Origin of the sequence: Flavobacterium ponti (assembly GCF_042652765.1) — a bacterium.
GTDB classification, from domain to species: Bacteria; Bacteroidota; Bacteroidia; order Flavobacteriales; family Flavobacteriaceae; genus Flavobacterium; species Flavobacterium ponti.
Genome location: NZ_JBHSGW010000002.1, coordinates 57,672 through 115,342, shown reverse-complemented (window position 1 = coordinate 115,342; position 57,671 = coordinate 57,672). Strand labels below are relative to the sequence as shown.

Sequence of the window (57,671 nt, the reverse complement as noted above, 5' to 3'; positions counted from 1 at the left end):
CCCTAATAGTATGCCTTGTGATATTAAAATTTGAAATGTAGTTGATGCACAAATTTTAAAAGAAGTGTTGATTTTACTGAAAAGTTTAAAACAAAAAAAAACTCCAATTTTCAATTGGAGTTTCTTAGTAGCGGGAACAGGACTCGAACCTGTGACCTTCGGGTTATGAGCCCGACGAGCTGCCTACTGCTCTATCCCGCGATGTACGGTTTGTAATTTCAATATTTACTTAGTAGCGGGAACAGGACTCGAACCTGTGACCTTCGGGTTATGAGCCCGACGAGCTGCCTACTGCTCTATCCCGCGATTTGTGAGTGCAAAAGTACAATGATTATTTGAATAAACAAACCTTTTTTAAAATAATGTTTTATTTCTTCTATTCGAACGATATGATTACCTTTGCCGAAAGAAATTGATTAAGATGGAACACAAAGCTGGTTTTGTAAATATTATTGGGAATCCAAATGTTGGTAAGTCAACGCTAATGAATGCATTGGTGGGAGAACGTTTGTCTATTATAACTAGTAAAGCGCAAACAACTCGTCACCGTATTCTAGGAATTGTTAATGGAGATGATTTTCAAATTATTTTTTCAGATACTCCTGGAATTATCAAACCTGCTTATGAATTACAAAGTTCAATGATGAATTTTGTAAAAAGTGCTTTTGAAGATGCTGATGTTTTAATCTATATGGTTGAAATAGGAGAGAAGGACTTAAAAGATGAAGCTTTTTTCAATAAAATTATTCATTCAAAAATTCCTGTTTTATTGTTGTTGAACAAAATTGATAAATCCAATCAAGAACAATTAGAAGAGCAAGTTGATTTTTGGAAAGAGAAAGTGCCAAATGCAACTGTAATTCCAATTTCAGCTTTAGAAAATTTTAACGTAGAGACTGTTTTTAATACGATAAAAGAATTATTACCAGTTTCTCCAGCTTATTATCCAAAAGATGCTTTAACAGACAAGCCGGAACGTTTCTTTGTAAATGAAACTATCCGTGAAAAAATTCTATTAAATTACGATAAAGAAATTCCTTATGCAGTGGAAATTGAAACAGAAGAATTTATTGAAGATGAAAAAATTATAAGAATTCGATCTGTAATTATGGTAGAAAGAGATACTCAAAAAGGAATTATAATCGGACACAAAGGTGGAGCTTTGAAAAAAGTTGGAGTGCAGTCTCGTGCTGATTTAGAGAAATTCTTTGGAAAACAAATTCATATCGAATTGTATGTGAAAGTTAATAAAGATTGGAGAAGTAGTGAATACCAACTGAGACGTTTTGGATATAATCAAAAATAAAATTATAAATAAATTAAAAATTAACAACTCTTTGCATCAATGCTTCTAAATTATGCATTTGAGGTTGGCATTTTTTTCGATTTATTCTAGCTTGAAAATACAAAGCAAACCAAAAAATAACCATCAATCCCATTATAACAAAACCTAAAGTTGTGGATTGTTTTAATCTCCAATGAGAATAGGCTATCATGGCAAAGATTAAAAAGATTCCTGCAATGATAAAGTGAAGAAACATAAAAAATGTCCAAACGGTTTGATCTGGCCCATATAACCCTTTTACATTAGTAGTTTTATCATCGTTCTCTGTTAATTCTATATGTAGATGAGGAGAATAGTATTTTCGTTTAGTCAATGTGATGAAGAAAAAAATATGATGATCTGAAATTTTTATGCGATAATCTTCTTTCACTTCCTCTTTTATTTGAGTTGCGTTTTCAATTATCTCCTGAATAGATTTAGTTACATCTAAACTAAATCTAGGTCTTAAAGCAATAGAATTATCCAGTTCCATATAATTTTGATTTCATAATTGTTTGAACCAAATTACATAAAAAAAATAAATTACAACCTCTTTAAAAGATTTTCTTTAACGCCATTTAACCATTCATTTTTGAGAATACTTAGAACTATGCTGTCACGTCTTTCTCCATTAGGTTTGATGAAATTTTTTCTTAAAACACCTTCTTCTATACAACCAATACTTTTCATAGCAGCAATACTTTTTTTATTTGCATAATCAGCTCTAAACTCAACACGTTCCATATTCATTTTTTCAAAAGCAAATTCTAGTAACAGGTATTTACAATTTTTATTTAAACCTGTGCCTTGGTAATCTTTACCATACCAAGTAAAACCCAGCTGTAGTGATTTATTGGTAAGTTGAATATCATAAAAACGAGTACTTCCTGCGTATGAATTTGTTTTTTTGTCAAAAACAATAAAAGGATATGAATTTTCTTTTTCCCTATTAGTAATGGCTGTATCAATATAGGTTTTCAGACCTTCAACACCAGAGCCTTTTTGCAAGGAATATTCCCATAATTCAGGTTCGTTTAGAGCAAAATCAAGAAGGTTTTCAAAATCTGAGTATTTTAATGGTCTTATTGATACTCTTTCGTTTTCGAGCAGCTTTTTTTCTTTAAAATTAAAATCCATTTCTAGCTTATGACTTTATTGTATAATTTTTCCAATTCTCTCATTTGAGAAATTCCCTTGCTTCTGTTTAAACGGGCAATAAAATAAAGTAAAAACCAAATAATGGTCATAGAAAACATAATCATCAAATCAAACTTGAAAGATTGATTTAGTATCCATTTAGAATAAACAATTACCATAAAAATTAAGAAAACTGAAGCAACAACAAAGTGTAAAAACATAAATATGGCCCATAAGACAGGGTCAGGTCCATAAGTTCCTTTGATAAAAGTATTACCGTCTTCCATTTTTTCTAAGGTAATTTTTAAATTAGGAGAATGTTTTTCTCTTTTAAGCATTCCAATAGAAAATCGAATATAATGTTCAGATATTTTTATTTTATAGTCAGGCTCTACTTTGTTTTTGAGCTCTTCGCAACTTTCCAAAATAGCTTCAACAGGTTTTGAAACTACTTTATCAAATCTAAATCTTAATTTTAACTCTTTATGGTGTTCCATAAAACGAATTTGTTTTGGTAATACTAAATTACAACTTATTTTATTAACGCAAAAGTATTATTTTATAGTATAAGTAAAGGTTAGTTAAAAAAACGTACTTTTGCACTTTCAAATATAAGTTATGAGATCTTCACTACTAGTAGTTTGTGACACAAACCCAAATAAGTAAAAAGAAGATACCATTTATTACTTATAAAATAAATTTTACATAAATGAATAATATTGTTGCCATTGTTGGAAGACCAAATGTAGGTAAATCAACTTTTTTTAACCGATTGATACAGCGTAGAGAAGCGATTGTAGATTCTGTTAGTGGTGTTACACGTGATAGAAATTACGGAAAAAGTGAATGGAATGGAAAAGAATTTTCTGTAATAGATACTGGTGGATACATTAAAGGTTCTGATGATATTTTTGAAGCTGAAATTAGAAAGCAAGTAGAATTAGCCATTGATGAGGCTGATGCTATTATCTTTGTGGTTGATGTGGAAGAAGGAATTACTCCAATGGATGATGAAGTGGCTAAATTGCTAAGAAAAGTAACAAAACCAGTATTGTTAGTTGTTAATAAAGTAGACAATGCAATGCGAACTAATGATGCTTTAGAATTTTATAATTTAGGATTAGGAGAATATTTTGCTATTTCTGGAATGACAGGAAGTGGAACAGGTGAGTTGTTAGACGAATTAGTTAACGTTTTACCTGAAATGCCAGAAGTTACTGAAGAAGTAGATCCATTACCACGTTTTTGTGTGGTTGGAAGACCTAATGCTGGAAAATCATCTTTTATCAATGCATTAATTGGTGAAGATAGGTTTGTGGTAACTGATATTGCTGGAACAACTCGTGATGCAATTGATACTAAATACAATCGTTTTGGATTTGAATTTAATTTAGTAGATACAGCAGGAATCAGACGTAAAGCTAAAGTCAAAGAAGATTTGGAGTTTTATTCAGTTATGCGTTCAGTGAGAGCTATTGAAAATAGTGATGTTTGTATCTTAATGATTGATGCAACTCGTGGATTTGAAGGTCAAGATCAAAGTATTTTTTGGTTAGCAGAAAAAAATAGAAAAGGAATTGTAATTCTTGTAAATAAATGGGATTTAGTTGAAAAAGATACCATGTCAACTAGAGATTATGAAAGAAAAATTAGAGAAGAATTACAACCTTTTACAGATGTGCCAATTCTTTTCGTTTCAGCTTTAAACAAGCAACGTTTAATTAAAGCATTAGAGGTAGCTGTTAATGTTTTTGAAAATAGAAAACATAGAATTCCAACCTCTAAATTTAATGATACAATGTTGCCGATTATTGAACATAATCCACCACCAGCATTAAAAGGGAAATATGTTAAAATTAAGTATTGTATGCAATTACCAACACCAACACCACAGTTTGTGTTTTTCTGTAATTTGCCTCAATACGTAAAAGATCCTTACAAGCGTTTTATTGAAAATAAATTAAGGGAAGAGTTTAATTTTGAAGGAGTTCCAATCGAAATTTACTTCAGACAAAAATAAAATATAAGCATCCAATCGGGTGCTTTTTTTATAAAGTCTTGTTAAAATTTCCGTAAGAATTTTTCTATTTACACAATAAATTTTTTCTTTGCCAGTTAATACAAAAAACAATCATCAATCAAATTTTTATGTTTAAAAAAATTACGTTTCTTGCTACTTTGTTGTTAGCTAGTATCAGTTTTGGTCAAAACACCTTTCAACTTTCAGGAAAAATCATTGACAACACTTCAAAAGCTCCTTTAGAATCTGCTACGATTTATTTAACAAGTGTAAAAGATTCAACAATTATTGATTATACAATTTCTGATAAAAGCGGAAATTTTTCTTTAAAATCAAGAAAAACAGAATCCCCAGTTAATTTTAAAATTTCTTATAATAGTTTTAAAAATTATAACAAAAAGTTAGATAATATCTTAGCTGATAAAAATTTTGGAGTAATCGAGTTATTTGAACAAACGGCACAATTAGATGCTGTCATAGTAAAAGGGGAAATTCCACCCATTAAAATTAAAACAGATACTTTAGAGTTTAATGCAGGTTCGTTTAAAGTAACACCTGATGCAAATGTTGAAGCTTTGTTAAAACAATTACCTGGAGTAGAAATTGATGATGAAGGAAAAATAACAGTAAATGGAAAAGAAGTAAATAATATTTTAGTTAACGGAAAGCCTTTCTTTGGTAAAGATGGAAAAATAGCGACTCAAAACTTACCAGCAGAAATGATTGATAAAGTTCAAGTTACTGATACAAAAACAAAATCCGAAGAAATATCAGGTAGAGCAGCGAGTTCTAATGAAAGTACTATTAACTTAACCATTCAAGAAGATAAAAACAAAGGATTGTTTGGTAAAGCTACTCTTGGTTATGGCTCAGATAAACGATATGAATCTAGTTTGTTGTTTAATTATTTTAAAGATACTCAAAAAATTAGTGTTTTAGGATCTTCTAATAATATAAACTCAGTTGGATTTTCAATGAATGAAATTTTTGATAATATGGGTGGTGGTCGAAACACTTCTGTTTGGTCAAATGGAGATGGTGCTTTTAATATCAATGGAATGCAGTTTGGTGGTGGAAATGGAATTACTCGTTCAAATTTAGTTGGAATTAATTATGCAGATGAATGGTTAAATAAAAAAATAGATCCAAACTTTAGTTATTATTTAAATACAGCTATTACAGAAAATAAAAATAGAACCAAAAGAACTAACCTTTTACCAACAGGAACAACAAAAACAGATGCAGAGTCTTCTTTCAAAAATGATGTAGTAGGTCATAATTTTTCTTCTGAATTTGAAATTAAAATAGACAGCACTTCAACTTTGTATTTAAGTCCTTCTTTTGCTAAAAGTGATGCAAAAAATAGAAGTACAAGTTTTTCAAAATCTTTTGATGAAAGTGATGAGTTGTTAAATGAAACAAACGGTTCTAACTTTAGTCAGACTGATAATAATAAATTTAGCAACAATTTATACTTCAACAAAAGTTTTAAGAAAAAGGGTAGATCTATAAGTCTTGATATTGACAATGAACATGTAAATAATGAAAACACTTTAAACACAATAACCAATACTATTTTTTACCAATCAGGAAATGCCAACGATAGTCGAAATCAAAACATTTTTAACAAAGAAATAAATAATAATGTTCGAGTTGAATTAGGGTATAGTGAACCTATTAATGATTCGTTGACTTTTAATTTTCAAAATTATTATGATTTCAAAAAAGGTACAGATTCTCGAAACACTTTTAATTTTAATGAATCTACTAATCAATATGATACTTTCAATGGATTATTGTCCAATACTATTGATTCAAAAAACAACACTTTTGGAAGTTCAGTTGGATTACAATTGAGTAAAAAGAAGATTAGAGGAAGTTTAGCTGTAGGAGCAGATTTTTTAAATTATGACAATCAATCTGATTATTTAGGAACTATCACAAAACTAAAAGACAACTACGTTTATCCAAAAGTAAATGGTTATGTGAGTTATACATTGGCTAAGTCAAAGTCTATTTATGCTAATTTTAATTATGAAGCTTCTTTGCCTTCTGCAAATCAATTGTTGCCTTTTGAAAACTTAGCAAATCCATTAAATACAATAATTGGTAATGCTAATTTAAAGCCAACAGAACGTTATAGAGTCTATACCAATTTCAATAATTATGATTATGCTACACGTTCAGGTTTTTATGCTTATTTAGGTGGAAATGTAAATGCTAATGAAGTAGTGAGTTCTACGGTTTATGACAACGATTTTAAAGCCATAACTACTTACGAAAACGTAGATAGATCGTATAGTGCTTTCACTGGTTTTAGTGTGAATAAATCGTATAAAAAAGAGAAAAGAACTATTAAGTACGGTTATGGAATTTGGGTAAATTATAACTTCAGTCAAGGGTTAACAAATGCTGCTTTATACGAATCAAAAGCATTGCAATTAAATCCTAGAGTCAACTTTTCATATATAATTCAAGATAAAATAACGATTTCACCATCTTATCGTTATTCTTATAATATTTCTCGTTTTGATAATTATATTATTGATAAAACAGATAATTTCAGACACAGTTTCAAATTAGAAACGACAAGTTATTGGCCTAAGAATTTTGTTTTAGGAAATGATTTTGGATACAATTACAATTCAAATATTACAGGTGGATTTCAAAAAGATTTTTATTTATGGAATGTTAGTTTAGGCTATAATTTCTTTAAAGATCAACTGTTAGCCAAAGTAAAAGTGTATGATTTATTAAATCAAAATGTTAATGCAACTAGAACAATTACACCAACAGCAATTACGGATGCTGAGAATACAGTTTTACAGCAATATGTGATGTTTTCTTTAACATACAAATTAGAGAAGTTTGGAGGAAAGAAAAAGGATTCAAGAGCAATGTTTTGGGATTAAATTTGAATTAATAGAAGATAAAAAACTCGTTTCATGTTATTGAAACGAGTTTTTTATTTATTCTAATTTTATTTTTAATTATAAACGAATAAGAATTCCTTTTTCATTAGAATTTTCTAAATCATTTGTGTTAGTTTTTCTAAAAGTAATTTTTTCTTTATTACAAATGTTGATTTCAAATATTGTTGCTCCTAAATTTTTAATAGCTGAATAACTTCCTATATATAATGAATCACCTTGTTGATTAAGTTCTTTTATTGGATAGCGATTTTTCTTAAATACTAAATCATTACAAATTAGTAATACTTTTTCTTTATTTAAATGAACAATTTTAAATTTCCCTTCTCTTTTTGTTCCATTTAAATTTTTATAAGTGTAACTGTTATTATCAGTGTCAAATTCATATATAGAACCGTTTGCTGAATTAATTTTGTATTTCCCTTTCTCAATAAAAGAAGATTTGCAGCTTATTACAATAGTACAAATTAGAAGTAGGAATATTTTTCGCATAATTTTTAATTTACCAACTTCCACTAGCTCCACCACCAGAGAAACCTCCACCTCCAAATCCACCACCGAATCCTCCACTTCCAAAACCTCCTCCAGAAGAGCCACCAAATCCACCACCAAAACTTCCTCCACCTCTTCCCATTCGGCTAAGGATAATCATGTCTAGTAAATCAGGACCACCAAATTTTCCGGTTCCGTTATTTCCACCACCATTATTTCTGTTTTTTGCAATTAAAATAAAGATGATAATCAAAATAATAAAAAACATTACAAAAGGAAATGGATTGTCTTTTTTGTTTTGAATTCGCGAACCTTTATAAGTTCCTTTAATGACCTCAAAAATAGCTGTTGTTCCAGCATCTAAACCTTTGTAGTAACTTCCGGCTTTAAATTCAGGTGTAATCACATTTCTAATAATTTCACCAGTTGTGCCAGCAGTAAAATACTGCTCTAAACCATATCCATTTCTAATGCTTATTTTTCTATCATTTTTGGCAACTAATATTATTATTCCATTGTCTTCTTTTTTTTGTCCAATTCCCCATTTTTGACCCCAATTAGTTGCAAGAACACCTACATCTTCACCTTTTAAATCATCAATAGTTATAATCACAATTTGTGTAGTTGTTGAATCGGAAAAATGAACTAATTTATCTTCTAAAGCTTTTTCTTCACCGGCATTTAAAACATCTGCATAATCATAAACTGAAGTTTGGAATTTAGGTACTTCTGGAATTTTAAATTGCGAAAATCCCAAAAATGACATCAACATCAAAGTAGCGAAGATTACAAATTGAATAATTTTATATAGTGTATGTATCATTATTCTCTTGAAATTTCGTTGGGTAACTCATTAATATCATCTGATTGGTATGGAAAATAATGTTTCAATTGTTCACCTGCTTTTAGGATGCCTTTTACCAAACCTTTTTTGAATTTTTTTTCTGAAAAGTTTTTTAAAACAATGTCTTTAGTACTTTCCCAAAAACCAGTAGGAACAACTTTATCAATTCCTTTATCTCCTAAAATAGCAAATTGGTGATCAGAAACATTAATATAAAACAGAACACCATTTCTGGCTTCTGTTTTATACATTTCTAAAACGTTGAAAACTTCTTTAGCTCTTTCCAAAGAAGGCTTATCTGATTTTTCTTCAATATGCACACGAATCTCTCCTGAAGTATTTTCTTCAGCAATTCGAATAGCTTCAACTATTTCTTCTTCTTCTTTAGAAGTTAAAAAGTCTTCAGTTTTTGACATGTCTATTGAGGTTTATTGTCGAAATCAAATTCAACTTCAACAGGTTTTTCAGCACCTTCAACTGCTTTGAATGCTTCTTTTTCTTTGTATTCTGATAAAACAAATTTTCTTGGAACTCTTAAAACATAATTATTATATTTTTCAATTGATTCATTGAACCTTGTTCTAGCCGTTAAAATTTGATTTTCTGTACTAGCTAATTCATCTTGAAGTTTTAAAAAATTTTGGTTCACTTTTAAGTCAGGATATTTTTCAACAGTAACTAATAAACGAGATAAAGCAGAACTTAATCCTGATTGAGCTTGATTAAATTGAGCTAATTGTTCAGGTGTAATATTAGTAGGGTCAACAGTTATTGATGTAGCTTTTGCACGTGCATTTATAACAGCTTCTAAAGTAGATTTTTCAAAATCAGCAGCACCTTTAACAGTTTTTACTAAATTTCCAATTAAATCATTTCTTCTTTGGTAAGATGTTTCAACATTTCCCCATTCTTTTTTTACAGCTTGATCAACTTCAATAGCTCCGTTCTTAACTCCAAAATACCAAGACACAAGACCAAATCCGACTACAGCTATAATAATTACAGGAATTAACCATTTTTTCATAATTTCTAGTTTTAAGTTTATTGTTTTTGTTATTAGTCTATTTTTGTTTTAAAATGTTTCAGTTCTGAAAGTCTAGAATCTATAATTCTCCTTTGAATTTTATCAACTCATTTTTGATGGATTCTAATTTTGAAATGATTTCAAATTTGTCAAGAGTCTTCTTTTGGTTTTCTTTTAAATGCGTTTTGGCACCATCTAAAGTAAAACCTCTTTCTTTTACCAAATGATAAATCAATTTTAAATTTTTAATATCTTCTGGACTGAATTTGCGATTGCCTTTTGCGTTTTTTTTAGGTTTTAAAATATCAAACTCTTTATCCCAAAAGCGAATCAATGATGCATTAACATCAAAAGCTTTAGCCACTTCACCAATGCTGTAATATAATTTTCCTTCTGGTAAATCTATGTGCATAATTTTATAAATTCCAAATTAATAAATTCCAAATTCCAATTTCAAGCAATCAAAAACGTCGTTCTCTGTCAAACTGAGCTTGATTTAGCTTCTAAATTCAAAAACTATTAATCAAGTGATTGGTTCTCTTGATTAGCAATTTTTGAAATGTTGATGTATTCTTCAGCAGAAATACTGCCATAATAGAAATTAAGTGGATTGACTTTTTCTCCATCTTTTATTACTTCATAATGTAAATGAGGAGCCTCACTTCGTCCTGTACTTCCAACATAACCAATAACATCTCCACGTTTCACTTTTTGACCACGTTTAACATTGTATTTACTTAAATGTGCATAAAGTGTAACGTATCCAAAACCATGATTTATCTCAATATGATTTCCATAACCTGATAGAGAATTGTCGGCTTTTAAAACGGTTCCGTCACCTGTTGCATAAATTGGCGTTCCTTGTGGTGAAGTAAAATCCATTCCATAATGAAATTTTCGAGCTTTGGTAAAAGGGTCACTTCGATAACCAAAACCAGAAGCCATTCTTTTTAATTGTTCATTTTTAACAGGTTGAATTGCTGGAATAGAAGCTAATAATTTTTCTTTTCCTTTAGCTAAACCAATAATTTCATCCAATGATTTAGATTGAATTACCAATTCTTTTGTCAAAACATCAACTCGTTTGGTAGTGTTTATTACCAAATCAGAATTATTGTAACCTTGTAGTTCTTTGTATCGATTTACACCTCCAAAACCTTCTTTTCGTTGTTCCATTGGAATAGGTTCACTGTTAAAATAAACACGATAAATATTATTATCTCTGTCTTCAATAGCTCCTAAAACTTCTTCTATTTGGTCTATTTTTTTGTTTAATAGCTTGTAATTAATGCTTAAATTTTGAATTTCACGTGCTTGAAATCGGTCTTTCGGAGTTTCTAAATAGCTTGTATTTAAAAGAATGATAAAACCTAAAAAGCCAAATAAAGCAGCTGATAAAAGAAACAATAAGGCAAATCCAATTTTTCGTCCTCTTTTTGGACTTATTTTTTTATATGATAAATTTTCTGGGTCGTAATAATATTTTACCTTCGACATTGTATAAAATATAGTATTTTTGTGCCTAATTAAAATGTTAGACAGTAGTTATACGAACAAATTTAAGAAATGTTTCATTCTAATCTATTTTTTAAAGTAAAACTTTTCTCAAATTTGCAAATGAATTCAATATCTGACAACAGAAAGAGATAAAAATCCAATTACCAAAAATGAAATCACAAGACATTAGAAAGCAATTTTTACAATTTTTTGAATCAAAAGGACATTTAATAGTTCCATCTGCACCAATTGTACTTAAAGATGATCCAACTTTAATGTTCAATAATTCTGGAATGGCTCAGTTCAAAGAGTACTTTTTAGGAAATGCCAAACCAAAAAGTAACAGAATTGCCGATACACAAAAATGCCTTCGTGTTTCAGGGAAGCATAATGATTTAGAAGATGTAGGTTTTGATACTTATCATCACACAATGTTCGAAATGTTAGGGAATTGGTCTTTTGGAGATTACTTCAAAAAAGAAGCAATTTCATGGTCTTGGGAATTTTTAACAGAGGTTTTAAAATTAGATAAAGACCGAATTTATGTTTCTGTTTTTGAAGGTAATCCTGCAGAAAATGTGCCTTTTGATCAAGAAGCATTTGACTTGTGGAAACAATTTGTCAACGAAGACCGAATCATCAAAGGAAATAAGAAAGATAATTTCTGGGAAATGGGTGATCAAGGACCTTGTGGACCATGTTCGGAAATTCATATCGATTTGCGTTCAGATGAAGAAAGAGGAAAAATTTCTGGATTTAGTTTAGTCAACGCAGATCATCCTCAAGTGGTTGAAATTTGGAACAACGTATTCATGGAATTCAACCGAAAAGCAGATGGTTCTCTTGAAAAATTACCAGCTCAACATGTTGATACAGGAATGGGATTTGAAAGACTTTGTATGGCAATGCAAAACGTGACTTCAAATTACGACACAGATGTTTTTACACCATTAATTGAAAAAGTAGAACAAATTACTGGATTAAAATATACTTCAAACGAAGTTAAGAATATTTCAGAAGAACAAAATAAAACAAACATTGCTATTCGTGTAATTGTGGATCACGTTCGTGCTGTGGCTTTTGCTATTGCAGATGGACAATTGCCTTCAAACACTGGTGCTGGTTATGTAATTCGTAGAATTTTGCGTCGTGCAATTCGTTACGGATTTACGTTTTTAAATACAAAAGAACCTTTTATTTATCAATTAGTTGAGGTTTTAGCCAATCAAATGGGTGAATTTTTTCCTGAAATTAAAACCCAACAGCAATTAGTTACTAATGTAATTCGTGAAGAAGAAGCTTCATTTTTAAGAACTTTAGATCAAGGTTTACAATTATTAGATAATGTAATAGCTAATACAAAAGGGAAACAAGTTGATGGTGCAAAAGCATTTGAATTATACGATACTTTCGGATTTCCAATTGATTTAACGGCTTTAATTTTAAGAGAAAGAGGTTTTGAATTAGACGAAGCTGGTTTTGAAAAAGCAATGCAAGAACAAAAAAATCGTTCGCGTGCAGCTTCAGAAGTTTCTACAGATGATTGGAAAATTTTGGTTGAAGGAAATACAGAATCTTTCGTAGGCTATGACCAAACTGAAAATGAAGTTAAAATAACACGAATCAGAAAGATTGATTCTAAAAAAGATGGTGTTTTATATCAAATCGTTTTAGATGCAACTCCTTTTTATCCAGAAGGTGGAGGACAAGTGGGTGATAAAGGAACTTTGGTTTCAGCAAATGAAACTATTGAAATTATTGACACTAAGAAAGAGAATAATTTAATATTACATATCACAAAAAGATTACCTGAAAATATTGAAGCTAATTTTATAGCAAAAGTAAATACAGATTTAAGAACAGCCTCTTCTAAAAATCACTCAGCTACACATTTAATGCATTTGGCTTTGAGAACAATTTTAGGAACTCATGTGGAGCAAAAAGGTTCATTGGTTAACCCCAATTATTTGCGTTTTGACTTTTCTCATTTTTCAAAAGTAACTGATGAAGAAATTAAGCAAGTGGAAGATTTTGTAAACCAAAGAATTCAAGAACAATTGCCATTAATCGAAAGAAGAAGTATTCCAATCCAGCAAGCTTTGGAGGAAGGAGCAATGGCTTTATTTGGAGAAAAATATGGAGATACTGTTCGTGCGATAAAATTTGGAGATTCCATGGAGCTTTGTGGAGGAATTCATGTTTCTAACACTGCAAACATTTGGTCTTTCAAAATTATTTCTGAAGGTGCTGTTGCTGCTGGAATTAGAAGAATTGAAGCGATAACAGGTGATGCTGTGAAAGATTATTTTGCAAATCAAGAAAATACGTTGGCTGAAATAAAAGAAACGTTGAAAAATCCTCAGGATACAATCAAAGCAGTAGTTTCGTTACAAGATGAAAATGCTAAATTGAAGAAACAAGTGGAGCTATTACTAAAAGAAAAAGCAAAAGGTTTAAAAGGAGATTTAGCAGCTCAAATTAAAGAAGTAAATGGAGTTAAATTCTTAGCAACTCAAGTGGATTTAGATGCTAATGGAGCAAAAGATTTGGCTTACGAACTTGGGAATAATGAAACCAATTTATTCTTAGTTTTAGCAACTGTAACGGATGATAAACCAATGTTAACTTGTTACATTTCTAAAGAATTAGTAGAAGCAAAAGGATTAAATGCAGGACAAGTGGTTCGTGAATTAGGAAAATATATCCAAGGTGGTGGTGGTGGACAACCATTCTTTGCAACTGCTGGTGGAAAAAATGTTACTGGAATTAAAGAAGCTTTGGAGAAGGCAAAACAATTTATTTAATCACTAAATGATTTTTACAGTTAAAAACTTTCACATTGTAAAAAAATATTTACATTTGAAAAAATTATAAAAAAACGAAACTTAAAATGAAAAAAATTATTTTTTTTGTAAGTGCTTTTGCATTATTACTTACAGCATGTTCTTCTGACGATTCTGATCCAGCACAAGCTACTCCAACTGGACCTTTGTTAAAAAAGATGATATTGACTTCCTCGGATGAAGATTCAGATTCTTATTGGAATAGTACTATTAATTTTACTTACAATGGAAATAAATTAGTTCAATATATTGATGAAGATAATTATAAAGCAGTATTCACTTACAATGGTGATTTAATTACTAAAATTGAATATTTTGATGATACAATTTTAGATGCTCAAGATTTATTTACTTATAATTCTAATGGTAAGTTAATTGAATATCGTGATATAAACTTTTTTGATGATTATGAAATTAGATTTACATATTCATATAATACAAATGGGACAGTATCAGCTCAACAATATCAAGGAACAATTGGAAATACTTCACCTGTTTTTTCTCCAGATATTTATACTTTTACAAATGGTGAATTAACTAGTACAAATAGTGGTTCAATAACCTATGATTCAAAAAATAATCCATTTAAAAATGTTACAGGTTATCAAGAAATTATGACTTTTGAATTTACTGATGATTACGCTATTGCTTTTGGTCGAAATCAAAATATAGTTTCTGCTCCAGCTGGGACATCTACAACAGATGGAACATTTTCAACATATACATATAATTCAGAAAATTATCCTATTACTTCAAATACAACGGCTATTTATTCAACTGGATTTAATGGAACTGTTAACGTCCAATATTTCTATTAATATTTCATAACCATAAATTAAAACCTTTCAGTTTTTGAATTGAAAGGTTTTTTTATTTTCGTATTTTTGAATCTTATATTATATGTTTTCATGCAATTCACCACAAAAATACCAATCCAAAAACACAAAAAACCAATAACTTATGAAAGTAAGATAATGGCTTTAGGTTCGTGCTTTGCAGAAAATATGAGTGAAAAGTTTGACTATTTTAAATTCCAAAATACTGTAAATCCTTTTGGAATTATTTTCAATCCAGTTTCCATTGAAAAGTTAGTAAACCGAATTGCAAATAAAATAGAATTCACAGAGAAAGATATTTTCTTCCACAACGATTTATGGCATTGCTATGAAGTGCATTCCGAATTATCAAACCCAAATAAAGAACAGTTTTTAGCAACTTTAAACGATTTAATTCATACAACTTATAACCAATTAAACAGTTCAACTCACATAATAATTACTTATGGAACTTCATGGGTTTATAGAAATATCGAATCAAATGAAATTGTAGCTAATTGTCATAAAGTTCCACAAAAACAATTCACAAAAGAAATTCTTTCCATTGAGACTATTGAAAAATCAATTCAAAATACAATTCAATTAATTCAAAAAATTAATCCTAATTGTAATTTCATTTTCACCGTTTCACCAGTTCGACACATAAAAGACGGTTTTATTGAAAATCAAAGAAGTAAAGCGCATTTAATCACTTCATTGCATAAAGTTGTCACAATGAGCTTGTCGAAGTGCAACTATTTTCCTAGCTACGAAATCATGATGGACGAACTTCGTGATTATCGTTTTTATGGAGAAGATATGTTGCATCCTAATCAAACAGCCATAGACTACATTTGGATAAAATTCTTTGAAAATTATATTGATGAAAAAGAATTTAAAACAATGAATCAAGTTTGTGAAATTCAAAAAGCATTGAAGCATAAACCTTTTAATCCCAATTCTGAAAGTCATAAAAAGTTTTTGGATAACCTTAATAAAAAAATACAATTGCTTCAAAATCAGTTTCCTTTTATGCAGTTTTAACAAAATAGGGCAATTGACGTATTTTCTTTAGTCTTAATTTATTGGACTTTTGATTTCTATTAATCTTTAATTTTATCTTATGAAATCAGGAGCCCATTATTTTCTAATTTGGTTTTTAGTTATCGGATTGTTTTCTTCTAATGCTCAAACGGTTGGTGAAGTGAAAATCAAAACTTTTGGTGGTACAAAACAGCTGAAAAACAAGCCCAAAAAAGTTTTTGTAAATGATTTTGTTATTCATTTTCAATTTTATAACCAAAAAGAAAAATCTTCTAAAGGTGGTTTTATTGGAAATACTTTAAAAGGAGATGCAAAATCTAAACTTTTCTTAGGATTAGATAACTTAACAGAACAGAATTTTAAAGAAATTACAGATTCCATTTTTTCGCAGTTTAAATCAGAATTTATTGCCGATGGTTATGAATTTATTGATGGAAAACAATATGAAAATACAGATGCGTTTAAAGGTAGAGAACGTCAAGAAAATGTAGCGGTTGAGTATGATATTTTTCCAGGTGTTGCTTCGGTTCGCCCATCTAATTATCCTTTTTATTCTTCTAACGAAAATTTTATAAAGATGAATTATGGTTCTAAATTATCAAAAGATTTAGATGATGCTGTGGTGGCTAATGTAGAGTTATTTGTTTTCTTTATTGAGGATAAAAATTCATGGGCACAACGAAATAAAAGTGCAAATATTAAGGTAGAAACCCAATTGAGAATTGTTGCTTATGATCATATAAAAGCAATTAATGAAAAAAAAGTAAGCAAATTACAAGCACTAACGATTGGCAAGAAGAAGCAAGTAGATATTTTTGCGCAAAGTCAAATTGACATTACTTGTGGTAGAAATCCTATTGGTGGTTCTCCAGATGTGAGTTACATTGGAAACATCAAAAATGATATTGTTATTGAAGGTGCATTGGAAACACAAACCATTAAAAGTGAAGCTAAAAATGACGAAGATTACATTGGTACAGAAACAGCTTTTGGAAAAGTGTATAGAGCTCAAAATATTACAGTTGAAAACAGTTATATTCTTCCAGTAGATGTTGAAAAATACACAGATGGTGTCATTAAAGGAGGTAATGCATTCTTAAAAGCTCACATCAATGAAATTTTAAATAAATAACACTATTATTTAGTTTTGAATACAACTAATGTCATGAAAAAATACATTTGTTTAATAATTTACTTTTTTTCTCTTGTTTCTTTTGCTCAAAAACCTGAAGTCAATTACAAAGATTTAGTATTTACCCAAAAAATCAAAAAGGTAGAATCGTATACTTATTCGTTGGAAGATAAATTTGTAACAGACAAGTCAAGTGATGTTTACGAATTTGATGAAAAGGGGAATATCATTAATCACGCTTATTTTGTTTATGGAAAATATGCAAGCGAAACTTTTGAAAATTCAACGTATGAAAATGAATTGTTGGTAAAAAGAGAAATTTTAGTAAAAAACCGACCTAATTTCAATGCCATTATCACTTATAAATACGATAAAAACAAAAATTTAATTCAAAAAAAATACAAGTCTTCCCAATACGAAAATGATTTTATTTTTAGCTATGATTCCAATAATAAGTTAGCTGAAATTAAAGGAATTTATGCTAAAAATCATTCAGTAGAAAAATTTTATTATAAAGATGGCAAATTGTTTAAATCCATTAATCAATATTTTGATAAAGATGCTGTTTTGTCCGAAACCATCTCACTTTACATTGATGAAAAAAAAGTAATGGAATGCAATTCAAAAAATGAATATCTTATAGCATATTTGAATGAAGAAACTGAAAATTGGGTACTTAAAATGAATTATCCTAACCCAATTGAAAATATCAACGGAATAGAATCGGAAATAAAATATGATGGGTTGACAATAAAACAATTAAAAGAAAATCTTCTAAACGAAAGAAACCAATCTTTTCGATTAGTAGAAGCTAAAGAAATGTTGCAACTCAATGATAAAAACGATTGGATTATAAAAGCAGGAACCTATTACCGTTATAAACAGCAGGAAAACTATTATACTTTTAGAAAAATTACGTATGCTGATGGAACAACTAGTGGCTCTGTAGATTTTGATATTTTTAAAGTAAACGAATTGAAAGCTAAATTAAATGAATAAACTTTTTTACCTAAGTCTTTTTCTATCTCATTTTATTTTTGCTCAAAACGATTGTCTTCAAGGCAATTGCGAAGATGGTTATGGAACTAAAATGTATACCAACGGACAATATGAGGGCTTTTTTAAAGATGGAAAACGCACGAATTCAGGTTCTTTTCAGTTTAATGATTATTCCATGTATATAGGAACTTGGTCTAATGATAAAATGGAAGGTTTTGGTTTTATAAAAATAAATGATTCAATATCCACTATAATCGGAATTTTTAAAGATGGAAAACTCAACGGAAAAGGAGTGAAGTTCTTTAAAGATAATACTATTGAAGCCGCTTGGTTTGAAAATGACTCTGTCAAATCCTATTATGATTTCCAAAAAAATCCTGTAGAAAGAGGTTGTGTAAATGGAAATTGCCAAAACTCCTATGGTCGATATAAATTTGAAAACGGAGACGAATTCAATGGTTTTTTTAAGGAAAATTTCATGCAATTTGGTTCCTATGTTTTTGCCAATAAAATTACTTATATAGGAGAATTTGATTCGGAAGGAAAAATGAACGGTGTTGGTATTTATGTCTATTCAAATGGGAATTATTATTTTGGAAATTGGAAAAACTCAACCTACGAAGGTTACGGAATGTTTCACAATATTGTTGAAGACAAAAAATTAGTTGGCTATTGGAAAAATGGAGAATTACAAATGGAAAACAATGATTAAAAAGATAAATTATTTTTTCATACTAGCTTTACTGATACTTTTTTCATCCAATGTATCGCAACCCGGAATTTATAATGCTGGTGGAACATCATTCAGCATGCTTTTTTCTGAAGATTCTTTGTCTTATAAAAAAGTGCAAATGCAAAACGAAGCTATTTCTATACAGCTTTACAAAGGTTTTGCAGTGGTGAAAGGTACTTATGAAATGGTAAATACTTCAGTTGATTCACTGAAGTTTATAATGGGTTATCCTGTAAACGGAATTTATCAAGGTGGTGAGGTAAATTTGAATCAAGTACAATTAGATTCGTTGTACAAATTTAAAATTAAAACAAACGGAAAAGAACAAAGCATAAACCAACAAAAAATAGGTGATTCTAATCAAACGCAGACGTTTCAAAATGAGAATTGGCTTACTTGGGAAATAACCTTTCACCCAAAAGAAAATAAACAAGTGGAAGTTTATTTTTTAGTCAATACCAATGAAGCTGGTATAACCAAAGGTTACACAAACGAACGCAAAAATGCTTTTATATATTTGTTAGAATCAGGAAGTGTTTGGAAACAACCTATTGAACAAGGAAATTTCATTGTCGAATTAAAAGACAACTTAAAACTTGAAGATATATCAGGAATTTCCTCTCATTTCAATTTTCAAACAACTACTTCTGAAACTTTTTTAGTAGGAACAAAATCTAATTTTTCTCCAACACCAAAAGACAATTTAATCATCACTTATTTCAAACACCAACCAGATTTTCAATGGGAATCAAAACTCCTTCAATCCGAAAAACTTTTTGATGAAATAGATGCTTTTTCAAAAGAAAATGTTTCTCAAAAATTGAAACCGTATGAAGCTAAAAATCCTTATGAAGTGCAACCTGATTTTTGGTCTTTTTTGCCAGGATTACTCGTTTTTGCAGCTATAGCTAGTCCTTTTGTTTTAGGAATTGCACTAGTGGTTTTCCTTTATAAAATCATCAAAAAGAGAAACACAGCTAAATAATAATGAAAGTATTTAACGCTAAAAATAGCAACAATATAGATACACTAGCGATTACTTTTTTTACGTTGTTAGCTATCTATAATAATCAGGTTACTGTATTCTATATTTTGTATCTTTTTTGGTGGAATGAAGTAGTGTATTCCGCTGTTGTACTTTATTTTAAAAAGAAAAAAGGATTCACCATAAACTTGGGGCCAAAACTTTTTTTAATGGGAATTTATTTCGTTTTTCTTGTAGTGTTTTTTGGTTTTATTGCCCATTACAAGAATTACGATTTGGTAGCTGTAAATTTTGAAATTTTATTTTTTCAGAACTTATTTTTCAATTTAAATGTGTTGTTTTTTTTAGTAGAAATGGTTTGGTTTTTCAAACAAAATCCCAACGAAATAGAACAAGCTACTATTCATCCTTTTAGTGCAAGAGCCATTATTCTTCACATTTCAATTATTTTAGGAGCTTTTATGATGTTATTAGTAGTACCCAATTTCTCCAATTTTTTCACGTCCGAAAACAACTGGAGTGCTTTAGTAATTATTATGCCTTTTATGCTACTTCGCTATTTTTTTCAGAGAAGCGGTTTGTTATAAAATACGACAATTGCCTTATTTCATAGCTTTATCATGAATTATTACTTTGTAACAAAATAATAATCATGAAAATAATCCGAATTTTAATTTTACTTATTGGTTTTGGTTCTATTGCACAAAACGGCTTTTTTACAAACATTAGCGGTGCAAGAAATTTAAAAATTCATCTGAGTAAATCGCAAACCCATGCTCTGGTTTGGCATGCAGATGGTGGAGGTTATGGATTAGTATATGATTTACAAACAGGTGAACAAGTAAAAGAATTGATTCTTAAAGGCTTTACTTCTGATAGTAGATTTAAACCACACATTTTTGATTATAGAAATGATAATGTGATTTTAGCAGGTTGGGATGAAAATTATCTTAAGCCGGAACATTATTTTATTTGGGATGAAGCATCAAATACATTTTATACTGGAAAAGATTTACCATCACAACATGGAATTATTCATGATATCATTGGCGATGAAATCGTTTTTGCTTTTACTATTTATAAAAAAGATAGTAAAGGTAGATTGAATCTTAAAAAACCATTACACAGTTTTGTGCAATTTTATAATTGGAAAACCAAAAAATGGAGAGAGTTTAAACAGACTTTAGAATTCAAAGAAAATCTATCTTCTAAAAATTTATTATTGTTTGAAGATGGTAATAAAATGAAATATTTCGATTTAAAAACTACTACATTTTTAGCACAAACCACCCCAGTTTTTGATAATATAGTTACAAATTATCAAGATGGAAATGTGTATGCTTCTAAATACAAACCCAATTACGGAATAGATAAAGTTGCTCTTTTTGATTTAAATGCTTTAACAATAGGCTCGTTTAACAAAGCACCAACGAATAACAATATGGAATATTATTGGGGTGAAATGACTAATTATCAGGTGAAGCTTGAGCAAAATAATAAAGAAATCAATTTAGTAATTACTAACAAGCAAAGTAAAGATACCAAAAAAGTACAAATTACTACTTCATACAAAGCAGAAATTGAAAGAATAAATGAAAAAATTAATGCTTTAAAAGAAATGCGATTAAACAAAACCAAAGACGATTTAAACAAAAAATATGCAAAGCAAATCGAAGAAATGAAAGATTTTGAAATTAATTTTTCAAGATTACCAAATACTTTCACCTTTGATTACAGCAAAGCACAAGGTAGAGATATTACCAATTTAAAAATGTCAAAACGATTGTTTTTATCTCCAAATACTACTGTTTATGCTTTAGGTAAACTTTTTGAATGTGATGAATCTATTGTTTTTTTAGTCATGTTGCGTGGACCGCAAGCTGAAGGAACAGAATCGGTTTATGCGGTATTGAAAACCGATCATTATGGAAATCGTTTGCAATATCAAATTATTGCTAGAACTATAAAAAATCAAATGGGTTATATACAAATGGATCAATTTTCAATTGCTACCTATTTAAATAGTAATACTACCGTTTCTGTAACAGAAAATTATATGGGAGAAGAAAAGAAAAGAGAGTTTAAATTTTATTGTTTAAACTAATTTTTTAAAAATATAACACTTCAAATGAAAACTACTTTACAATTTTTTTTAGGAATAACTTTATTAGTCTTTGTTGCGTCATGTTCAAAAGATGATGATTCAAACAAAACTTCAAACGGAAGCAACACAACAAGCAGTAAAAGAATTTTGTTTGACGGAAATGTTGAAACTTCTTTAGGAATTAGTTCAAAAAATATAGAAACAAACAACGGAATTTATTGTGTTAAAAATGATTTAAATACAAAAAATATTGAAGTTTCATTAATTGATTTAGAGGGTAAAAAACTAAAACAGATCACTCTTTTAGGTCAAACAGATTTACACGACATTAACAAAGATGAGCAAGGTAATTTAGTAATTTGTGGAACAATATACAGTTCTTCAAATGTAGTTACAGGTAGAGTTTTTTCAGTCAAAATGAACCATAATTTAGAAATTTTATGGCAAAAAAAATATGACAATTATTCGTTACCTTATTATGATAACTACTATTATAATGCAATTAGTAATATCTCAAATTCTAGATTAGTAATTTGTAATTTAGGAAATCTCTTAATTATTGATGCTACCAATGGTAATTTGATAAAAACACTGCAATTCAATAGTTTACATTGGTTAAGAACATTGGCTTTGACTGATGGTTTTATGTCTTTTGGTAGAGTTGGAGTAGATTTTTATATTTCAAAATTCGACTGGAATGGAAATCTTATTTTCATGAAATATGCTCAAGATACCAGGCCAGATGCCTTATTAACTTGTTCAAATCCTATAAAAACAATATCTGACAAAATAATAATTCCATATAACACTTACCAATACAATACAGAAGGAAGAGGTGGGAATTTAGTATTAGATATGCAAGGTAATCTACTTAATCATTGGAATAACCAATTTACAATTGATACACCTAGCCAAATATGGACTAATAGAGGAGGTTTACCTATTGAACAAATTGCTCAAAATGTTTTTTTAGTTAGAACAGGAACCATGTCTTATTATGTAAAAGAAAATGGAGATGTATTAGGAAATCATTTTTATCAAGGTTATGTTTTTAAAATATCAGAGGAAAACTACATAATTTTTAATGGCTCTCAGTCTGCTTATTATAATTCTTATGAAGGACCAATGGTTTTTAATAAAAATAAAGATTGTTTTAGTTTAAATGTTTCAAGAATGCGAAATGTAAGTAAAAATGTAAATCTATTGCCTTACAATTTTGTTTCAGTTTCCAATACAACTCCAAATGCTACCAATGTAAATTATGAATCTATAAATATTTCATCAAATTCAGTTTCTATTAAAAACATTTCATTTGAAGATTCTGATTTTTGTAATAGAAGAACCATCGAATAATTGAAAGAATACGGCAACTGTCGTATTTTTTTTATGGTTAAGTAGTTGCAAATTTGAATAATAAATACAATGTCTCATGAAATCAAAAATTTATTTATTGCTGTTAATTTGTTTTCAAATTTCTTCTGCACAATTTGGAACCAATCTTACACTTAAAGATCATGAAGTAAATTCAAAAAATGTTATTTCTGTTGAACAAACTTATGTGTATTACAATAAAGATTTTGGAAAACCAGTAACCACAAATTACACCTTTAATAAAGACGGTTATCAGCTTTCAAATTCATATTTGAAAAATGCAATTTATAGTAAATCGAATCAAAATGTAAAAATGATTTATGAAAAAAATCAAAACGATTATCATATCATTAAAACTCCTTTTAAATCTTATTTGGCTTTAACCAATGAAGTTGTGAAAAATTCTAATGGAACTATCAAATCAATCTATTTTAAGGCTGAAAAAGAAGAATATAATACTTTATTAAATTTTAATTATTTGTCTGGTAAAACCATCATCACACCAGATAAAAGTTATTTAAAAACGGAAGTTTATAACGAAGATAACTTGTTGATTCAAGATTATAACGACACTTTCGGAATCTACTATTACGCTTATGATCCAAAAACAAAGTTAGTTTCTCTTCGCATTTATGACATGAGAAAAGGCAAACCCAACGACAATACTCTAGACATGTATACTTTGTATTTGTATGAGTTTGACGAAAATCAAAACTGGATTGTAAAATATGAATACCAATATTTTCCCAATTATAATAATCAACTCAATCAGTTAAAAAGAATAGACGTAAGATATTTAACATTTGAAAACGGTAAAACTTCAGGATATAAAACGGTTACAGAAGCTATGCAACAAAAAGCATTAGAAAACTTAAAAACCCTCAACACTGTAGCTTTTAACAAAGAAAACGTACCTGTTTATTATGAATATGTTCCTAAGTCTGCTAGTCAAGTTGCAATGATCAATTCAAATTGCACAGGTGATTGTCAAAATGGTTGGGGAAAATATAAATACTCTCAAGGAAGCTATGAAGGTTACTGGGAAAATGGTAAAAAAAGTGGCTTCGGAATGTATTTATGGAATATAGGAGATGCTTATATGGGTGAATGGAAAAATGATAAAATGCACGGTTTTGGTTCTTACACTTATGCTAATGATAACGGTTATGATGGAAGTTTTGTAAACGGTTTCATTCACGGAAAAGGAAGATTTTACGTTAAATCTACTAATGTTACAAAAGCAAATGAATATGAAAATGGAAAATTTGTAAAGGAACTTGATTATAAAAATAATAATCTCACAAGAGGATGCGTGAATGGAGATTGTGATAACGGATATGGAGCTTATGTTTATGCAAATGGCGATAAATTTATCGGTGAGTTTTCCAACTTAAAAATGATAAAAGGCACTTACTATTACAATAATGGTGATATTTATTTAGGAAATATTCATCCAGAAACGCAAAGAAATGACGGCTATGGGTATATGTACTACAAAGAATCTGGTGATAACTATTATGGCTTTTGGAAAGATGGAAAATTTCATGGTAAAGCTTATGCTATTGTAAAAAGTATTCCGTTTGCAGCAGAATTTTCTAATGGGGAAGTCACTAAAATTCACAAAAAAGGAGCAACAAATTAATATTAAATACTTAAAATATAGAAACATGAAAAAAATAACGCAAATACTATTGTTAGTAATATGCTCAACAGGATTTTCTCAGGAAAATTTTAAAAATCAAATAACCAAAAAGGATTTAAAAAAGAGCACTGTAACATTTGAAAGTTTTACCAATGAAAATGGTGATGTCTCTTTTGGATTTAGATTGGATAGTTTAATCGTTGGACCTAATCTTGTAATCAGTTCAAATGGTACAAAAACTTATCAGAATTACAATAAAGACCATGAAATTGATGGAACAGTCATCAACATGTATAAAGAAAAGGATGAAATAGAATTGTTTACTTATAGAAAAGGTTTAAAAAACGGTCCTGCTTTTACGATGACAGGTGGTAAACCAACTAAAAAGGAACAATACAAAAATGATAAAATTGATTTAGGTGGCTTTAAAGTAGATCCACCTGGAAAATACCAATTAATAAAAGGTGATGGATTTAGTGGTTTTACTATGGAAAAATATGAAAATAATAGTTACGCTATTGGTTATTTTAAACATGGATATAAATGGATGCCTATCATACATGTTTGGGAAAGTGGTGAGTCTTATTATGGTCAATGCATGAGTGTTAGACAAGGTTTCGGAATTTACGCTTACAAAAATGGAGATATATATGTAGGCATGTGGGATGATAATTATAGAGAAGGACTTGGATTTGTAATCGATAAAAACGGAAACATTACTGAGAAAGGATTCTACGAAGGTGGTGTTTTAAAAACTGCAATGTAAACTGTTACCAATGAAAAATTTTTTAGTGCTTTTTCTGATATTTTTAGGAGGAACAATGGTTTCGCAACCTCTAAGTTTTAATGCTTATTATGATGTTTATATTCAGGGATATACATCTAATGATCTATCAAAAATGAAAGAAGGAAGTGAAAACTTAATGATCAATTATTCGGATGAATTTGCAGGGTATTATCTTCATTCGTATTATCAAATTCTGAAAGGTGATTTAAATGCTGCCCAATTAGCTTCTACACAAGCTTTAAATATTCAGCCTTTAATGCCATTTCCTTATTTAACACAATCCTACATTCAGTTCTTGAATGGAAATTCAGAAGAGGCACTTCAAAATTTAGAATGGGCTTTGCAACTATCAACGTCTCAAAATGCTCAAGAAACCATCGATGATATGGTTAAGATTGAATCTTTTACAAAAAAAGATTTGTCTCCATTAAAAAATAAATGGCTAGCTTTTTATCAAAACAATACTGTAAACATCAGCAAAGCCATCGAACTAGACAATTGTGTAAATGGAATTCTTACGCAAGGGAAAAAATGTGCCAATTTAGATGCTCTATTTGCGTATTATTCCAGTCAAAGAAATGCTAATCCTTTGTTCCAAAAGATGTTGCCTTTACTCAAAGCAGTAACGTTTTATTATGGTGGCAATACAACCGAAAGCATCAATCAATTTGAATATTTTTTAGAAATTAGTAAAAATAATTCGTCATTGGTTAGCCAAAGTGGTTATGCTTTGTATTTTTTATCAGTTATCAAAAATAATTCCTTCAATAAGCCAGGAGCATTAGTTACGATTAATGATGGATTAAGTGAAAAACTCAAGTTACCTTATCCGACATTAGCTCTAGCGAATATGCAATTGCACAAAATTCAAGTGTTGGCTAAAATGGAAAACAAGCAACAGGAAAAATTACAAACTGCTTACCAATTAGAACAAACTGCAGCCAAAATAAACAATGATTATTTTAAGGCAAAAGCTTATAATTCTATTGGAGCATATCATATTTTTGAGGGTCCACAAGCTGAAAGAGCAAAAGCTGGAACCTATTTAACCAAAGCTTATAATTTGGCTAAAGCAATCAATGATAAAAGTTTAATCAATGAGGTTAGCGGAAATTTAGTAATTATCAAAGCAAAACAAGGCTTACATGATGAAGCTAAAAAATTAACTGAAGAAGCAGTTGCCTACAGTTTGAAAGAAAACGATTTTGCAGGAGCACAAAACTTATACAATAATTTAGGATTTCTCTATTACAACCAAAAAGACTATAAAAATGCCATTTCACAATTTGAAAAAAGTATTGCTTTAGCGGATAAGGTAAAAGAAAATCTAACAGCCAAACAAAAATTAGAATATACCAATACTATTGAAGGTGTGTATGCAGGTATGATCATGAGTTGTCAATACACCAAAGATGTTGCAAAATTATTTGCGACTCAAGAACAAAGTAGAAGCGCTTATTTAAAAGAACAATTGAATAAAAATATACCTTTAGCTTCTATAAGCGATGCACAACAATTGTTGCAAAATGATGAGGTTTTGATCAATTATTCTATTGGTCAACCAGGAGAAATTATCATGAGTGTGATTACAAAAGATAAAGCCGAAATCAGATACAATTATCCTATTGATGAATTGCTTCGTTTGAAAAAAGCATATACTAATAAAGCTAAAAAAATTCCATCCAACATCAATCCGTATTTGAGTGATTTACAAGTTGATTACAAAGATGGCGAACTAGTGCGATATGCTACCAAACAAGCCGCTTATAAAAAAGAAGATTTTGTAATGCTAATTGAATGGACCAGACAACTATTAAAAGAAGCTAATCCGCAACTTCAAAATGTGCAAAATGATTTTCTGCATTTTTGGTATAATTTAACCTTACAACCCATCCAAGATGTTTTAGTTAACCATCCAAAAGTGATTATTAGTGCGGCTGATGAACTTCATTATTTACCTTTCGAAGCTTTTTTATCACCTAAAAATCAATATTTTGTAAGCACACATGATGTAAAATACATTCCAAATACAACCATTTGGAAAATCATTGCCAATAGAAAATATGCTGAAAATAGAAAATCAGTTATTGCTTTTGGTGGAGCATTATACCAACCTTCAGGAAATGTAAAACCAACGGCTCGTGGTATGGAAGACTTTTATAAAATTTCGGATGCAGTAAGCCAAAAAATAAATAAAGGCATTTATAATTTCAAACCTGAACTAGAAGCCATAGGTTTTGGAGGGGCTAATTATTTAGAAGGAACATTAAAAGAAGTACAGTTTGTAGGCAAGCTTTCAAACGATATAAAAGTTTTTACAGGATTGAACATGAGCGAAAGTAATTTCAAAAAACTCAATGCGACAGGTGAACTTAAACAATACAAAAACCTATTAATTTCTACTCATGGTTTCACGGGAACCATCATTCCAGAATTCAGTGGTGTTATGTTTTCGCAGCCTAATGGTGGTGATGGTAAAGAGGATACTTTTTTACTAGCTCCAGAAATTGCAAAATTAAATTTAAATGCAGATTTGGTAGTACTTAGTGCTTGTGATACAGGTGTTGGAAAATTGTATGGTGGTGAAGGAATTAACGGATTAAATTTTTCTTTTTTGGTAGCAGGCTCTAATGCAACCTTACTTTCTCTTTGGCCGGTAAATGATGCTGGAACAGCCTTAACCATGCAAAATTTATTCAAAAAAGTAGTTCAAGAAAACGCAAAAGCTTCTACAACTTTAAACCAAATTAAAAGAGCATTTATTAATGGCGATTTTGGGGAAAGATATATGCATCCACAATTTTGGGCACCATTTCTTTATAATGGTATGTAAAGAATTGTATTTAGAAGTTTAATTGTATGAAATTTTCAAAGTTTCAATCTTTCAAAAAAATACTTATTTTAGATAAAAAATTATAATGAAAAAAAGCTACTTTTTATTCGTACTCCTTTTTAATGTGATTTTTTCACAAAACCATAAAATTGATAGCTTAAATCAGGTCATCAAAACCACTAAAAATGATTCTATAAAAGTAGATACTTACAATAAACTCTCATGGAAATACATTTTTAGCGATAAAGAAAAAGCTCTTGAAATTCTAAATGTAACTGAAAAATACGCACTAGAAACTAACCAAAAATACGGATACAATTCTTTTTTAAACAATAAAGGAATTTACTTTGATGTCAACGGATTTTCAGATTCTGCTAAAATTTATTTTGAAAAAGCAGTAGCATATAGTGTAAAAAACAAGTTTCCAATTCAAGAACAATATTCTTATAATAATTTAGGAATGTATGCTTGGAACAAAGGAAAATATCAAGATGCCTTAAACTATTTTTTTAAAGCATTAAAATTAGCTGAAGTTAATGTAAAAATCAATAAATCAATCTTTATTGATGCTACTTTAAACAATATTGGATTAATTTATCAAGAAATGGAATTGTTTGAAAAAGCTATTCTGTATCATGAAAAAGCATTAAAAATTCGTTCCAAAAGAGAATATAGTCAAGGAGAAGCTTCATCTTATAATAATTTAGGGATTTGTTATAAAGAATTAAACAAAATAAAAGAAGCAAAAAATGCTTTTGAAAATGGTATTAAAAAAGCTAATGAATCAAAGGATAAAACACAATATTATAATAATCTACAAGGATTAGCCCAAATTTATGCGATAGAAAATAACCCTCAAAAAGCTTTAGAACTTTTTTTAGAATCATATAATCGTCCTAGTGAAATTCCAATTAATGCAGCAACAAAAGTTAAAATAACAAGCGAAATTGCCGAATTATATCTGAAATTAAACCAAACGGATAAAGCGATAGCGTATGGAGAAATTTGCGTTTCTGAAATTGAGAAAGATAAGAATAGTGATGTTTATGAAGTAAATGTTTATAAAACCTTAGCAACAGCTTATTATAAAAAAGGTAATACTGAAAAAGGATCTTTTTACAATGAGCTATTTTATGAAAAAACAACTCTAAAATTTAAAGAATCTTCAGCAAAAGCCTTACAGGAATTAGAAACTAAATACGAATCGGAAAAAAAAGAATTAGAATTAGTACAAGCTAAAAATGAAAATTTAGTAAAAGAAAATAAAATAAAACGTAAAAATTATCTCATTTATGGAGCATTTGGATTGGCTTTTTTACTCGGATTAATTGGTTTTTTGGTTTACAAACAACAAAAATTAAAGAACAAACAATTAATAAAAGAAAATGAATTGCGACAAGCTTTGTCCAAAATTGAAACTCAAAATAAATTGCAAGTACAAAGATTGGAAATTTCAAGAGAATTGCATGATAACATTGGTTCCCAATTAACATTTATAATTTCGTCTATTGATAATTTAAAGTTTTTTGATTTGTCTAAAGAAGATTTCAATAAAAAATACGATACAATAAGTAATTTTACCAGAAAAACCATTACTGAACTTCGTGATTCCATTTGGGCTATGAATAAGGAAGAAATCACTTTTGAAGACTTAAAAGGAAGAACTGCTAATTTCATCGAAAATGCAAAAATATCGCTTCAAGGCATTCAGTTTGAATTTGTATATCCAAAAGAATATGAAAAAATAAAGTTAGACTCAAAAACTGGTATTACTCTTTATAGAATAATTCAAGAAGGTGTAAACAATGCCATAAAGCACGCAAAAGCAAACAAAATTGTTGTTACAATCGATGTAAATTCTGAACGTACAATTCTTAAAATTTATGACAATGGAAATGGATTTGACTATAAAACAACTGAAAAAGGAAATGGCATAAATTCTCTAGAAAAAAGAGCAAAAGAAATTAATGGAACTATTGAATTTGTCAATCAAAACGGAATGCAAGTGATTGTAAAAGTGCCAAAAACATAAGGCAATTGCCTTATTTAATAACTAGAAATTAAATTATATTTTTGCGAGTAATCAATAAATTTTGAATAATGATTAGTTTGCTATTTTTTTTCATATTGTCCATAAGTGTAGTGTTTTTGCATACAATAAAGCAAAAGAAAAGTATTGCTGTATTTAATAAAGCAGTTAGTTCATTGCATAATCAGTTAGATTTGGAGAAACAAAAGAGTCAACTTTTAAAAAAAAATCTTAATTTAAATTGCAATACAGAATTTAAATTAGATATACTCAAAAAACAAGTTCAACTTCTTGAAATAATTTCAAACCAAATGAACCAAATATGAAAATAGCCATCATAGACGATAATAGTTTTTTAATTGCTTCCATCAAGGAAAAACTATCTTTTTTTGAAGAAATTCAAATCAAGTTTACAGCTACTGATGGTCAAGATTTGTTGAATAAATTAGAAAACAATCATAACATTGATGTGCTTTTAATGGATATTGAAATGCCAATTTTAAATGGAATTGAAGCCACTCTATTGGTAAAGAAAAAATATCCTCATATTAAAATCATCATCTTAACCGTTTTTGATAATGACGAAAATATTTTCAATGCCATAAAAGCAGGTGCAGATGGATATTTGTTGAAAGATGTAAATCCTCACACACTTTTCAACGGAATTGTAGAAACCATGAATGGTGGTGCAGCGATGAATCCTTCAATTGCATTAAAAACTTTGAAATTGCTTCGAAATCCAGTTGATTTTACTTCTGAAATAGAAAAAGAGAAAATCGAACTTACACCAAGAGAAATAGATGTTTTAGAACAATTGGCACAAGGTTTAAGTTATACCATTATCGCAGAAAATCTTTTCTTATCACCTTCTACTGTTCGAAAACACATTGAAAATATTTATACTAAACTACAAGTGCATTCCAAATTAGAAGCCGTTCAAAAAGCAAAAAGAAATAATTTGATATAACGAGTTTTTCCTATCTTCGTATCAAATTAGAACAGATGGATTATAAAAACTCAAACAATCTTGGTTTTTTTGGAAAATTAACCGAAATCAGAAAATGGATTTTGGTATTGATTGTTGCCTTTCTTCTTTTTTCGATATTCAACTATTTTACAAAAAGTAAAGAATCTTCAACTATAGAATATGATACAAATCTTATCCAACAGCAAATCAAGAATGTTGGGAAATTAGTAGTGACTGAAGGTCATTTTGCTGAAGTTTTAACCTATAAAGACAAAAAGAAAACTTACATTCCTGGTTTAACATTCGATAAAAAAGCATTAGTGGTCATAAATGCTGATGTTACAGTTAGTTTTGATTTGAGTCAAGTTAAATATGATATTGATGCAGAAAATAAAATTTTAACGATTACAAATATCCCTAAAGAAGAAATCAAAATTAGTCCAGATATAAAGTATTACGATACAGAATCTTCTACTTTTAATGAATTTACTGGTGATGATTATAACAAAATTAATAAATCAGTTAAAGCAAACTTAGCCAAGAAAATAGATAAATCAACGCTAAAGTCAAATGCTAAAAACAGATTGCTTTCTGAATTATCCAAGATGTTAGTCTTAACCAATTCAATGGGTTGGACATTAAAATACCAAGGAAATGTAATTGAAAAAGAGAAAGACTTTGAATTAAAACTGTAAAATTAAAACTTTGTCATACTGAATTTATTTCAGCATCTAAATTCATAATCAGATTCTATAATTTACTTTGTAAACTTGACCAACCACCACCGTTGATACAGTCAATCCCGTTTTGTTTTAAAATTGAAGTTGCTTGACCACTTCGCATTCCAGAACGACAACAAGCAATTATAGGTTTGTTCCATTTTTTTATTTCAGCAATTTTGCCATTCAACACTTGTAAAGCTATATTTTTTGAACCTTCAATGTGACCTTCATTAAACTCTTCAATTGTTCTAACATCTAAAATTATTGCATCTTTAGCAACATATTCTTGAATTTCATTTGTTTTGTTTCCAAAACCTAATACATCTAAAAAACCCATACCTATTATTTTAATTAAAATTTATCTTATCTCTACCAATAATTCAGTTAATGAAAAAATATTTTGAATTCAAAATTACAATTTGCAGAATATACTTTTGTAACAAATGTTACTTCAATCAATTCATTTTACTATTTTTGAAAAGATGAAACCAATGGATAGAAAAACCGAAATAATAAATTGTGCTGCTAAACTTTTTAAAGAAAAAGGTTATAGTGCTGTGACGATGAGAGATATTGCTCAATCTTTGGATATAAAAGCTGCAAGTTTGTACAATCACATTAAATCAAAACAAGAAATTTTAGTACTAATTGTTTTAGAAATTGCCGAAGAATTTACCAATAGAATTAATGATATAGCTTTTTCAGATTTAAAAATAATCCAAAAAATTGAAAAAGTAATCGAACTTCACATTGATATTACTATCAGAAATCCTGATGCTTTAGCTTGTTTGAATAACGATTGGATGCACTTAACAAATGAAGAATTGACTTATTTCATCAAAATGAGAGAAGATTATGAAGAAACTTTTAGGCATTTAATTAATTCAGGAATTCAATCCAATGAAATAAAAGACTTAAATCCTGAAGTTATTATTTTTTCAATACTTTCCACTTTAAGAACACTCTATATTTGGTATGGAAAGAAAAACCGTTTAACCGAATCTTCTCTAAAAACGGATATGGCAGCAGTACTTTTAACTGGAATTGTAAACTAAATTTTTTGTTATTTTTTTATTATCTCGTACAACAAAAGTTAAAAAAATAAAACGTTTTCGTAACATTAAAAAAAATTCAGTAAATTTGCATAGTAAACTAACAACTGTTAGTTTTAATAATTACACTATTAAATGGCTAAATTTCATAACATACAAGTCCAAGATATTTACAAAGCAACAAGAGATTGTTCGGTTATTACTTTTCAAATTCCTGAAGAATTGGTTGCTGAATTTCAATACAAACAAGGACAACACTTAACAATAAAAGCTATGATTGACGGAGAAGATGTTCGTCGTTCGTATTCTTTATGCTCAAGTCCTGTTGAAAATAAATGGCAAGTTGCTGTAAAAAAAATAAATGGAGGATTATTTTCTTCATTTGTAAATGATACTTTAAAAAAAGGAGATTCTCTAGAGATAATGGCTCCAAGCGGAAAGTTTAATGTTGAAGTTGATTCAGGAAAAGCTAAAAATTATATAGCTTTTGCTGCTGGAAGTGGAATTACACCTATACTTTCTATCATAAAAACACATCTAGCAAAAGAGCCAAATAGCACTTTTAAACTGTTTTATTTGAATAGAAGTGTAAAATCAATTATCTTTAAAGAAGAAATAGAACAACTGAAAAACAGATACTTCGGTCGTTTTGAAATCTTTCATTTTCTTACGAAAGAACATCGTTTTTCAGAATTGTTTAACGGAAGATTTACTAAAGAAAAAATGCAAATTCTAACTGATAAAATAATTGATGTTAAAAATATAGATGATTGTTTTATTTGTGGACCAGAAGATATGATATTCCTTTTACGTGATGAATTAAATGCAGCAGGATTAGATAAAGAAAAAATTCATTACGAATTATTTACATCAGGAATTTCTGAAGAAGATAAGAAAAGAATACAAAAAATAGTAGAACACAAAGTCAACGGAACCGATGTAACCATTATCGATGGTGGAAAAGAATTTCATTTCATCATGGAAGATTCTTACGACAATATTTTAGATGGAGCATTAGCAGCTGGAGCCGATTTACCTTTTGCATGTAAAGGTGGAGTTTGCAGTACATGCAAATGCATGGTTGTAGAAGGTGAAGTTGAAATGAAAATTAATTACGCATTAGATGCTCACGAAGTAGCCAAAGGATTGGTATTGAGCTGTCAAGCTGTTCCAACAACCGATAAAGTTGTTGTTGATTTCGGAGTTTAAAAAAATATGAAAGTGAAAGTTTTAAAGCTAATCACTAATTACTAACGGCTAATCACTAAGAATTATGTCAGAAAAAGAAGTAAAAAACCTAGAAGAAATTTTCGATGCAAAAATTGCACGCGACGAAAAAATCGAACCAAAAGATTGGATGCCGGAAAAATACCGTCAAACTCATATTCGTCAAATTTCCCAACACGCACATTCTGAAATCGTAGGAATGCTGCCCGAAGGAAATTGGATTACTCGTGCTCCATCTTTAAAACGAAAAGTAGCTTTATTAGCTAAAATTCAAGACGAAGCAGGTCATGGTTTATACTTGTATTCTGCTTGCGAAACTTTAGGTGTTTCTAGAGAAGAATTATATGAGCAATTACACTCAGGAAAAGCTAAATATTCCAGTATTTTCAATTATCCAACCTTAACTTGGGCTGATATGGGAGCAATTGGTTGGTTGGTTGATGGTGCAGCTATTATCAATCAAGTACCTTTATGTTCTACTTCATATGGACCTTACGCTAGAGCAATGGTTCGTGTATGTAAAGAAGAAAGTTTCCACCAAAGACAAGGTTTCCAAATTATGATGACTTTAGCTGAAGGAACTCCAGAACAAAAAGAAATGGCACAAGACGCTTTAAACCGTTGGTGGTGGCCAGCTCTTATGATGCTTGGACCTTTAGATGCTGAATCGGTTCACACAGAACAATCGATGAAATGGAAATTAAAAAGAAAAAGTAATGACGAACTTCGTCAACAATTCATAGACCAAACCGTTCCACAAGCACACATGATTGGTTTAACAATTCCAGATCCAGATTTAAAATGGAACGAAGAAAAACAATCCTACGATTTCGGAGAAATGAACTGGGATGAATTTTGGCAAGTAGTAAAAGGTCACGGTCCATGTAACAAAGAGCGTATTTCTGCAAGAGTAAACGCTTGGGAAAATGGGAAATGGGTTCGCGATGCAGCGATGGCTTACGCAGAAAAACAAGAAAATAAAGTAGTAAAAAAAGCAATATAAATCAAGTATTCAGTGCTCAGTTATTAGTAGGCAGTCATGCTCAATACTAATAACTGAACACTTAATACTGAACACTGGACACTATGAAAAACTGGCCTCTTTGGGAAGTATTTATAAGAAGTAAAAACGGATTAGAGCATCGTCATTGTGGTTCGCTTCACGCAAGTGATGCAACAATGGCATTAGAAAATGCACGTGATGTTTACACTAGAAGAAATGAAGGTGTAAGTATTTGGGTGGTTCCATCAGCACAAATTACAGCTTCAAACCCTGATGATAGTGATGAACTTTTTGAACCAGCAAAAGACAAAGCATATCGTCATCCAACTTTTTATGAATTACCCGACGAATTAAGACACATGTAATGTTAACCTGCAAGGTTTTCAAAACTTGTAGGTTTTAAATATTAATTTGCGAATTTGCGGTTATTAGTCTTTGTGACTTTGCGACTTTGCGAGAACTAAATAAAATGAACAACAATTTAATTCAATACATCTACGGAATTGCAGACAACGCGCTGATTTTAGGACAACGTTTAGGTGAACTTTGTGGACACGGCCCAAGTCTTGAAACAGATATTGCAATGACAAATATTTCTCTTGACTTATTTGGTCAGGTGAGAAGTTATTTTCAATACGCTGCAAGTTTACAAGGTGAAGATGTAACAGAAGACACAATCGCTTTCTTAAGAAAAGAACGTGAATACAAAAACGTTCTTTTAGTAGAACAACCTAATCGCGATTTTGCTTATTCCATTACAAGACAATTCTTTTTTGATATTTATCATTTGCTATTGCTTTCAGAATTACAAAATAGTAAAGATGGAACCTTAGCTGCCATTGCTAAAAAAAGCATCAAAGAAGTTTCGTATCACACTCGTTTTTCATCGGATTGGATGAAACGTTTAGGTGATGGAACAGAAGAAAGTCATAATAGAGTTCAAACAGCAGTCAATGATTTATGGGAATTCACTGATGAATTATTTCACACAACTGATGCTGATAAAGCTATGATTTCAGAAGGAATCGGAGTTGATGTTAGCTTGTTAAAAGATTTATTTTATAAAAAAGTAAACGAAATTTTAGAAGAAGCAACCATTCAAACACCAGATATAAAATATTTCCAAAAAGGAGGTAAACAAGGAATCCACAGCGAACACATGGGTTACCTTTTAGCTCAAATGCAGTACATGCAATTGGCATATCCAAATATGAATTGGTAGAAATATCGAATTTGTCATTCTGAACTTATTTCAGAATCTCATCAAAATAATTATGACAGAAACAACAGATCATATCGACCAGAAGCTTTTCGAAATACTCGAAACAGTTTCCGATCCTGAAATTCCAGTCTTATCGATTATGGAAATGGGTGTTGTGCGTTCTGCCAAAATAGTTGATGATATTGTTGAGGTACAAATCACACCAACATACAGTGGTTGTCCAGCAATGGATGTCATTGGAGAAGATATCATCAAAGCATTCAAAGACAAAGGATATAAAGCCAAAGTCGAGTTAATATTATCACCAGCTTGGACAACCGATTGGATTACTCCAAAAGGAAGAAAAGCATTAGAAAAATACGGAATTGCTTCACCATTATCTGAATCAGCGGATAAGGAAGCACTTCTTGGGAATAAAAAAGTAGTGAAATGCCCACAATGTGGTTCATTCAATACAAAATTAGTTAGTCAATTTGGCTCTACAGCTTGCAAAGCATTTTTTCAATGCGAAGACTGTTTGGAACCATTCGACTACTTCAAATGTTTAAAATAAATTCCCATCAAAAGGGAATCTTTTGAAATCAACCCTTAATGAATCTTAATTTCTTAATGGTTAAAAAAGTAAAATAAGGTATGAGCAATTCAATTGAATTAAAAATTGAAAATAAAATAGCATTTATAACTCTGAATCGTCCAGATGTATTCAATAGTTTCAATCGCGAAATGGCATTGTCTATGCAAGAAAAATTAGATAATTGCGCTAGCGATTCAAATATAAGAGCCATTGTAATTTTCGGAAACGGAAAAGCATTTTGCGCTGGACAAGATTTAAAAGAAGTAACAGATCCAGATTTAAATCCTGGTTTCAGAAAAATTTTAGAAGAACATTATAATCCAATCATTCAAAAGATAAGAAGCTTTGAAAAGCCAGTAATTGCTGCTGTAAATGGAGTTGCTGCTGGAGCTGGAGCCAATATAGCTTTAGCTTGTGATATAGTTTTAGCAGTTGAAAATGCAAGTTTTATTCAAGCCTTCAGTAAAATCGGATTAGTTCCTGATAGTGCTGGAACCTTCTTTTTACCAAGATTAATTGGCTTACAAAAAGCAACAGCCTTAATGATGCTTGGAGATAAAGTTTCTGCACAAGAAGCTTTAGATTTAGGAATGATTTACAAAGTGTTTTCAGCAGAAACTTTTGAAGAAGAAGTCAATAAATTGGCCACAACTTTAGCTAATATGCCAACAAAAGCTTTAGGGTTAACCAAAAGATTATTAAACCAATCGTTGACAAATAATTTGGAACAACAATTAGCTTTAGAAAGCGATTTGCAAATAGAAGCAAGTTCATCAAACGATTATAAAGAAGGTGTAACCGCTTTCGTAGAAAAAAGAAAACCAATATTTAATGGAAACTAAAATGAAAGTAGCTGTTATCGGTGGTGGTACAATGGGAAGTGGAATTGCTCAAGTTGCTGCAACTTCTGGTTGTCAAGTAAAATTATTTGACCTAAACAATGAAGCTTTAATCAAAAGTAAAATCAGTTTAGAAAAAGTTTTAGATCGATTAATTGAAAAACAGAAAATTGATGCAGCTGAGAAAAATAGAATTCAGAATAACATATCTTACGTAAATACATTAAATGATTTATCTGATTCAGATTTAGTTATCGAAGCCATAGTTGAAAATCTAGAAGTCAAGCGAAAAGTGTTTTCTGAATTAGAAACATTAGTCTCAGAAAACACAATATTAGCTTCAAATACATCCTCATTATCCATAACTTCCATTGCAGCTTCTTGTCAAAAACCAGAACGCGTCATTGGAATTCACTTTTTTAATCCAGCACCTTTAATGCAATTAGTGGAAGTTGTGCCAGCGATTCAAACCAGTGAAGAAGTTTTAAATAAAACGGTTCAAACTATTTCTGACTGGAAAAAAGTAGTTGCAGTTGCAAAAGACACACCAGGATTTATAGTAAATCGTGTAGCTCGACCTTTTTACAGCGAAAGCTTACGAATTTTAGAAGAAGGTTTTGCAGATATGGCAACCATCGATTGGAGTTTAAAAGAAATGGGTGGTTTCAAAATGGGACCATTTGAATTAATGGATTTTATTGGTCACGACGTAAATTACGTAGTAACCGAAACTGTTTTTACAGCTTTTTATTTCGACCCAAGATACAAACCATCATTAACCCAAAAACGTTTAGTCGAAGCAGGTTATCTTGGAAGAAAATCAGGAAGAGGCTTTTATGATTACAATAAAGAATTACCAAAACCAATAGAGGATAGAATTAAAGCACAAGAAATTTTCGATAGAGTTTTGGTGATGTTAATCAACGAAGCAGCAGATGCTTTATTCTTAAACATAGCTTCAGCAAAAGACATTGATAATGCTATGACCAAAGGAGTAAATTATCCAAAAGGATTATTAGCTTGGGCAGATGAAAAAGGAATTAATTGGTGTGTAGAAAAGCTAGACGAATTATACAACGAATACCACGAAGACAGATACAGATGTAGCCCAATTTTGAGAAGAATGAATAAAGAGAATAAAACTTTTTTCTAAAAATAAACTTAGCAAACATTGCGTAAATCTTTGCGCATTTTGCGGTTAAAAACAAAAAAATGGAAGGAACAAAAATACCATACAAAATGTTGAGTCAAGACGCGTATAGTCAATGGCTTGGTATAGAAATACTTGAATGTGAAATTGGTCGTTGCAAAGTAGCCATGAAAGTTCGTCCAGAAATGCTAAACAGCATGCAAAAAGCACATGGAGGAATCACATATTCCTTAGCCGACACAGCCTTCGGATTCGCAGCCAACACACACGGAAAATTTGCAGTATCCATTGAAACATCAATCAATCACATTGAAGCAGTTAATGAAGGAGATTATTTAGTAGCCGAATCTGTAATAGAAAAAGTGAACAATAAATTAGGATTCAACATAATCGAAGTGAAAAGAAATGGAGAATTAGTAGCTCTTTTCAAAGGAGTTGTATATCGTACTCAAAAAGATTGGGAAGAATAAATAAAGTATACCCTATCAGGATTTTAAACCCTGATAGGGTTAAATTATAATAACATGGAATCATATATCATAGACGGAGTCAGAACTCCAATAGGAAGTTATCAAGGAAGTTTAGCACCAGTTCGTCCAGACGATTTAGGAGCGTTGGTAATCAAAACTGTAGTTGAAAATAATCCAAATATACCAAAAGAAGCGTACGACGATGTAATCATGGGTTGTGCCAATCAAGCTGGAGAAGATAATCGTAATGTGGCGAGAATGTCATTGCTTTTAGCAGGATTACCTTATACAGTTCCTGGAGAAACTGTAAATCGTTTGTGTAGTTCAGGATTATCAGCAATTATTCACGCAAATCGTGCTATAAAAGCAGGAGACGGACACGTTTTTATCGCTGGTGGAGTTGAAAACATGACACGTGGACCATTAGTGGTTTCAAAACCATCTTCTGCTTATGGAACAGATTCAAAAATGTATGATTCAAGTTTTGGATGGCGTTTTGTAAATCCAAAAATGCACACCATGTTCGGAACAGACGGAATGGGAGAAACAGCTGAAAATTTAGTAGAAAAATATTCAATTTCAAGAGAAGATCAAGATAAATTTGCCTTTAATAGTCAAATGAAAGCAACGGTAGCACAAAATTCTGGTCGTTTAGCCAAAGAAATAGTACCAGTAGAAATTCCACAAAGAAAAGGTGATCCAATAGTTTTTGCAAAAGACGAATTCATCAAACCAAATTCTTCATTAGAAGTTTTAGGAAAATTACGACCAGCTTTCAAAAAAGACGGAAGCGTAACCGCAGGAAATTCATCAGGATTAAACGATGGAGCAGCTGCAACAATTATCGCATCTGCACAAGCTGTTGAGAAATACAATTTAAAACCAATTGCTAGAATAGTAAGTTCAGCAGTAGTTGGTGTAGAACCAAGAATAATGGGAATTGGACCTGTAGAAGCAACTAAAAAAGCTTTAGCAAAAGCCAACTTAACCTTAGATCAAATCGACATTATAGAATTAAACGAAGCCTTTGCTTCACAAAGTATAGCATGCTTACGCGAATTAGGATTAAAAGACGATGATGCAAGAGTAAATCCAAACGGTGGTTCCATAGCAATCGGACATCCATTAGGAGTAACCGGAGCAAGAATTGCCTATTCAGCAGCATTAGAATTACAATTAACTCAAAAAAGATATGCATTAATAACAATGTGTATCGGAGTTGGACAAGGTTACGCAGCAATTATAGAACGCGTTTAAGATTTTAGAATTAAAAAATCCGTGATAATCTGTGAAATCTGTGGCAAAAAAAAACATAAAATTAATTCGCGAATTCGCGGTTAAATAAAAGGTACTGAACTAAATTCAGCATAAATGAAATTACAAAACTACATAAACGGAAGTTGGGTTGAAGGACAAGGAGAAGGAACTCCAATGTTCGATGCCATAACCGGAGAAATAATCGGATTCACAACAACCGATGGATTAGATATTCCAAACGTTTTAGAATACGGAAGAACAAAAGGTGGCGAAAAACTACGCAAAATGACCTTCCAAGAAAGAGGAAATATGATCAAATCATTAGCCTTATATCTTACCAAAAAGAAAGAAGCCTTTTACGAATTAAGTTACCGAACAGGAGCAACAAGAATCGATAGTTGGATTGACATTGAAGGTGGATTTGGAAATCTTTTTGCCAATGCATCCTTACGAAAATTATTCCCAAACCAACCATTTCATGTAGAAGGTGATCCAATCGACTTATCAAAAGGTGGTCGTTTTATGGCACATCACATTTTGGTTCCAAAACAAGGTGTTGCGGTTCACATCAACGCATTCAATTTCCCAGTTTGGGGAATGTTAGAAAAATGTGCCGTGAATTGGATGGCTGGAATGCCAGCGGTAGTGTTACCAGCTCCACAAACAGCTTTTTTAACAGAAGCAGTTGTTAGAGAAATAATCGCATCAAATATTTTACCTGAAGGTGCATTGCAATTGTTAACCGGAATGACAAAATCGATTTTAGATACTGTCAATTCGCAAGATGTGGTTACGTTTACAGGTTCAGCTCATACAGGAAAATTACTAAAAAATCATCCAAGACTAATTGAAGAATCTGTACCATTCACTATGGAAGCTGATTCATTAAACTGTTCTATTTTAGGAAAAGATGCCGTTCCAGGAACATCAGAATTTGATTTATTCGTAAGAGAAGTCAAAAACGAAATGACCGTTAAAGTCGGGCAAAAATGTACAGCAATCCGAAGAATAATTGTACCAGAAGAATTAATAGATGATGTCCAAAAAGCATTGGCATCACAATTAGATAAAGTCACTATTGGTGATCCAAGAGTAAAAGAAGTTCGAATGGGAGCTTTGGTCAATAAAACCCAAGTCGAAAGTGTTAAAACCCAAGTAAACAAAATCGCTCAAACTGCTGAAATGGTTTATGGAAACTTTGATGAGGTTCAAACCATAGGAGCAGATGCCAAAAAAGGTTCGTTCTTGAGGCCAATTTTAATGCGAGAAAACAATCCGTTTACAAACACAGCTTGTCACGAAATTGAAGCTTTTGGACCAGTTTCAACGATTATGCCTTATAAAAATTTAGAAGATGCCATCACTTTATCGCAAATGGGTAAAGGTTCGTTGGTTTCTTCGATTTTTACCTATGATGATGGTATTGCTAGAGATTATGTAATAGGAGCAGCATCGCATCACGGTCGAATTTTAGTCGGAAATCGCGAAATGGCTAAACAAAGTACCGGTCACGGTTCACCATTACCTATGTTGGTTCACGGTGGTCCAGGTCGTGCTGGTGGTGGTGAAGAAATGGGTGGAGTTCGAGGCATCAAACATTACATGCAACGTTGTGCGATTCAAGGTTCACCAACAACAATTACAGAAATTACAGGTATTTATCAAGCCAACGCCAAATATAAAGAAGCACCAGAACATCCTTTCAAATACCATTGGGAAGATATTCAACCTGGAATGTCGTTGAAAACACACAAACGTACGTTCACCGATACAGATATCATCAATTTTGCCAATTTAACGTGGGATCATTTCTACGCTCATACCGATATCACTTCATTGGACGGAAGTATTTTTGAAAAAAGAACAGCACACGGTTATTTCATTATTTCAGCCGCAGCAGGTTTATTCGTTTATCCAAACAAAGGACCAGTTGCCGCAAATTACGGTTTAGAAGAATGTCGTTTTTTACGTCCATTATACCACAACGACACGGTTTATGTACGTTTAACTTGTAAACAAAAAGTAGATAGAGATGTCGCTTCAGCAGAACATCCAAGCGGCATTGTAAAATGGTTTGTGGAAGTTTTTGTTGCGGAGCCTGCCTCGACGAATGGAGAGGACGAATTAGTAGCAGTAGCAACAATCCTAACAATGGTACAGAAAAAACAAGAAACATTCGTAGAAATGACCGACGAGAAAATCGAAGAATGTATCAATAAATTGACAGAAAACACAAAACCAAAATGGGGCATTTTAACGCCTCAACATTTGTTAGAACATTTAGAACACGGTTACAGAATCATGTCAGGTGAAATTCAAGATTTCGAAATTGCAATACCCGAAAAAATTCTAGATAAAGTACACAATTCATTATATAATTACGATAAATTCCCAAAGGGAACTCAGTTTCCAACCATGAAAAAAGGAGAAGTAGAAGCATTAGTGCATCCCGATTTTGAAACTGCAAAAGCCAAGTTTTTCGAATCTCGACAAGCATACAAAACCTATTTCAAAGAAAATCCAGAAGCAAAAGTAAAAAACATGGTCTTCGGAGAAATGAACAGGTACGCATCGTATTTATTAGAAAGAAAACATTTAAATCATCACTTCGAACAATTCGATTTGATATAAAAATAATTAGAAGCTATTTCCAGCTTTCCACTGTATCTTTTCTTTTTTAAAGAAAAAAAGAAAAGGATGCCGTTCCAATCTGGGCTAGAATTTAAAGTAAAAAAGAAAATCCGCGATAATCAGTAAAATCTGTGTCTTCCGCGTTCAAAAAATAAAAACATGTCACACGCATACGTAAAACACGAAATAAAAAACAACATCGCAACCATCGAGTTCTTTCATCCAGAACACAACTCGTTACCAAGCGATATATTAGCCAAATTAGCCAACACCATCACAGAAGTTGGAAACAACAATGAAGTAAAAGTCATCATCCTGAAAAGTGGTGGTGATAGAACGTTTTGTGCAGGAGCCAGTTTTCAAGAGCTAATTTCTATAAATGATGCAGCAACTGGAAAAGTATTCTTTTCAGGATTTGCCAACGTAATCAATGCGATGCGAAAATGCCCAAAATTCATCATCGGAAGAATTCAAGGAAAAACCGTTGGTGGTGGAGTAGGTATCGCAGCAGCAACGGATTATTGTATGGCAACAAAATTTGCAGCCATCAAATTATCGGAATTAAATGTTGGAATTGGACCATTTGTAGTTGCACCAGCCATCGAAAGAAAAATGGGAGTTTCAGCCATGTCACAAATAGCTATTGATGCCAATACATTTTACGAAGCAAATTGGGCAAAACAAAAAGGATTGTTTGCAAATGTTTACGAAAGTATAGAAGAATTAGATGCAGAAACGCAAAAATTCGCAGAGCATTTATGCACTTACAATCCAGAAGCGATGCAAGAAATGAAAAAAGTTTTTTGGAGAGGAACAGAAGATTGGGACAACCTTTTAGCCGAAAGAGCAGCAATAAGCGGAAGATTAGTTTTATCCGATTTTACAAAAGAAACATTAAAGAAGTTTAAATAGCTAATCACTAGTTACTCTTCACTAATCACTAAAAAATGATATACGAATTCAAAGGGTTCATCCCAGTAATACACGAAAGTAGTTTCATTCATCCGCAAGCAGCTGTTACGGGTAATGTGATTATTGGAAAAAACGTATATGTTGGTCCAGGTGCAGCCATTCGTGGAGATTGGGGCGAAATCATCATTGAAGATGGTTGTAACGTTCAAGAAAATTGTACCATTCACATGTTCCCAGGTAAATCAATGGTTTTAAAAGCAGGAGCGCATATTGGACACGGAGCCATTATTCATGGAGCTAATATTGGTGCGAATTGCCTTGTTGGAATGAACACAGTAATCATGGATGATGTGAATGTAGGAGATGAATGTATCATTGGAGCTCTAGCATTTGTAAAAGCAGGAATGCAAATTCCAAATAGAAAAATGGTAGTTGGAAATCCAGCGACAATTATAAAAGACGTTTCAGACGAAATGATTGATTGGAAAACAAAAGGAACAGCTCTATATCAAAAACTGCCATCAGAATGTTATGAGAGTTTAAAAGCAATTGAACCATTGCGAGAAATTCCAGCCAATCGTCCAACGCAAGAAGCGTTTTATAAAACATTAGAAGAATTTAAAAATAAGTAATTAGTAATAAGTGAAGAGTGAATAGTCAGTGACTTACAACTTATAACTTACAACTTACAACTAAAAAAATGACAATAGAATTCAAAATGCCCAAAATGGGAGAAAGTATATCCGAAGCAACGATAATTTCTTGGTTGAAAAACGTAGGAGATTTGGTGGAAGCGGAAGAAACGATTTTAGAAGTCGCAACCGATAAAGTCGATAGCGAAGTACCTTCACCAGTTTCAGGAACAATTACTGAAATTCGTTTTCAAAAAGACGATGTAGTTGCTGTTGGAACAGTACTGGCTTTGATAGAAGCTGATGGGAAGCAAGAAGCTAAAAGTGTAAAACAAGAAGTTGTTAGTACTAAAGTTGAAACTCAACCAGAAGTTGCGAAGCAATCGAATACCGAGTTTAAACAGTTAAAAAGCAATCCTGATGCCTTTCTTTCACCTTTGATTGTGAGTATTGCTCAAAAAGAAAATCTTTCATTAGAAGAAGTACAAAGCATTCCAGGTTCAGGAACAGATGGTCGAATTCAAAAAAGCGATGTTTTCAATTATTTGAAGAATCGTAAATATCCATTAAAATCAATCCCAACAACCAACAACCAACAACCAACAACTTCTTCATATCCAAAACCAAAAATCAATTACGTAGAAGGAAAAGATCGAATCGTAGAAATGGATCGCATGCGCAAAATGATTGCGGATCATATGGTTTATTCAAAACAAACTTCGCCTCACGTGACTTCATACATTGAAGTAGATGTCACGAATTTAGTGGATTGGAGAAATGCCAACAAAGATAAATTTCAAGAAAAATATAACGAAAAACTAACCTTTACACCCATTTTTGTTGAAGCAGTAGCCAAAGCGATTGAAGATTTTCCTTTAATAAATGTTTCTGTGGATGAGAAAAAGATTTATGTTCATAAAGATATTAATATTGGAATGGCAACTGCTTTACCAAGTGGCAATCTAATTGTTCCAGTAGTGAAAAATGCCAATGAAAAGGATATTCTAGCTTTAGCGAAAGATGTAAATCAATTAGCTGATGCTTCAAGAAATAACAAACTAAAACCTGAACAAATTCAAGGAAGTACGTTTACAATTTCAAACGTGGGAACTTTTGGGAGTTTAATGGGAACACCAATCATCAACCAACCTGAAGTAGCTATTTTAGCTTTAGGAATCATCAAAAAACGTCCAGAAGTGATTACAACAGAAAAAGGTGATGAAATAGCAATAAGAAGCATGATGTATCTTTCTCTTTCATTCGATCATAGAGTGGTTGATGGATTTTTAGGTGGATCATTCTTGCGAAAAGTGGGAGATTATTTAGAACAATTTGATACAAATACAACGATATAAAACATGACAGAGATTATGACATCAGAAATAAAAATAAGTAAAGTTAAAGAATCAAAAGTTACCCAAGTAGATTTGGATAACGTTACAATGGGATTCAACTTTACCGATCATATGTTTGTTTGCGATTATACCAATGGTGAATGGCAAAATCCAAGAATTGAAGCTTTAAATTTAATACCAACGCATCCAGCAGCTATGGCTTTGCATTACGGACAAGCTATTTTTGAAGGGATGAAAGCTACAAAAGGACAAGATGGAACACCTTTACTATTTCGTCCTGATCAAAATGCCAAACGTTTAAACTTTAGTGCAGACAGAATGGGAATGCCTCAATTTCCTGAAGATTTATTTGTAGAAGCTTTAAAACAATTTACAGCCATTGAAAAAGATTGGATTCCAACCAAAGAAGGAAGTGCCTTATATTTAAGACCTTTTATGTATGCTGACGAACCATTTATTGGAATGAGAGCTGCAACCAGTTATAAATTTATAATTTTAGGTTCACCAGCTGGACCATTTTTTAGTAAAAAAATCAAACTTTTTGCTGAAAACAAATATGTTCGTGCGGTAAACGGTGGAACAGGAGAAGCAAAAGCAGCAGGAAATTATGCAGCAGCCATTCGTCCAACGGAATATGCAAAAGCAAAAGGATATGATCAAGTGTTGTGGTTAGATGCTCAAGATTTTGAATACATCCAAGAAGTTGGAACGATGAATATTTTTTTCAAAATAGAAGGAAAATTCATAACTCCAGATTTATCAGGTTCTATACTTGCTGGAATTACCAGAATGAGTGTAATTGATCTATTAAGAGATAAAGGTTTTGAAGTAACTGAAAGACCAATCAAATTAACTGAAATCAAAGAAGCATCTGCAAACGGAACTTTAGAAGAAGCTTTCGGAGTAGGAACAGCTGTTGGAATTGCCATGATTGAAGAAATCGGAAATGATGATTTTACTTTAAAATTACCAGCTGAAAATCCTGTTTCAAATATGGTAAATGATACGTTGAATGCGATAAAAGTTCAAAAAGCAGAAGATAAATTCGGTTGGATTGTAGAAGCAAAATAAATAGTTAAGGAATACAGATTTAAGAAATTAAACAGATTTTTAAAATTTCTCTAATTTCTCAAATCTGTGTTCCAAAAAAATAGATTACTTATTAAAATGGTAAACAAAAACATATTACAAAAAGCATTTTCAACTATGGCAACCGCAAAAGCCATGGCCGAATTGTATGAAGAAAATTTCAAAATAGTTTCCAAATACGTTCATGCAACTTCTCGTGGTCATGAAGCGATTCAAATTGCTGTTGCGATGCAATTATTACCCCAAGATTATGCTTTTCCCTATTATCGTGATGATGCCATGTTATTGGGAATTGGAATGCAACCTTATGATTTGATGTTGCAATTAATGGCAAAAAAAGACGATCCGTTTTCTGGTGGAAGAACGTATTATTGTCATCCAAGTTTGAATGATGCTGATAAGCCAAAAATTCCACACCAATCATCTGCAACTGGAATGCAAGCTATTCCAGCCACTGGAGCAGCAATGGGTTTTTGGTATAAAGAAAAAACAAATATTGCTGAAAATTTAGCAGATAAACCTTTAGTGGTTTGTTCACTTGGAGATGCATCTGTTACTGAAGGAGAAATTGCTGAAGCTTTACAAATGGCAGCTTTAAAACAATTGCCAATATTATATTTAGTTCAAGATAACGGTTGGGATATTTCCGCTAATGCAGCAGAAACTCGTGCTCAAAGTGCATTTGAATATGCCAAAGGATTTCACGGAATTGAAGCCATTTCCATTGATGGGGCTAACTTTACGGAAAGTTACCAAGCATTGGAAAAAGTAATCACAGCCATTCGTACAGAAAGAAGACCGTTTTTAGTTCATGCAAAAGTTCCGTTATTGAATCACCATACTTCTGGTGTTCGTATGGAATGGTATCGTGACGATTTAGATGAAGCAAAATCTCGTGATCCTTATCCAGTTTTGATACAACAATTAAAAGATAATGGATTTTCAGATTCAGAAATTAATGAAATTGAAAAGAATGCGATTGCAAAAGTAAAAACAGATTTCGAAAAAGCTCAAAAAGCAGAAGATCCAAGTCCAGAAGATTTATTTACTCACGATTTTGCACCAACACCAATTACAGAAGAAGTTGGAGAACGAAATCCAGCACGTGAAGAAAAAGTCGTGATGGTAGATTGTGCTTTGTTTGCAGTTGAAGAAATCATGAAAAAACATCCTGAAAGTTTGTTATACGGACAAGATGTTGGAGGACGATTAGGTGGTGTTTTTAGAGAAGCAGCTACTTTAGCACAGAAATTCGGAGACGAAAGAGTTTTTAACACACCAATCCAAGAAGCATTTATAGTTGGTTCAACTGTTGGAATGTCAGCTGTTGGTTTAAAACCAATTGTTGAGGTGCAATTTGCTGATTACATTTGGCCTGGTTTAAACCAATTATTTACAGAAGTTAGTCGTTCGTGTTATTTATCGAATGGAAAATGGCCAGTAAGTATGATTTTGCGTGTTCCAATTGGAGCTTACGGAAGTGGTGGGCCTTATCATTCTTCATCAGTAGAAAGTGTTTTAACAAATATTAGAGGAGTCAAAATCGCTTATCCAAGTAATGGTACCGATTTAAAAGGGTTGTTGAAAGCTGCTTATTATGATCCAAATCCAGTTGTGTTTTTAGAACACAAAGGTTTGTATTGGAGTAAAGTTAAAGGAACAGACGCGGCAAGAGTGAATGAACCCAGCGAAGATTATATGTTGCCTTTCGGAAAAGCGAATATCGTTCAAGAAATTTGGGAACAAGAAACCGAAGAAACTATTTCCATTATCACTTACGGAATGGGAGTGCATTGGGCATTGAATGCTTCGGCAGACATCAAAAACCAAGTTGAAATTATCGATTTACGAACGTTATATCCTTTGGATGAAGAAGCGATTTTAAAATCTGTAAGAAAGACTAAAAAATGTTTAGTAGTAACCGAAGAGCCAACCAATAATTCTTTTGCCAGAAGTTTAGCTGGTTTGATTCAAGAAAAATGTTTCAAGAATTTAGATGCACCAGTTATGGTTATTGGTTCTGAAAATATGCCAGCGATTCCTTTAAACAGCACTTTAGAATTCACTATGATTCCAAATGTGGATAAAGTGAAAGTTAAAATTGAAGAGCTTTTGAATTATTAATTAAAGAAATTCTGTTCCATTTTATTTTCTATTGTAAAATGGGACAGAATTTTATTATTCAACTTTCTCAACAGGAACAACAGGTTTTGGAATACTATCACTTTTAACGGGTGCATTGATTGGAGTCACACCATCTTCATAAATTGTTTCTTCTAAATCTTCTGATTTTTTACCAATATTTATTTCAGGATTTTCTTGATTTCCTGTGACTTTTATAGGAATCCCAATTATTCCTAATGGAGGTAATCCAACTCGCATTTTTAAATTAAGATTTCCGTCTAAACTGCTTTGGCCCTCAAAACGCAAGCGAAATCCTGAAACTTTAAATTTAAAACGTTCAATCGTTAAAATATTATTTTTGATGGTTGATTTAATATCTACTTTTGTAATATCAGGATCTTTAATATCTGGATTTTCAGTTCTAGAAGCTACCGTGTTTAGTAATTTGAAACCTTTCATTTTAACTTGCTTTACAGAAAGTGTTCCTTTTCCTTCTAATGATGGCATTACAGGTTCCATTTGATTGTTTAAAACACCTTTTATGGCATAATCCAACGAAATAATTCCTTCAGCGTTTTCTGCAGCTGTTACGATTTCTTTGAATAGTTTTATTTCGTTGTAAGCTCGTTTTACGTCAAAATCATTGGCTTTAATGTTGTAATCAAAATAAGCTTTTTCGTTTCCTTCATTTTTATAGGTTCCATTCATGTTTGCCGTTGCACCAATTATTCCTAGAGTACCATTTTTCAGAGAAGCAACTCCATTTTGCATTTGAATAATTCCACCTAAATTTTCTATGACTAAATCATCGTAGGTAACTTTTTTGACTAATGTTTTAATGGTTACATCCAAATTAGTAGGAATTTCAATTACACCAGAAACTGCAGTAGAAGTTGAGGTTTCTTCTGATTTTGTAGTTTCGGTGGGCATAAATTCATTGATGTTCATGTAATTTGATTGCAAGCTAAAGTTTCCTTTTAAGGTTTCTTTTTCCGATAAATAATAATTAATAACATTCAAAACATAACCATTCATTGTAATGTCAGATGCTCCATATTTTCCTCTAAAATCAGAGAAATTCATTTTTTCTTGGTTAAACGTAAAAAGTCCTTTTTCAATTAAAAAGGGTTTTGGAAGAAGCTCACTTGTAGTTTGAATTTTAGTTAAATCAAGTGTTCCGCTGTTTTTTAAGTTTTGATATTTTCCTTTGGAAGCATCACTTTGTTTGCCAATTAATGAAACATCAGCTTTTATAATTCCATTTAAGCCTAATCCTTTTTTAGCAAAAACTTTATAAATAGGAGTAAGGTTGATAATTCCTTTGGCTTGCACATCATAATTCAAATCTGAAAAATCTTTAAAAGAAGCATTCAGCGTAAAAGGTTCGTTTTCGAAAGTAAAAGTTGCAGGAGAAATTTTCAATGAAGCATCTTTAAAAGCTGAAGTTGGACAATTTAAATCCGCTTTGAAATTTATTTTTTCAATTGGTTTTGGATAATAAGTAGTTTTTAGCGAACCATTTGATAGGTTGAAATATCCTTTAGTAATTGGAAATTTTTTCTCTTCAGCATTATAAATTCCTTTGGAAACAATATCTGTATCAAGATTTCCAGTAATTTTCATGTTAGGAATTTGTAAGGCATCAGAAAGTGTTTTTAAATCAATCTTTGATTTTACTTTGGTATCAATATTAATTTTTTTACCAAAACCTTCAGATTTTAAAATGGCACTTAACTTATTTTTATTCACATCAAAATACAAGGAATCCAATTGAACTTTTAATTGATTGATGTCTAAATTTGGGAGTTGCGTTTCTAAATTCAAATAAATATTTTCAATGGGAAAAGGAGCTTTGTTGTTTTTTACAAATCCATCACGAACGTTAATTTTAAATTCCACATTTGGACTCAAATTTTCGGAAGCAATATATTTTCCTTTTAGTGAAAAAGAAGCAGAAGTTGTTCCTTTCATTTGGGTTTCACTTTTCCAAGAAATATATTCAGCTGGTAAAGCTGTAAACAAATCTTCCAAATTGCTGTTTTCTGTTTTTAGGTTGAAGTCCATGTCATAACCATTTGATAAAAAATTAAAATAGCCTTTAAATTCTACAGGCAATTTATTAATGGTTAAATCATTTTTTTCAAATATAAAAGCTAACGAATTGGTGTTGATTTTGGTAATTAAATCAGCTTTGACTTTTTTGTTTTTTAAATATTCATTTTGGTCATAAGTTAAACTCAAATTTTCAATATTTGCTGAAGTCGTTAAGCTAAAATCTACACGTAAAAGATTGCCTTTTCCTTTATAATTAAATCCTTTAGCATCAATAAGCATTTTTGTAGAAACATCGTTGTAAATAATTTCACTATTTTCAATTAGAATACTTTTTAAATTTAAAGAAGCTGATTTATCACTCGATGTAGTTGTTGCGGTTGATTTATAAACGTTATAGTTAGCTTCACCTTTGTTGTTAACTTGCACGTTAATTTTGGCATTCTCTATAAAAATTTTATCAATTTGAGCTTCACTTCCAAAAAGCATACTTGGAATATCAATACCAAAACCAATTTCTTTCGCAGTAAGTAAGGATTCATTTTTAAAAGGAGCTGAACCATTTAATGAAAATTCATCAAGTGTTAATGTTAAAGATGGAAAATGCGTAAAAAAAGAAAGGTTTGAATCTTTAAAGTTTAATTCTCCTTCAAGACTTTCATTAGCTAATACTTTTACTTTTTGGGTAATTGTATCAGCAAAAATTATAGGTAGTATAATTAGAAGCAATAAGCTAATAACAAATGTAATCCCAGTGATTTTTAGGATTTTAAAAAGCGTTTTTTTACTTTCTACCATAACCTGAAATGTATTTTTTGCAAATGTATGATTATTCAGATTTGAAATCACAAAAGTGTTAATAAGTCATAAAAAAACCGTAACTTTTTTTGCTACGGTTAGTATATTAATTCTTGTTTTTAAGTTTTATTTTTTAAGAACAGGTGGATATTGTTCTAAAATTTTATCTACAAATTCCTTAATTCTTGCATCTTTTTTGTTGGTATCTTTTGTCAAATATCCACTTCCTTCTCCTTGCCAAATCATTTCTTTGGTTTTGCCGTCAAAAATATCAATAAATAAGGTTCCTTCAGGAGTAGTGTATACTCTATTGTAGTTCATTCCCCAATAAGGATTCCAGCCCCAACCGAAGCCCATTCCCCAGTAATTATTGTTGTAAACGTCTACTCGTTCACTTTCTTTGGTAAAAATACTAATTAACATATCTGGGCTTTCTGATTTCGAAAAACCTTTAGTAGTCATTGCATCGTCGATAGAATGTAAAATTCTTTTTTTATCCAAATCTGAAATTTCGACTTTGTCAATACTCGCTTTTATATAAGCATAAGTTTTGTACTGATTAAAATCTACTTTTTTGTCATAATCTGCATTTACTCTAACCGAACTGCAAGAAGCTAGTATGGAGAGTATAAATAAAGGGATTAATTTTTTCATAGCGTTTTTATTTAAAATATTCGACAATAGAATTGTTCGAAAAAAAAATACTATTCGAACAAATGATCTTCTACTATATTAGGGATGGTTACTTTTAATAAAGGTTGCGTTTCCATAGCTCTTTTTATAGCGAAAATTGCTCCTTCGTTTCGAGCCCAATTTCTTCTAGATATTCCATTGTTAACATCCCAGAAAAGCATTGATTCTAAACGTCTTGAAGCTTCTTTACTACCATCAAGAACCATACCAAATCCACCATTGATAACTTCTCCCCAACCAACTCCACCACCGTTGTGAATGGAAACCCATGTTGCTCCACGGAAACTATCTCCAATTACATTTTGAATAGCCATGTCAGCAGTGAAACGAGAACCATCATAAATATTTGAAGTTTCTCTGTATGGTGAATCAGTTCCAGAAACATCATGGTGATCTCTTCCTAAAACTACAAATCCAATTTCTTCATTTGCAATAGCTTTGTTGAAAGCTTCAGCAATTTTTATTCTTCCTTCAGCATCAGCGTAAAGAATTCTGGCTTGTGAACCAACTACTAATTTGTTTTCTTGAGCTCCTTTAATCCATTGAATGTTGTCAGCCATTTGCTGTTGGATTTCTTCTGGAGAATTTTTCATCATTTCTTCCAAAACATCACAAGCGATTTTATCTGTTTTGGCTAAATCTTCTGGTTTTCCTGAAGCACAAACCCAACGAAAAGGTCCAAATCCGTAATCAAAACACATCGGTCCCATAATATCTTGTACGTAACTCGGATATTTAAAATCAATTCCATTTGAAGCCATAATATCTGCTCCTGCTCGAGAAGCTTCTAATAAAAAAGCATTTCCGTAATCGAAAAAATAAGTGCCTTTTGCAGTATGTTTGTTAATTGCATCAGCGTGACGACGCAATGTTTTTTGAACTTCTTCTTTAAATTTTGATGGGTTATTTGCCATCATTTCGTTAGATTCTTTGAAAGTATACCCAATAGGGTAGTAGCCACCAGCCCAAGGATTGTGCAACGAAGTTTGGTCAGAACCTAAATCAATATGTAAATTTTCTTTATCAAATCTTTCCCAAACATCTACAACATTTCCTAAATAAGCAATTGAAACGACTTCTTTGTTTTCTAAAGCAGTTTTAACTCTTGGAACTAATTTTTCAATGTCTTCTATAATTTCATTAATCCATCCTTGCGAATGACGAATGTGTGTAATTTTTGGATTGACCTCGGCACAAACGGTAACACAACCCGCAATATTTCCCGCTTTTGGTTGAGCTCCAGACATTCCTCCTAATCCAGATGTTACAAATAATCCTCCTTTTGGAGATTTTTTTATTTTTCTGAATCCATTTAAAACTGTGATAGTTGTTCCGTGTACAATTCCTTGTGGTCCGATGTACATATAACTTCCAGCGGTCATTTGTCCGTATTGTGAAACTCCTAAAGCATTCATTTTTTCCCAATCATCCGGTTTTGAATAATTTGGGATAACCATTCCGTTGGTTACTACAACTCTTGGAGCATCTTTATGACTTGGATATAAACCCATTGGATGACCAGAATAGATAGTTAAGGTTTGTTCGTCTGTCATTTCAGACAAATATTGCATGGTTAAAAGATATTGTGCCCAATTTTGAAACACAGCACCATTTCCACCATAGGTAATTAACTCATGAGGATGTTGTGCAACAGCGTAATCCAAATTATTTTGAATCATCAGCATAATAGCTTTTGCTTGTTCACTTTTTCCGGGATAATCTGATATAGGTCTTGCTTTCATTTCGTAATCAGGACGAAAACGATACATGTAAATTCTTCCGTATTTTTCAAGTTCTTCTTTAAATTCTGGAAGTAACGTAGCGTGATGTTTTGGTTCAAAGTAACGCAAGGCATTTTGAAGGGCTAATTTTTTTTCAGCATCCGAAAGAATTTCTTTTCGTTTTGGTGCATGATTAATTTCAGTTTCATAAGGTTTTACGTTTGGTAAAACATCTGGTATTCCTTGTTGAATTTGTTCTTTGAAAGTCATTATTTTGGATTTTGGATTTTCAGATTTTGGATTTTCAGAATTTTTTGTCTGAATATCTGTTATCTGAACATCTGATTTCTTGATTTTTCCTGTTTTTTTATCGTATCCGTATGCACAATGTCTACATCCACTTTTGCAACAATAGCCTCTTTTTAGATGGTATTTTTCTGTAAAACACTTGTATCCTTCTGGTGTGTAATAGAAATCTTCACCTTCAATTAAATTATTTGGATCAATAGTATTGTTCATAGCTACAAATTTAGCAACTTTGTATGATATGTTTATACTAGTTTTTAAATATTTAACCCCAAAGTGGGTGAGAGGAATTACAATTTTTCCTTTTATAGTACTTTCTTTTAAGCAAGATAAGAGTAATATGGTATTAATAAATCATGAAAAAATTCATATACGTCAACAAATTGAAATGTTGGTGATTCCATTTTTTCTTTGGTATGGAATAGAATATGTAATTCGTTTTATTCAGTATAGAAATTCAAAACTAGCTTATTTAAATATTTCATTTGAAAGAGAAGCGTATCAAAATGAAAAAAACCTTCACTATTTAAAGCAAAGGTCTTTTTGGAGTTTTCTAAGATATTTTATGTTTTAATGAATATTGTGATAGCTTGTTTTATAGCAGTTGGATATTCGTAAAATATATATTTATATAGAATTTAGGTACTAGAACTATCTTTTATGTATGGAGTATGTATAGAGTATCTATGTTGATAGTTATTCTTATGATTTAATCTAATTTTTTTGGAAAAAAAAACCTTCACTATTTAAAGTAAAGGTCTTTTTGGAAATTTATTAAATTTTTTAAATCTTAAAGTATTTTTCTAGTAACTTTTATTCCTTCAGTAGTTACAATATTTATAATCAAAACTTGATCCTGAATACTATTCATGTCAATAGAAATACTGTTATTGTTAATTTTAGTTTTTTCAACTAGTAACCTACCTCTTACATCAAATACTTTTACATTATCGATTGTTTCATTTCCTGAAACTATATCAATTATATTTTTATTTTTTGCAATTTGAAATTCGTTTTCATTGAAATTCGTATTACTAAGAACAGTGTTTTTATACACTAATTTGAATCTATCGTTGTGAACTCCAGCTGTTGCTGTAAAAGAATATGGAGAAGATTTTAGGTCGTGATAAATATTTAGCATTTCATCCTTTAAATAAATATCTTGAGTTCCTAAAAATATACCATCTGCTGAATTAAGACCAATAGTGTAATTTCCTGCAGTAGGAACATTAAAGCCAATTTGTACTTGATCATTATCGTCAAAAGGTAGACTTCTTCCTTGAATAATGTAAGACTGATCATCTATAAAAGAATAGATTCCCATATCTAAAGTAGTTGCAAATGCATCGTAAGCACTATCATCATTCATTGTCGCACCTTCTATATAGCCAATTAATGCTACTCCAGTGACATTATTGCTGTCTTTAATGTCTAACCAAATTCTGTGTCTTTCTAAAGTATTCAAAGTAACGTTTTGTTGGTTTGAGTTTTTGAAAAACTCATCATTTGCATAAGGAATTCCGGTGTTATCTCTTCTTTGAGTATTATTAAAACTAACTGTTCCACTTCCAGTTGGACCGTCTAACATTTCAACAAAGAAAGCTTGTCCTGCTTTGATAATTTCTGATACTGATGGAATAGTTGCTCCAGTGTAATTTATAGTTACGTAATCACTTGCGGAATAATTATTTGAATATGATCCATAAAATGGATTTGTAATAGTTGTTCCATTGTTAGCTCCTGGGTCTGTTCCGTGTGTCCAAAGTTGTACATTACCTCTAATTACACTAGCATTATCACTAATAAATTGTAAAGCATTTATTGAAGATGGGTATGGGTTTCCTATTAAATTGTAATTATCGTCTAAGTTTGTAATTTGAACACCGTTAGTTCCGTTATAAGGAGCTCCTGTATGTGATCCTCTATTTACTGTAACTGGAATTGTGCCATTATTTGGTCTTCCTGTGAATGTACTGTTTATATTTGTTGCAGCCATTCCAAAAGAAGAAGAACCTCTTACTAAATATCCAATTCCAGTTCCCATGGTTACCCCATTTGCATTTACATAGTTTCCTTGACCACCATTACTATTGTTTAATGTTGGGTTCCAACTATATTTTGGACCTTGTGAAGGGGAAGTGTAGATTGAGTTTAAAGCTTGATTATTAACAGGTGATGACCAATATACATAATCCGAACCTTTGATGTTATTAGCAGTTCTTTTATAAATAATGTTACCTGAATTAGTAGTATTGTTGATTTGAACCAAATTAGAATTGTTTTCTAATTG

At 31.0% G+C, this 57,671-nt stretch carries 50 protein-coding genes and 2 tRNA genes (1 of these 52 only partly in view); 36 read left to right on the top strand and 16 right to left on the bottom strand.

Annotated features, from left to right (window positions below; genetic code table 11):
- Positions 1–128: 128 nt before the first annotated feature.
- Both ACFO3U_RS03080 and ACFO3U_RS03075 read right to left on the bottom strand, forming a co-directional pair.
- A tRNA-Met gene (locus tag ACFO3U_RS03080) sits at positions 129–201 on the bottom strand.
- 32 nt (positions 202–233) lie between these two features.
- Positions 234–306, bottom strand: a tRNA-Met gene (locus ACFO3U_RS03075).
- Positions 307–421: 115 nt separating this feature from the next.
- Between ACFO3U_RS03075 and era the strand changes: the two genes are divergently transcribed.
- Positions 422–1,306: a GTPase Era gene (gene era / locus ACFO3U_RS03070; RefSeq protein WP_379738267.1), complete on the top strand. Its 885-nt coding sequence runs from the start codon at positions 422–424 to the stop codon at positions 1,304–1,306.
- Positions 1,307–1,319: 13 nt separating this feature from the next.
- On the opposite strand, the gene ACFO3U_RS03065 is transcribed toward era, so the two are convergent.
- From ACFO3U_RS03065 to ACFO3U_RS03055, 3 genes are read right to left on the bottom strand one after another with little or no spacing between them, the layout of a single operon-like run.
- Positions 1,320–1,817 carry a hypothetical protein gene (locus tag ACFO3U_RS03065; protein WP_379738266.1) on the bottom strand — a complete coding sequence of 166 codons (498 nt, stop codon included), beginning with the start codon at positions 1,815–1,817 and terminating at the stop codon, positions 1,320–1,322.
- A 50-nt stretch (positions 1,818–1,867) separates the two neighbouring features.
- Entirely contained in the window at positions 1,868–2,461 is a 594-nt protein-coding gene (locus tag ACFO3U_RS03060; protein ID WP_379738265.1) for a GNAT family N-acetyltransferase, read from the bottom strand.
- Between the two features lie 2 nt (positions 2,462–2,463).
- On the bottom strand, positions 2,464–2,958 hold the full coding sequence (locus ACFO3U_RS03055) for a hypothetical protein (RefSeq protein ID WP_379738264.1): 495 nt from the start codon (positions 2,956–2,958) through the stop codon (positions 2,464–2,466).
- Between the two features lie 212 nt (positions 2,959–3,170).
- Between ACFO3U_RS03055 and der the strand changes: the two genes are divergently transcribed.
- Both der and ACFO3U_RS03045 read left to right on the top strand, forming a co-directional pair.
- Positions 3,171–4,481 carry a ribosome biogenesis GTPase Der gene (gene der, locus ACFO3U_RS03050; protein ID WP_338376294.1) on the top strand — a complete coding sequence of 437 codons (1,311 nt, stop codon included), beginning with the start codon at positions 3,171–3,173 and terminating at the stop codon, positions 4,479–4,481.
- A gap of 128 nt (positions 4,482–4,609) precedes the next feature.
- Positions 4,610–7,393, top strand: a complete 2,784-nt coding sequence (locus ACFO3U_RS03045; protein WP_379738263.1) for an outer membrane beta-barrel protein — start codon at positions 4,610–4,612, stop codon at positions 7,391–7,393.
- Positions 7,394–7,471: 78 nt separating this feature from the next.
- Here ACFO3U_RS03045 and ACFO3U_RS03040 read toward each other — a convergent pair whose 3' ends face one another.
- The 6 genes from ACFO3U_RS03040 to ACFO3U_RS03015 form a co-directional block, all read right to left on the bottom strand.
- Complete coding sequence (locus ACFO3U_RS03040; protein ID WP_379738262.1) at positions 7,472–7,903, bottom strand: hypothetical protein; 432 nt, start codon at positions 7,901–7,903, stop codon at positions 7,472–7,474.
- A 10-nt stretch (positions 7,904–7,913) separates the two neighbouring features.
- The gene (locus tag ACFO3U_RS03035; protein WP_379738261.1) at positions 7,914–8,726 is read right to left on the bottom strand and encodes a TPM domain-containing protein; all 813 of its coding nucleotides are present in this window, start codon (positions 8,724–8,726) and stop codon (positions 7,914–7,916) included.
- Positions 8,726–9,163 carry a TPM domain-containing protein gene (locus tag ACFO3U_RS03030; protein ID WP_379738260.1) on the bottom strand — a complete coding sequence of 146 codons (438 nt, stop codon included), beginning with the start codon at positions 9,161–9,163 and terminating at the stop codon, positions 8,726–8,728. Before ACFO3U_RS03030 ends, ACFO3U_RS03035 begins: the two co-directional genes overlap by 1 nt.
- Before the next feature lie 2 nt (positions 9,164–9,165).
- Positions 9,166–9,771 carry a LemA family protein gene (locus tag ACFO3U_RS03025; RefSeq protein ID WP_379738259.1) on the bottom strand — a complete coding sequence of 202 codons (606 nt, stop codon included), beginning with the start codon at positions 9,769–9,771 and terminating at the stop codon, positions 9,166–9,168.
- Between the two features lie 79 nt (positions 9,772–9,850).
- Positions 9,851–10,183 carry a MerR family transcriptional regulator gene (locus ACFO3U_RS03020; protein WP_379738258.1) on the bottom strand — a complete coding sequence of 111 codons (333 nt, stop codon included), beginning with the start codon at positions 10,181–10,183 and terminating at the stop codon, positions 9,851–9,853.
- Positions 10,184–10,290: 107 nt separating this feature from the next.
- A complete protein-coding gene (locus ACFO3U_RS03015; protein WP_379738257.1) occupies positions 10,291–11,268 on the bottom strand; it encodes a M23 family metallopeptidase in 978 nt (325 codons plus the stop codon).
- Between the two features lie 170 nt (positions 11,269–11,438).
- Here ACFO3U_RS03015 and alaS point away from each other — a divergent pair, with 170 nt between their 5' ends.
- From alaS to ACFO3U_RS02935, 16 genes are all read left to right on the top strand, one after another.
- Complete coding sequence (gene alaS, locus ACFO3U_RS03010) at positions 11,439–14,072, top strand: alanine--tRNA ligase (RefSeq protein ID WP_379738256.1); 2,634 nt, start codon at positions 11,439–11,441, stop codon at positions 14,070–14,072.
- Between the two features lie 86 nt (positions 14,073–14,158).
- Positions 14,159–14,929, top strand: a complete 771-nt coding sequence (locus ACFO3U_RS03005; protein ID WP_379738255.1) for a hypothetical protein — start codon at positions 14,159–14,161, stop codon at positions 14,927–14,929.
- A gap of 90 nt (positions 14,930–15,019) precedes the next feature.
- Positions 15,020–15,970: a GSCFA domain-containing protein gene (locus tag ACFO3U_RS03000; protein WP_379738254.1), complete on the top strand. Its 951-nt coding sequence runs from the start codon at positions 15,020–15,022 to the stop codon at positions 15,968–15,970.
- A 79-nt stretch (positions 15,971–16,049) separates the two neighbouring features.
- On the top strand, positions 16,050–17,102 hold the full coding sequence (locus tag ACFO3U_RS02995; RefSeq protein ID WP_379738253.1) for a hypothetical protein: 1,053 nt from the start codon (positions 16,050–16,052) through the stop codon (positions 17,100–17,102).
- A gap of 33 nt (positions 17,103–17,135) precedes the next feature.
- Positions 17,136–18,101, top strand: a complete 966-nt coding sequence (locus ACFO3U_RS02990; protein WP_379738252.1) for a hypothetical protein — start codon at positions 17,136–17,138, stop codon at positions 18,099–18,101.
- On the top strand, positions 18,094–18,813 hold the full coding sequence (locus ACFO3U_RS02985) for an MORN repeat-containing protein (protein WP_379738251.1): 720 nt from the start codon (positions 18,094–18,096) through the stop codon (positions 18,811–18,813). Before ACFO3U_RS02990 ends, ACFO3U_RS02985 begins: the two co-directional genes overlap by 8 nt.
- Positions 18,806–19,819 (top strand): hypothetical protein, encoded by a 1,014-nt coding sequence (locus ACFO3U_RS02980; protein WP_379738250.1) that lies wholly within the window; start codon positions 18,806–18,808, stop codon positions 19,817–19,819. Before ACFO3U_RS02985 ends, ACFO3U_RS02980 begins: the two co-directional genes overlap by 8 nt.
- A gap of 2 nt (positions 19,820–19,821) precedes the next feature.
- A complete protein-coding gene (locus tag ACFO3U_RS02975; RefSeq protein ID WP_379738249.1) occupies positions 19,822–20,406 on the top strand; it encodes a hypothetical protein in 585 nt (194 codons plus the stop codon).
- A 65-nt stretch (positions 20,407–20,471) separates the two neighbouring features.
- Positions 20,472–21,923: a hypothetical protein gene (locus ACFO3U_RS02970; protein ID WP_379738248.1), complete on the top strand. Its 1,452-nt coding sequence runs from the start codon at positions 20,472–20,474 to the stop codon at positions 21,921–21,923.
- Between the two features lie 24 nt (positions 21,924–21,947).
- On the top strand, positions 21,948–23,276 hold the full coding sequence (locus ACFO3U_RS02965; protein ID WP_379738247.1) for a hypothetical protein: 1,329 nt from the start codon (positions 21,948–21,950) through the stop codon (positions 23,274–23,276).
- A gap of 76 nt (positions 23,277–23,352) precedes the next feature.
- The gene (locus tag ACFO3U_RS02960) at positions 23,353–24,936 is read left to right on the top strand and encodes an MORN repeat-containing protein (RefSeq protein WP_379738246.1); all 1,584 of its coding nucleotides are present in this window, start codon (positions 23,353–23,355) and stop codon (positions 24,934–24,936) included.
- 25 nt (positions 24,937–24,961) lie between these two features.
- Entirely contained in the window at positions 24,962–25,702 is a 741-nt protein-coding gene (locus ACFO3U_RS02955) for an MORN repeat-containing protein (protein ID WP_379738245.1), read from the top strand.
- Positions 25,703–25,712: 10 nt separating this feature from the next.
- Complete coding sequence (locus tag ACFO3U_RS02950; protein WP_379738244.1) at positions 25,713–28,556, top strand: CHAT domain-containing protein; 2,844 nt, start codon at positions 25,713–25,715, stop codon at positions 28,554–28,556.
- A gap of 85 nt (positions 28,557–28,641) precedes the next feature.
- Positions 28,642–30,588: a tetratricopeptide repeat protein gene (locus ACFO3U_RS02945; RefSeq protein WP_379738243.1), complete on the top strand. Its 1,947-nt coding sequence runs from the start codon at positions 28,642–28,644 to the stop codon at positions 30,586–30,588.
- A 319-nt stretch (positions 30,589–30,907) separates the two neighbouring features.
- Positions 30,908–31,552, top strand: coding sequence for a response regulator (locus ACFO3U_RS02940; RefSeq protein WP_379738242.1), 645 nt, complete (start codon positions 30,908–30,910; stop codon positions 31,550–31,552).
- A gap of 35 nt (positions 31,553–31,587) precedes the next feature.
- The gene (locus ACFO3U_RS02935) at positions 31,588–32,247 is read left to right on the top strand and encodes a DUF4230 domain-containing protein (RefSeq protein ID WP_379738241.1); all 660 of its coding nucleotides are present in this window, start codon (positions 31,588–31,590) and stop codon (positions 32,245–32,247) included.
- A 55-nt stretch (positions 32,248–32,302) separates the two neighbouring features.
- On the opposite strand, the gene ACFO3U_RS02930 is transcribed toward ACFO3U_RS02935, so the two are convergent.
- On the bottom strand, positions 32,303–32,611 hold the full coding sequence (locus tag ACFO3U_RS02930; protein ID WP_379738240.1) for a rhodanese-like domain-containing protein: 309 nt from the start codon (positions 32,609–32,611) through the stop codon (positions 32,303–32,305).
- 154 nt (positions 32,612–32,765) lie between these two features.
- On the opposite strand from ACFO3U_RS02930, the gene ACFO3U_RS02925 reads away from it, so the two are divergent.
- From ACFO3U_RS02925 to ACFO3U_RS02850, 16 genes are all read left to right on the top strand, one after another.
- A complete protein-coding gene (locus ACFO3U_RS02925) occupies positions 32,766–33,329 on the top strand; it encodes a TetR/AcrR family transcriptional regulator (protein ID WP_379738239.1) in 564 nt (187 codons plus the stop codon).
- A gap of 132 nt (positions 33,330–33,461) precedes the next feature.
- Positions 33,462–34,535, top strand: a complete 1,074-nt coding sequence (paaE, locus tag ACFO3U_RS02920; protein WP_379738238.1) for a 1,2-phenylacetyl-CoA epoxidase subunit PaaE — start codon at positions 33,462–33,464, stop codon at positions 34,533–34,535.
- A 64-nt stretch (positions 34,536–34,599) separates the two neighbouring features.
- The gene (paaA, locus tag ACFO3U_RS02915; RefSeq protein ID WP_379738237.1) at positions 34,600–35,556 is read left to right on the top strand and encodes a 1,2-phenylacetyl-CoA epoxidase subunit PaaA; all 957 of its coding nucleotides are present in this window, start codon (positions 34,600–34,602) and stop codon (positions 35,554–35,556) included.
- Positions 35,557–35,639: 83 nt separating this feature from the next.
- A complete protein-coding gene (gene paaB / locus ACFO3U_RS02910; protein ID WP_379738236.1) occupies positions 35,640–35,921 on the top strand; it encodes a 1,2-phenylacetyl-CoA epoxidase subunit PaaB in 282 nt (93 codons plus the stop codon).
- Positions 35,922–36,025: 104 nt separating this feature from the next.
- Complete coding sequence (gene paaC, locus ACFO3U_RS02905; RefSeq protein WP_379738235.1) at positions 36,026–36,778, top strand: 1,2-phenylacetyl-CoA epoxidase subunit PaaC; 753 nt, start codon at positions 36,026–36,028, stop codon at positions 36,776–36,778.
- Between the two features lie 52 nt (positions 36,779–36,830).
- A complete protein-coding gene (gene paaD / locus ACFO3U_RS02900; protein WP_379738234.1) occupies positions 36,831–37,331 on the top strand; it encodes a 1,2-phenylacetyl-CoA epoxidase subunit PaaD in 501 nt (166 codons plus the stop codon).
- An 80-nt stretch (positions 37,332–37,411) separates the two neighbouring features.
- Complete coding sequence (locus ACFO3U_RS02895) at positions 37,412–38,194, top strand: enoyl-CoA hydratase-related protein (protein WP_379738233.1); 783 nt, start codon at positions 37,412–37,414, stop codon at positions 38,192–38,194.
- Between the two features lies 1 nt (position 38,195).
- Positions 38,196–39,344 (top strand): 3-hydroxyacyl-CoA dehydrogenase NAD-binding domain-containing protein, encoded by a 1,149-nt coding sequence (locus ACFO3U_RS02890; protein WP_379738552.1) that lies wholly within the window; start codon positions 38,196–38,198, stop codon positions 39,342–39,344.
- 59 nt (positions 39,345–39,403) lie between these two features.
- Complete coding sequence (locus ACFO3U_RS02885; protein ID WP_379738232.1) at positions 39,404–39,811, top strand: PaaI family thioesterase; 408 nt, start codon at positions 39,404–39,406, stop codon at positions 39,809–39,811.
- A 54-nt stretch (positions 39,812–39,865) separates the two neighbouring features.
- On the top strand, positions 39,866–41,068 hold the full coding sequence (gene pcaF / locus ACFO3U_RS02880) for a 3-oxoadipyl-CoA thiolase (RefSeq protein ID WP_379738231.1): 1,203 nt from the start codon (positions 39,866–39,868) through the stop codon (positions 41,066–41,068).
- A 114-nt stretch (positions 41,069–41,182) separates the two neighbouring features.
- The gene (gene paaZ / locus ACFO3U_RS02875) at positions 41,183–43,699 is read left to right on the top strand and encodes a phenylacetic acid degradation bifunctional protein PaaZ (protein ID WP_379738230.1); all 2,517 of its coding nucleotides are present in this window, start codon (positions 41,183–41,185) and stop codon (positions 43,697–43,699) included.
- Positions 43,700–43,858: 159 nt separating this feature from the next.
- On the top strand, positions 43,859–44,611 hold the full coding sequence (locus tag ACFO3U_RS02870; protein WP_379738229.1) for an enoyl-CoA hydratase/isomerase family protein: 753 nt from the start codon (positions 43,859–43,861) through the stop codon (positions 44,609–44,611).
- 35 nt (positions 44,612–44,646) lie between these two features.
- Positions 44,647–45,243: an acyltransferase gene (locus ACFO3U_RS02865; RefSeq protein ID WP_379738228.1), complete on the top strand. Its 597-nt coding sequence runs from the start codon at positions 44,647–44,649 to the stop codon at positions 45,241–45,243.
- A gap of 68 nt (positions 45,244–45,311) precedes the next feature.
- A complete protein-coding gene (locus ACFO3U_RS02860; protein ID WP_379738227.1) occupies positions 45,312–46,598 on the top strand; it encodes a dihydrolipoamide acetyltransferase family protein in 1,287 nt (428 codons plus the stop codon).
- A 3-nt stretch (positions 46,599–46,601) separates the two neighbouring features.
- Entirely contained in the window at positions 46,602–47,669 is a 1,068-nt protein-coding gene (locus ACFO3U_RS02855) for a branched-chain amino acid aminotransferase (RefSeq protein WP_379738226.1), read from the top strand.
- A 96-nt stretch (positions 47,670–47,765) separates the two neighbouring features.
- Positions 47,766–49,811 (top strand): alpha-ketoacid dehydrogenase subunit alpha/beta, encoded by a 2,046-nt coding sequence (locus ACFO3U_RS02850; protein ID WP_379738225.1) that lies wholly within the window; start codon positions 47,766–47,768, stop codon positions 49,809–49,811.
- A 54-nt stretch (positions 49,812–49,865) separates the two neighbouring features.
- Here the strand turns inward: ACFO3U_RS02850 and ACFO3U_RS02845 are convergent, their stop codons facing one another.
- The 3 genes from ACFO3U_RS02845 to ACFO3U_RS02835 form a co-directional block, all read right to left on the bottom strand.
- On the bottom strand, positions 49,866–52,661 hold the full coding sequence (locus ACFO3U_RS02845) for an AsmA-like C-terminal region-containing protein (RefSeq protein WP_379738224.1): 2,796 nt from the start codon (positions 52,659–52,661) through the stop codon (positions 49,866–49,868).
- Between the two features lie 126 nt (positions 52,662–52,787).
- Positions 52,788–53,315: a DUF4136 domain-containing protein gene (locus tag ACFO3U_RS02840; RefSeq protein ID WP_379738223.1), complete on the bottom strand. Its 528-nt coding sequence runs from the start codon at positions 53,313–53,315 to the stop codon at positions 52,788–52,790.
- A 50-nt stretch (positions 53,316–53,365) separates the two neighbouring features.
- Positions 53,366–55,594: a urocanate hydratase gene (locus ACFO3U_RS02835; RefSeq protein ID WP_379738222.1), complete on the bottom strand. Its 2,229-nt coding sequence runs from the start codon at positions 55,592–55,594 to the stop codon at positions 53,366–53,368.
- Positions 55,595–55,661: 67 nt separating this feature from the next.
- Here ACFO3U_RS02835 and ACFO3U_RS02830 point away from each other — a divergent pair, with 67 nt between their 5' ends.
- Positions 55,662–55,955 carry a hypothetical protein gene (locus tag ACFO3U_RS02830; protein WP_379738221.1) on the top strand — a complete coding sequence of 98 codons (294 nt, stop codon included), beginning with the start codon at positions 55,662–55,664 and terminating at the stop codon, positions 55,953–55,955.
- Between the two features lie 216 nt (positions 55,956–56,171).
- Here the strand turns inward: ACFO3U_RS02830 and ACFO3U_RS02825 are convergent, their stop codons facing one another.
- Positions 56,172–57,671: the 3' end of a GEVED domain-containing protein gene (locus ACFO3U_RS02825; protein WP_379738220.1), read on the bottom strand. Its footprint extends 3,438 nt past the window's final position; 1,500 of the gene's 4,938 nt are visible here — the last part of the coding sequence; the start codon falls outside the window, past its right edge — the gene reads right to left on this strand; its stop codon occupies positions 56,172–56,174.

Bases quoted from the DNA above. Each gene is read 5' to 3' on its own strand.
- era (WP_379738267.1), top strand. From the start codon at position 422: ATGGAACACAAAGCTGGTTTTGTAAATATTATTGGGAATCCAAATGTT.
- ACFO3U_RS03065 (WP_379738266.1), bottom strand. From the start codon at position 1,817: ATGGAACTGGATAATTCTATTGCTTTAAGACCTAGATTTAGTTTAGAT.
- ACFO3U_RS03060 (WP_379738265.1), bottom strand. From the start codon at position 2,461: ATGGATTTTAATTTTAAAGAAAAAAAGCTGCTCGAAAACGAAAGAGTA.
- ACFO3U_RS03055 (WP_379738264.1), bottom strand. From the start codon at position 2,958: ATGGAACACCATAAAGAGTTAAAATTAAGATTTAGATTTGATAAAGTA.
- der (WP_338376294.1), top strand. From the start codon at position 3,171: ATGAATAATATTGTTGCCATTGTTGGAAGACCAAATGTAGGTAAATCA.
- ACFO3U_RS03045 (WP_379738263.1), top strand. From the start codon at position 4,610: ATGTTTAAAAAAATTACGTTTCTTGCTACTTTGTTGTTAGCTAGTATC.
- ACFO3U_RS03040 (WP_379738262.1), bottom strand. From the start codon at position 7,903: ATGCGAAAAATATTCCTACTTCTAATTTGTACTATTGTAATAAGCTGC.
- ACFO3U_RS03035 (WP_379738261.1), bottom strand. From the start codon at position 8,726: ATGATACATACACTATATAAAATTATTCAATTTGTAATCTTCGCTACT.
- ACFO3U_RS03030 (WP_379738260.1), bottom strand. From the start codon at position 9,163: ATGTCAAAAACTGAAGACTTTTTAACTTCTAAAGAAGAAGAAGAAATA.
- ACFO3U_RS03025 (WP_379738259.1), bottom strand. From the start codon at position 9,771: ATGAAAAAATGGTTAATTCCTGTAATTATTATAGCTGTAGTCGGATTT.
- ACFO3U_RS03020 (WP_379738258.1), bottom strand. From the start codon at position 10,183: ATGCACATAGATTTACCAGAAGGAAAATTATATTACAGCATTGGTGAA.
- ACFO3U_RS03015 (WP_379738257.1), bottom strand. From the start codon at position 11,268: ATGTCGAAGGTAAAATATTATTACGACCCAGAAAATTTATCATATAAA.
- alaS (WP_379738256.1), top strand. From the start codon at position 11,439: ATGAAATCACAAGACATTAGAAAGCAATTTTTACAATTTTTTGAATCA.
- ACFO3U_RS03005 (WP_379738255.1), top strand. From the start codon at position 14,159: ATGAAAAAAATTATTTTTTTTGTAAGTGCTTTTGCATTATTACTTACA.
- ACFO3U_RS03000 (WP_379738254.1), top strand. From the start codon at position 15,020: ATGCAATTCACCACAAAAATACCAATCCAAAAACACAAAAAACCAATA.
- ACFO3U_RS02995 (WP_379738253.1), top strand. From the start codon at position 16,050: ATGAAATCAGGAGCCCATTATTTTCTAATTTGGTTTTTAGTTATCGGA.
- ACFO3U_RS02990 (WP_379738252.1), top strand. From the start codon at position 17,136: ATGAAAAAATACATTTGTTTAATAATTTACTTTTTTTCTCTTGTTTCT.
- ACFO3U_RS02985 (WP_379738251.1), top strand. From the start codon at position 18,094: ATGAATAAACTTTTTTACCTAAGTCTTTTTCTATCTCATTTTATTTTT.
- ACFO3U_RS02980 (WP_379738250.1), top strand. From the start codon at position 18,806: ATGATTAAAAAGATAAATTATTTTTTCATACTAGCTTTACTGATACTT.
- ACFO3U_RS02975 (WP_379738249.1), top strand. From the start codon at position 19,822: ATGAAAGTATTTAACGCTAAAAATAGCAACAATATAGATACACTAGCG.
- ACFO3U_RS02970 (WP_379738248.1), top strand. From the start codon at position 20,472: ATGAAAATAATCCGAATTTTAATTTTACTTATTGGTTTTGGTTCTATT.
- ACFO3U_RS02965 (WP_379738247.1), top strand. From the start codon at position 21,948: ATGAAAACTACTTTACAATTTTTTTTAGGAATAACTTTATTAGTCTTT.
- ACFO3U_RS02960 (WP_379738246.1), top strand. From the start codon at position 23,353: ATGAAATCAAAAATTTATTTATTGCTGTTAATTTGTTTTCAAATTTCT.
- ACFO3U_RS02955 (WP_379738245.1), top strand. From the start codon at position 24,962: ATGAAAAAAATAACGCAAATACTATTGTTAGTAATATGCTCAACAGGA.
- ACFO3U_RS02950 (WP_379738244.1), top strand. From the start codon at position 25,713: ATGAAAAATTTTTTAGTGCTTTTTCTGATATTTTTAGGAGGAACAATG.
- ACFO3U_RS02945 (WP_379738243.1), top strand. From the start codon at position 28,642: ATGAAAAAAAGCTACTTTTTATTCGTACTCCTTTTTAATGTGATTTTT.
- ACFO3U_RS02940 (WP_379738242.1), top strand. From the start codon at position 30,908: ATGAAAATAGCCATCATAGACGATAATAGTTTTTTAATTGCTTCCATC.
- ACFO3U_RS02935 (WP_379738241.1), top strand. From the start codon at position 31,588: ATGGATTATAAAAACTCAAACAATCTTGGTTTTTTTGGAAAATTAACC.
- ACFO3U_RS02930 (WP_379738240.1), bottom strand. From the start codon at position 32,611: ATGGGTTTTTTAGATGTATTAGGTTTTGGAAACAAAACAAATGAAATT.
- ACFO3U_RS02925 (WP_379738239.1), top strand. From the start codon at position 32,766: ATGGATAGAAAAACCGAAATAATAAATTGTGCTGCTAAACTTTTTAAA.
- paaE (WP_379738238.1), top strand. From the start codon at position 33,462: ATGGCTAAATTTCATAACATACAAGTCCAAGATATTTACAAAGCAACA.
- paaA (WP_379738237.1), top strand. From the start codon at position 34,600: ATGTCAGAAAAAGAAGTAAAAAACCTAGAAGAAATTTTCGATGCAAAA.
- paaB (WP_379738236.1), top strand. From the start codon at position 35,640: ATGAAAAACTGGCCTCTTTGGGAAGTATTTATAAGAAGTAAAAACGGA.
- paaC (WP_379738235.1), top strand. From the start codon at position 36,026: ATGAACAACAATTTAATTCAATACATCTACGGAATTGCAGACAACGCG.
- paaD (WP_379738234.1), top strand. From the start codon at position 36,831: ATGACAGAAACAACAGATCATATCGACCAGAAGCTTTTCGAAATACTC.
- ACFO3U_RS02895 (WP_379738233.1), top strand. From the start codon at position 37,412: ATGAGCAATTCAATTGAATTAAAAATTGAAAATAAAATAGCATTTATA.
- ACFO3U_RS02890 (WP_379738552.1), top strand. From the start codon at position 38,196: ATGAAAGTAGCTGTTATCGGTGGTGGTACAATGGGAAGTGGAATTGCT.
- ACFO3U_RS02885 (WP_379738232.1), top strand. From the start codon at position 39,404: ATGGAAGGAACAAAAATACCATACAAAATGTTGAGTCAAGACGCGTAT.
- pcaF (WP_379738231.1), top strand. From the start codon at position 39,866: ATGGAATCATATATCATAGACGGAGTCAGAACTCCAATAGGAAGTTAT.
- paaZ (WP_379738230.1), top strand. From the start codon at position 41,183: ATGAAATTACAAAACTACATAAACGGAAGTTGGGTTGAAGGACAAGGA.
- ACFO3U_RS02870 (WP_379738229.1), top strand. From the start codon at position 43,859: ATGTCACACGCATACGTAAAACACGAAATAAAAAACAACATCGCAACC.
- ACFO3U_RS02865 (WP_379738228.1), top strand. From the start codon at position 44,647: ATGATATACGAATTCAAAGGGTTCATCCCAGTAATACACGAAAGTAGT.
- ACFO3U_RS02860 (WP_379738227.1), top strand. From the start codon at position 45,312: ATGACAATAGAATTCAAAATGCCCAAAATGGGAGAAAGTATATCCGAA.
- ACFO3U_RS02855 (WP_379738226.1), top strand. From the start codon at position 46,602: ATGACAGAGATTATGACATCAGAAATAAAAATAAGTAAAGTTAAAGAA.
- ACFO3U_RS02850 (WP_379738225.1), top strand. From the start codon at position 47,766: ATGGTAAACAAAAACATATTACAAAAAGCATTTTCAACTATGGCAACC.
- ACFO3U_RS02845 (WP_379738224.1), bottom strand. From the start codon at position 52,661: ATGGTAGAAAGTAAAAAAACGCTTTTTAAAATCCTAAAAATCACTGGG.
- ACFO3U_RS02840 (WP_379738223.1), bottom strand. From the start codon at position 53,315: ATGAAAAAATTAATCCCTTTATTTATACTCTCCATACTAGCTTCTTGC.
- ACFO3U_RS02835 (WP_379738222.1), bottom strand. From the start codon at position 55,594: ATGAACAATACTATTGATCCAAATAATTTAATTGAAGGTGAAGATTTC.